Origin of the sequence: Streptomyces dengpaensis (assembly GCF_002946835.1) — a bacterium.
Classification (GTDB): domain Bacteria; phylum Actinomycetota; class Actinomycetes; order Streptomycetales; family Streptomycetaceae; genus Streptomyces; species Streptomyces dengpaensis.
Genome location: NZ_CP026652.1, coordinates 1,946,921 through 2,004,591, shown reverse-complemented (window position 1 = coordinate 2,004,591; position 57,671 = coordinate 1,946,921). Strand labels below are relative to the sequence as shown.

The window sequence follows — 57,671 nt, the reverse complement described above, 5'->3', positions numbered from 1 at the left end:
GCGGACCGGACCCCCGCGTGGGCGCCCGACGTCGTGGCCCGGCTGCGGGCCGAGCAACCCGGCTGGCTGCTCACCCCCTTCCTGCTGGAACTCGCCCTCCAGACGGCCGAGGCCGAACCAGGCCTGCGTACGGACCCGGCCGCGCTCTCCCGCCGCGCCGGCGAAGAGGCCGGGTTCCCGCACCTCTACATCAACCAGGTGTTCCACAACGGCCTGTCCACCAGGCACCGGGCCGCCCTGCGGCGCGAACGCTGGCGCGGTGCCGGGCTGTCCTTCGTCTCCGACGCCCGCGACGCGCAGACGATGAAGGTGCTGCCGCCGGTGGCCGAGGACCCCGTGCTGGCCCACCACCTGCCCGAGGTGCTGCGCGTCCACCACGTGTCCGATCTGCACTTCGGCGGCGAGCACCGGTCCAACGTCGACCAGAAGGACCGGACTCAGGTGGGCACCGCCCTCGCCCGGCTCACCGGCGACGGCACCCCGCTGACCAGCTACCTGGAGCACGTCCAGCACCTGGCCGGGCAGGGCCGGGCCCCGCACCTGGTGATCGCCTCCGGCGACCTCGTCGACCGCCCGGTGGACAACAACGGGCAGGATGCCCTCGACTGGCTCGACCGGCTGGCGGGGCTGCTGGCCGACCACCCCGATCTGCGCGCGGACGACCCGCGCATCCTGCTCGTCGGCGGCAACCACGACGTGTCCTGGGACCGCTGCCTCGACGAGCGGCCCGGGGCCCGGCACGCGTGGTTCGCGGAGACCTTCCACGCGTATCCGCACCCGGAGCTCGACAAAGAGGACCACGACGCCCGCCGCCTCTACGTGCGGTACGCGGACGCCTGCCTCAGGGTCGCTCTCCTGGGCTCCGCCGAGTCCGGCGGCGAGCCGGTCCGCAACGACGACCGCGACCGCGTACGCGAACTCCTCGCGGAACTGGCCCGGTCGGCGGACGGCACCCGCATCAGCGATCTCATGGGCAAGCTCGAACGCTACGACCCCGGTGTCGTGGCCCACCCCGTGCTCAAGCGGCTCAAGAAGGAGACGGGCTGCGTGAACCTGGCCGTCGTCCATCACCCCCTGTCCCCGGTGCCGGCCGTGGAAGTGGCGCCGTACGCCGGTGTCGTGAACGCCGGCCATGCCAAGCTGGCCCTGGCCGAGGCGCACACGGCACTGGTGCTGCACGGGCACACGCACCTCGGCTTCCTCGCCTCGGAACGGCTGATCGACCGGGACCAGGACCGGCCCTGGACGACCCGCATCGCGGGGGCCCCGGCGCTGGCCAGCATCCACTCCAACGAGGAGAACGGCTACAACGAGGTCTACGTCGCCCGGGAGGGCGACGGACACTCCCTGGCGGTGCGCACCGTCCGATGGCGCAACGGCCAGTGGAAATCGGACCTCGCCATCGCCTTCCGCCCGGGAGCGGCCGACGAGTGCGCGTTCGACGAACTGGGCGCCGACCGCTCCCCGCAGAGCTGACGGATCCTCGCAGAGCTGACGGATCCCCGTAGAACTGACAGATCTCCGCAGAGCTGACAGAGGAGTGCCTGCCGTGCGTCTCACCCTCACGGTCGTCGACCCCCGCGACGGGAACTCGGCAGACGTCGTCCTCGACGCCGACCCCGAGTCACTGGTGGGTGAGGTCGCCCGCGTGCTGGAACATCAGCTCGGCGGGGAGGGCACCGGCAGCGCGCCGTCCGTGTACGTCGACGGACGCGTCCTCGACCCGGCCACCTCCCTCGCCCGGTCCCCTCTGAAGGAAGGGAGCGTCGTCAGCCTGCACACCCCCGCCGGCTGCCCGCCCCGTGAGGTGACGGGCATCGTCGAACTGCGCGTCGCCGGCGGCCCGGACGCCGGGGCCGTGCACCGGCTCGGGCTCGGCCGCACGGACATCGGCCGGGGAGCGGCCGCGCACGTCCGCGTCGACGACCCCGAACTGGCCGAGCGGGCCCTGACCCTCACCGTCGGCCCGGACGGCAGGTGCACGGTGCGGGGGCACGACGCCGACGAGCGGATCACGCTGGACGGGGTGCAGCTGCGGGAGCGTGCCGACAGCGCCTTCGGCCGCGACGGGTCGGCACCGGTCGAGTGGCCCCTCGACTCGCAGCTCGCCGTCGGGGGTTCCCTGCTGGAGCTGGTCGCCTACAGGCCGCCCGATGCCGACCTGCGGCCCTCGGAGGACGGCACGGGCTTCGCGTTCGAGCGCCCCGCGCGGCTGTTCCCCTCCGAACACCGGCGTCGCCCCTCGGTCCCTGAGCCCGTGCGCGGTTCCTGGTCGTCGGAGCGGCCACGGGCCCTCTATGCGCCGGCGGTGATGGCGCTCCTGGCCGCCGTGGTCTGCTCGACGGTCTTCGGCCGGTGGTACTGGCTACTGGGGCTGCTGAGCCCGGTGTTCGTGGTGATCGAGCGCCGTGCCGGCAACCGGTTCAGGGCGCAGAACAGGGCCGTGGCGGAGGCAGCCCAGGATGGCCTCGGTGTCGAAATCCACCACCTCCGCCGCGCGGCTCCCTCCCCGGCGGCCGTCCTCTCCCTGGCCACCGGCCCCCGCGCCCGACTGTGGGAACGCCGCCCCGGCGATCACGACCATCTGCTGCTGCGCGTGGGCACCGGCCCGACGGATGTCGCTCCCGGGGGGTGGGCCCTGAAGGACACGATCGAGGACGCGCCCGTCACCCTGCCGCTGCGGGAGCTCGGCGTGATCGGCCTGGCCGGTCCTGGCGACTCGGCCCGGGCGCTGGGGCGCTGGGCGGTGGCCCAGATCGCCGCCCTGCACAGCCCGCTCGACGTCTCTGTCCAAGTCCTGACGGTGAAGGGCGCGCACGACTCCTGGGACTGGCTCCGGTGGCTTCCGCATGCCCGCCCCTTCGGCGGCGTCGACGCCAACGTCGCCATCGGCACGGACGCGGAGACCGTCGGGGCCCGTATCGGCGAACTCGTCAGGTTGCTCAACGACCGCAAGAGAGCCCGGGAAACCGGCGGCAACGCGGAGGCGTTCGCCCCCGACATCGTCATCGTCTGCGACGGTTCCCGGCAACTGAGCTCCCTGCCCGGCATGGTGTATCTGCTGCGGGAAGGGCCCGCCGCGGGGATCCGCATGCTGTGTCTGGACGAGGAGGAGCGGTTCCTGCCCGGCGAATGCCAGGCGATCGTCCTCGCCGAACCCCGCGGCGGCTCCCCTTTCCGCGATCCCTGGCGCGCCTCCGCGCAGGTCGTGGCCGACCACCCGGAACGTGACACGCGGTCGGCACTGCGCCTGCGCGTCCTGTGGGCCGAATCGCGCCGGGTGCGTGACGTACGGCCCGACTTCGTCTCCGCGGCGTGGTGCGGGCACCTGGCCCGCTCGCTGGCTCCCCTGCGGGACGCCAGTGGCGAGACCGTGTCCTTGGCCCTGCCCGCCCAGACCCGCCTCCTCGACGTCCTCCGCCTCGAACCGCCCACCGGGCAGGCCGTCGCCGATCGCTGGACGTCGGGCGGTCCGTCGGCCTTCGCCGTCATCGGCGAGACCTACGACGGCCCGTTCGGCATCGATCTGCGACGCGACGGGCCGCACGCACTCATTGCCGGTACGTCGGGTTCCGGTAAGTCGGAGCTGCTGCAGACGATCATCGCCTCGCTCGCCGTCGCCAACTCTCCCGAGCACCTCACGTTCGTGCTCATCGACTATCGGGGCGGTGCGGCGTTCCGGAGCTGTGTCCGGCTCCCGCACACGGTCGGCACGGTGACCGACCTCGACCCGTACCTCGTCCAGCGGGTCCTGAACTCGTTCGCCGCCGAACTGAAACGCCGCGAGCACTTGCTGGCAAGCGCGGGTGCGAAGGACATCTACGACTACCACGACCTGCTGCGGCGCACCCCCGGCGAGTGGGAGCCGCTGCCCCGGCTGGTCATCGTCATCGACGAGATCGCCTCGATGGCGCGCGAGCTGCCCGACTTCATCACCGGCGTGATCAACGTGGCGCAGCGGGGCAGGCCCCTCGGCGTTCACCTGGTGCTCGCCACGCAGCGGCCCAGCGGCGTCATCTCCGCGGAGATCCGCGCCAACACCAACCTGCGTATCGCGCTGCGTGTCACCGAGAGCGGCGAGTCCCACGACATCGTCGACTCGCCCGAAGCCGCCGTGATCCCGAGGTCCCTGCCCGGACGCGGGTACGCCCGGTTCGGCCACGCATCGCTCATCCCCTTCCAGTCGGGGCGCGTCGGCGGGCTGCGCCTCAGCGCCGCGGGCTCGGGCTACCGCGCCCCGTGGGCCGCCCCTCTGACCTGGCCGGATCTGGGCCGAGCGGCCTTGGCGGCACCGAGGACGGAGCCGGCCCGTGGAGCGGCCGTCACCACCGATCTCGACGCACTCGTCGACGCCGTCCGCGACGCACACACGGCGCTCGCCGTCCCGCCTCAGCACAGTCCCTGGCTCCCGCCGCTGCCCGAGATCCTGCTGCTCGACGAGATCGGTCCCGCCGAAGCCGAAGAGTCCGAAGCACGCCCCGGTGCCCTCCCCCCGGTGGCGTTCGGAGCCGAGGACCTGCCCGCGGAGCAGCGCCGCCGTCCGGTCCGTATCGACTTCGCGCACTTCGGCCACCTGCTGATCGGCGGCGCACCGCGTTCCGGCCGCTCACAGGTCCTGCGTACGATCGCCGGGGCGCTGGCCCGTGCCCATTCCTGCGCCGACGTGCACCTCTACGGCATCGACTGCGGCCACAACGGACTGAGCACGCTGGCCGAACTGCCGCACTGCGGGGCCCTGGTCAGCCGCCGCGAGACCGAACGCGCCGCCCGGCTGCTGTCCCGCCTGACGGACGAACTCAGGCGCCGCCAGGACAGGGGGCCGGCCATGGAGGAGTTCGACATCTCCGATCAGCGCGGTCGCGTCGAAGCGGCGCGGCGGCTGCCGTACCTGGTCGTCCTCCTGGACGGCTGGGAGGGCTGGCAGTCGACCCTCGGCGAGTACGACCATGGCCGGCTGACCGACGAGCTGCTCGTGCTGATGCGGGAGGGTGCGGCCGTAGGCATCCACTTTGTCATCACCGGTGACCGGCAGGTGCTCGCCGGCCGGATCGCCTCCCTGACCGAGGAGAAGTACGCGCTGCGGCTGACGGACCGCTCCGACTACTCCCTGCTCGGCGTCAGGCCGGGCGACGTCCCGGAGTCGATGCCCGCGGGCCGGGCCGTCCGTGCGGGTCACGGTAGTACGGAGACCCAGTTCGCGCTGCTGACCGAAGGCGCGACGGAGCAGGCACAGGCCGAGGCGCTCGCCGCGACCGGCGTGGCAGCGGCATCCCGCGACGCCGCCGTTCCCCGCGAGCGGCGCCCGTTCCGCGTCGAGCCCCTGCCGGGCCGCATCGGGTTCGACGAGGCGTGGAAGCTGCGTGACCCGGAGGGTTCGCGTTCCCGGCTGTGGACACTGGCCGGCGTCGGCGGGGACGAGATCAGGGGGTACGGTCCCGACCTTGCCGACGGCGTCCCGGCGTTCGTCATCGCGGGGCCGCCGAAATCGGGTCGCTCCACGGCGCTGCTGAGCGTGGCCCGTTCCTGTCTCAGCCAGGGCGTGCGCCTGGTCGTGGCGGCACCGCGTCCGTCACCGTTGCGGGAGCTGGCCGGGCAGGCAGGGGTTCTCGCGGTCTTCACCGGCACCGACATCCTCGAGGACGAGTTCGACCGGGCGGTGGATTCGGTCTCTCCCGAACGGCCGATCGCGGTGATCGTCGACGACGCGGAGCTGCTTGCTCACTGCGACGCCGAACCCTCTCTCAAACTCCTGATCCAGCACGGCGCCGAGTCCGGGCTCGCGCTCGTCCTCGGCGGCGACGAGAAGGACGTCTGCTCGGGGTACTCCGGCTGGCAGTTCGACGCGAAGAGGGCCCGGCGCGGGCTGCTCCTGTCGCCTCAGGAATCCTCGTCGGGAGACCTCATCGGCCTCCGGATCGGCCGGAGTTCGGTGGGCTATCCGGTGCAGCCCGGCAGAGGGGTCCTGCATCTCGGCGACGGCAGGCTCTTGTCCGTACTGATTCCGTCGGGATGACGGATGATCCGACTCACAAGACCTTGCGGTGGACGAGTGCCGAGAGCACCAGCGTGCCGGGCAGCAGGGGCACCCAGACCGTGAGGACGCGGTAGCCGACGACGGTCGCCGTGGCCAGGCCGATCGGGGCGCCGAACGCGACCATGGTGAACACCAGCGCCGCGTCCACCGGGCCGATGCCGCCCGGCGCGGGCACGGCCCCGACGGCGGTACTGGCGAGGAGGAGTGCGAGGACCACCTGCGGCCAGGACAGCGGCAGCCCGAGCGAGAACCCGACCGAAGCGATCACGCTCCCCTGGAGCAGGGGAGTGGCGGCCGCCCCGCCCCACAGGGCGAGGACACGGCTGGGCATGGTGTGCAGGATCCGCGCCTCGGTCAGGGCGGTGCGTACGAAGCCGAGAACGGGGCGGCGCAGCGGACGTACGACCGCCAGGATCAGGGCGGCCGCGACGGGACCGAGCGCCACGCCCGCCGCGGCCAGGAGCAACGTCCTGTCGTCCGGGACGAGTTCACCGAGCCGCAGCACGTCCGGGAAGGCCAGGACGAAGACGATGAGCACGGCCGTCTTCGCCACCGGCTTGACGAGCGAGTACAGGGCGAGCGAGGCGGTCGCCCGGGCCAGGGACACGCCACGGCCCTGCAGGAAGCGCAGGGTGACGGCGTGGGCGCCGATGCTCGCCGGCAGCACGTGGTTCGCGGCCCCGGCGGCGAACTGCGAGGCGAGCAGGGGCCCCGGCGGCAGCCTTTCGGGTATGGCCCCCTGCCGGGTGCACGCGGCGGCCACCCAGCCCATGCACGTGAAGAAGATCCCGGCCAGCAGCCACCAGGGGTCGGCGGCGGCCAGCCGGGCGGTGCCGTCGAGCGCCGAGCGCCAGTCGACCACCGCCCACGCACCGATCAGCACGAGCGGGAGCAGCGTCAGCACCAGGCGGGTGAGGCGAGCGGCGGAGGGGGAGCGGACGGGGGCGGGGAGCGCTCTGGGGAGAGCGTCGAGCGGCGGCGACACGGCGCACGTCGTCCTTTCGCGTCACGTCCGCGGTGCGGCGCGCAACGGATACCAAGCGACGTAGGGGGACGGTCGCAATGTTCCCGCCCGGCATGACGCCACGGTGTCCGGAAGGGGAAGGGGCACCAGCGGGTGGGCGACGTGACCACGGTCATCGGTCCCGTGATGACGATTCCGGCCGATCTGGGAACCGTTCGTGAGCACCTGGTGGGGGGCCACGGCAGCCGGCGTACAAGCGTGTCGTCACCCGGTGGCCGTTTCGGCCGGGTGAGCATGGGCGGGAAACCGGTCATGCTGTCTTCGCGCACCGCGATGCGCTCACGACATGCCGACGCCGTGCGATCAAGAATGGCCGCACTCGTGCGCACGCGGCAGTGCGCACGTGAGGGAACGCACCTTCTCGGGGAGGGAGATCGCATGAGTGTGCATCAGGGGTCCGAGGAGGCCGAGCGACCGCGCACCGGTCCGCTGAACGCGCTGACGGATGTCGCGGGCCTGCGCGTGGGCCACGCCCAGCGCACCGGTGACGGCTGGCTGACCGGCGTCACTGTCGTCCTCGCGCCCGAGGGCGGCGCGGTCGCCGCCGTCGAAGTGCGCGGCGGCGGCCCGGGCACCCGGGAGACCGACGCGCTGGATCCGCGGAACCTGGTCGACCGTATCGATGCGGTGGTGCTGACCGGCGGCAGCGCCTTCGGACTCGACGCGGCGAGCGGCGTGGTGGCCTGGCTGGAGGACCAGGGGCGCGGCTTCCGGGTGGGCGCCGATCCGTCCCAGGTGGTTCCCGTGGTGCCCGCCGCCACCCTCTTCGACCTCGGGCGCGGCGGCGACTGGCGGGCACGGCCCGGGGCGGACCTCGGACGGGCGGCCGTCGAGGCGGCGGCCGGCACGGCGGAGGGCTCCCCGGTGCCGCAGGGCTGTGTGGGGGCGGGCACCGGCGCGGTGGCCGGCGGAGTCAAGGGCGGCATCGGGACGGCGAGCGTCCGCCTGCCGTCGGGCGTGACGGTGGCTGCGCTGGCGGCGGTGAACGCGGCCGGCTCGCTGCTGGACCCCGACACCGGTGCGCTGTACGGCTCTTGGACGGCGCTGGGCGAGGAGTTCCGCGCACGGGGCCTGCCCGCGGGGACGCCCGCCGGGGACGTACACACCCGGGCGCGCGAACGGCTGGCCGCCGCGCGCGAGGAATCCGTACAGCGCAAGGCGGACACCGCGCGCCCGCTCAACACCACCCTGGCGGTGGTCGCCACCGACGCGGCGCTCACCCGCGCGCAGGCCCAGAAGCTCGCCGGCACCGCGCACGACGGCCTCGCCCGGGCGATCCGGCCGGTGCATCTGCTCACCGACGGCGACACGGTCTTCGCCCTGTCCACCGGACGCCGCGCGCTGCAGCCCGAGCACCCCGACACCACCGGATGGGGCGCACACACGGAGACCGCGGAGCTCAACGCGGTGCTCGCGGCGGGCGCGGACGTCCTCAGCCGGGCCGTGGTGCACGCGGCCCTGTCCGCCGAGAGCGTGGACGGCCCAGGCGGCGTCTTCCCGTCGTACCGGGACCTGTACGGCGGGCCTGGAGCCGCGTGACTGGAACACCGGGCCGTGGGTCCGTGAGCAGCCGCTTGAGCAGCTCCGGACTGCTGACCGCCCAGGCCTCCACATCGCCGGGGAGCACGACACGGGTCAGCGGCCCCCGCTCGCGGATCCGCGCGGCCTCACCGTGGATGTCGCGGCCGGTCGCGTCTATCACCAAAGGGCTGGGGTTTCCCATCAGGAGCCTCCGCGGCACTCGAACGTCAATACGGCACGTCACGCTACGCGGGCTACGGTTCCCGAGCGAGATCGCCCTGAACCCGCTGCGTACGGGCGCAACTTCCCTGCGCGTACACGCAAGTGCGGATTCAGTGACGGCTTTCAGCGGCGTCGCCGCAGCGTGAGGACGACGCCCGCCGTGAGGAGGAGCGCCCCGGCTCCCCCTGCGACCAGGGGAAGCGTGGTGTTGCTCGCGGATCCGGCTCCGGAGCCGGAGGCGCTGTCGGCGGCAGGCGCGAGATCAACCGGCGAGGTCTCCTCGCCCGGTGAAGTGGTCACGAGGGCAGGGGATGTGGCCGAGGGGGACGGGCTCGTGCGCGCGGGCGTCCGCTTCGCGGGTGGCGTCGTCTTCCGGGAACTCTGGGCGCTCTGGGAACCCGGCGTGCTCTGGGCCGGCGCCGGCCCCTCGCCCCCGCCCGGGAAGACCACGTCCGAGCACGAGTAGTACGTATCCGCCGTGCTCGAGTTCTGCCAGATCGTGAAGAGCATCTGGCGTCCGGTCCGGTCGGACGGCAGTTTGGCCTCCATGCGGTAGGCGCCGTTCACCAGGGCCGGATCGGTGGCGGTCGCGAACGGCTTCGTCGGCAGGTCGGACCACTTCAGCGGCCGGGTCGGGTCGTAACCCGGCTTGGTCAGAAACAGCTTGAAGGTGCCCGCGTGCGGGATCGTCGAGCTGTACGTGAGGGTGAAGCCCGCGCCGGGAGTCAGGCGGGTGGACGGCCAGTCCGCGCGGGCGAGGTCGAGTCCCTTGTAGGCGGCCAGGCCTCCGCTGCACAGCTTCCCGTCGGGGATCACCTCGCGGTCCCTGCCGTTGACGCCGGCCACCCTGAGGTTGTCCCAGGCCGTGAAGGGCGCGCCGTTCGCGGCGATCGCCGCCTGGCAGGCCGCGGTCCGGATCAGGCTCCCGCCCTCGGGCGAGCACGCGGAGACACGGCTGACCGGATTGGTCGGCGCGCCGTGCGCCTGGGCGGGTCCCGCGGCCCACGTCGCGAGGAGCAGCGGAGTCGCCACGGCGACAGCGGCCGCGGTGGCGGTGCGGTAGGCGGTCATCCGGCGGGTCTCCTCGGTGGGTTGGCGGCGTCGGCATCGACATCGTGAAGTACGGGACCACAGGGCCGTACGTTCAGATCCCCGATCCGGGCGAATGGGGGCCTTCCGCGCCAACTGCCCACACTCGGCCCCTTCTGCTCGGCCGGTACGGTGGCCGCGTGATCCTCAGCAACGAACCCGGCTCCTTCCCCTGGAGCGTGCTGGCCGAACGGCATCCGGCGCTCATCCGCAAGGTGCGGGACGCCTTCCCCTACGGCCCAGACCAGCGCCGCGCGCTCGACGCCCTGCTCAAGAACAGCACCGAGGGCGTCATCGAACCGCTCGGCGCGCGGGCGGCGGACCGTGCGCAGTGGGACGCGTGGGGGCGTGCGTATTTCGGCCGTTCCTGGTTCGACGTGCCCTTCCTGTGGGCCGAGAGCTATTTCTACCGGCAACTCCTGGAAGCCGTGGGGTACTTCGCCCCCGGGCCCTGGCAGGGCATCGACCCCTTCCGCCCCTTCAAGCTCGCCGAAATCGACACCGCGGAAGCCGACGAGGAACTCGCCGCGCTGGACGAGCTCGCGCGTCAGCCCGTCGAGGTCCAGGAGGAGGCGCTGCTGCACGGCTCGCTGTGGGGCAACCGCGCGGACCTCGGTTTCCGCCTGTCCGCCGGGGAGGGCGATGCGTCCGTCGACTCCCAACTCGTCGCGAATGACGTGGAGATGCTGCGATCACTGTTCACCGGAGGCGCCCTCTGCCTGGTCGCGGACAACGCGGGCCGGGAACTCATCCCTGACCTGCTCCTCATCGACCATCTCCTCCTGCACCACCGCGTCGGGCGGGCCGTCCTGCACGTCAAGCCGTACCCGTACTACATCTCCGACGCCACGACCGCCGACGTGATCGACGCCCTGCGCCGCCTCACCGCCGCCAAGGGTGCCGCCGCCGACTCCGGCCACCGCCTCTGGTCGGCCATGACCGACGGCCGCCTCACGGTCCGCGCCCACTCCTTCTCCTGCGCACCGCTGCCATACGCCGACATGCCCGACGACCTGCGGCAGGACTTCGCCGCGGCCGATGTGACGATCATGAAGGGCGACCTGAACTACCGCCGCCTCGTCGGCGACCGGCTCCGCCCCGCCACCACCCCCTTCGCCGTCCCCACCGCCTACTTTCCCGGACCGGTGGCCGCCCTGCGCACCCTCAAGTCCGACGTCATCGTCGGCCTCGAGGCCCGCACCGAGGCCGCACTCGTCGCCGCGGAGGACCAGCGCTGGCGCACAAGCGGCACACACGCGCTGATCCAGGTGAGGCCTTAGAACCGTCCGGTCCGGTCAGCGCTCGCCCGCGTTCGGGTGCCGGGATGGTTTATTCACAGGTTCGTCCCTGATTCACGCGATGGTGTGATCATGTCCCGCTCTGTGGATGGCCGTTGAGGGCCCCGGGTAGTGCCCGGCCATGACGAAGCCGTTTGAACTCCCGCACTTCTACATGCCGTATCCCGCGCGGCTGAACCCGCATCTCGACGAGGCACGCGCCCATTCGGTCGAGTGGGCCCGCGGAATGGGCATGCTGGAGGGCTCCGGCATCTGGGAACAGTCCGACCTCGACGCGCACGACTACGGGCTGCTGTGCGCCTGCACCCACCCCGACTGCGACGGGCCCGCGCTCTCCCTCATCACCGACTGGTACGTGTGGGTGTTCTTCTTCGACGACCACTTCCTGGAGACCTTCAAACGCAGCCAGGACCGCGACGGCGGCAAGGCCTACCTGGACCGACTGCCCCTCTTCATGCCGCTGGACCTCTCAACTCCCGTACCGGAGCCGGAGAATCCGGTCGAGGCCGGCCTCGCCGACCTGTGGGCGCGCACGGTGCCCTCGATGTCCCTCGACTGGCGCCGCCGCTTCGCCGTCGCCACCGAGCACCTGCTCAACGAGTCCCTGTGGGAACTGTCCAACATCAACGAGGGGCGCGTCGCCAACCCCATCGAGTACATCGAGATGCGCCGCAAGGTCGGCGGCGCGCCCTGGTCGGCTGGGCTCATCGAGTACGCGACCGCCGAAGTGCCCGCGTCCATCGCCGGGACGCGGCCGCTCAGGGTCCTGATGGAGACCTTCGCCGACGGCGTCCACCTGCGCAACGACCTGTTCTCCTACCAGCGTGAGGTCCAGGACGAGGGCGAGCTCAGCAATGGCGTGCTCGTCCTGGAGACCTTCTTCGGCTGCACCACCCAGGAGGCCGCCGACGCCGTCAACGACGTCCTCACCTCGCGGCTCCACCAGTTCGAGCACACGGCACTCACCGAAGTGCCCGCGCTGGCCCTGGAGAAGGGGCTCCCCCCGGACGAGGTCGCGGCCATCGCCGCGTACACGCAGGGCCTGCAGGACTGGCAGTCCGGCGGCCACGAGTGGCACATGCGCTCCAGCCGCTACATGAACGAAGGGGCGCTCAACTCATCGCCGCTGCAGGGCCTGACGGGGTTCGGCGCCTCCGCCGCCGATGTCGGCGCGCTGCTGGCGGCGGCCGGCGCCGAGCGGCTGCGCGCGTACACCCACGTCCCCTTCCAGAAGGTCGGCCCGTCGCGCATTCCTGAGTTCCACATGCCGTTCCAGCTGGAGCTCAGCCCGCACCTGGACAACGCACGCCGCAATCTCACCGACTGGATGCACGCCATGGGCATGCTCCAGGAGGGCGTCTGGGACGAGGACAAGCTCGCCGCGTACGACCTGCCGCTCTGTTCGGCGGGCATTGACCCGGACGCGACGCCCGAGGCTCTCGACCTCAGCGCTCAGTGGCTCGCCTGGGGCACGTACGGCGACGACTACTATCCGATGGTCTACGGCCACCGCCGCGACTTCGCCGCCGCCAAGGTGTGCACCGAGCGCCTGAAGGCCTGCATGCCGGTCGAGGGGGAGGAGCCGTTGGTCCCGGCGAGCGGCATGGAGCGCGGGCTCACCGACCTGTGGCGGCGTACGACGGCGGAGATGACCCCGGACCAGCGACGCACCCTGCGCGCGGCCGTGGACGTCATGCTGGAGAGCTGGCTGTGGGAACTGTCCAACCAGATCCAGAACCGCATCCCCGACCCGGTCGACTACCTGGAGATGCGCCGCGCCACCTTCGGCGCCGACCTCACCATGGCCCTGTGCCGGAGGGGCCACGGCCCGAAGGTCCCGCCCGAGGTGTACCGCACCGGTTCCGTGCGCTCCTTGGAGAACGCCGCCGTGGACTACGCCATGCTCCTCAACGACGTCTTCTCCTACCAGAAGGAGATCGAGTACGAGGGCGAGACCCACAATGGCATCCTCGTCGTGCAGAACTTCTTCGGCTGCGACTACCCGACCGCCCTCGGCATCGTCCACGACCTGACGACCCAGCGCATGCAGCAGTTCGAGCATGTGGCCGCGAACGAACTGCCCATCGTTTACGACGATTTCGACCTTTCGGACGCGGCACGCGAGACGATGCAGGGCTATGTCGCCGACCTCCAGAACTGGATGGCCGGCATCCTGAACTGGCACCAGCATGTAGACCGCTACAAGCCCGAGTACCTGGCCCGCCGCGGCAGCCCCTTCGTACCGGACCGGATCCCGGCGCTGCCCTTCCGGTGACGTCCGGGGCGCGCCCCCTTCAGCTGACTCCGTTGCCCCGATCCGCCGTCGCCTCGGCGTGCTCTCGTACGCCCTGGGCGGCGGCCATGGCGGAGAGACTTCTCGAACGCGCTTGACAGTCTCACTCGTTCGTGAATCGTCGCGCGCCGGCGCGCAGGGTAGAGCAAGAGCCGGAGGCGGTCCGAAGAGCATCTGCCGGAGGCGATCCATGGAACAGACCGCGTTGCGACCCAAGCCGATGCCCGGTCAGGAGCCGGGCGGTGGCCGTCCGTCCGGCAGCGCCCGGCGCCCGCACGCCGCGCGGCGGCGTGGCAAGCGGCTGATGACACTGCTCTTCAGCCTGTTCATCGGGACCGTCCTCGTCCTGTCAGGCGTCGGACTGGGCACCGTGGGCGCCACGGTGATCGGCATGAGCAAGCTGGCGGATCTGCAGAAACGGTCGGCCGGAGCCCCGCCGCCCAGCGGAGCCATGCCGGCGCCGGACGGCGCAAATTCGGTCCCGGGGGGCGCCGGTTCGGGGCCGGGAGGCGCCAGTCCGGCCCCGGCCCAGCCGCCCGCCCGTCAATCCGCGGGACCCGCGAGGGCGACGCTCGGCATTGAAGCCGTCGACGCCGTCAAGGACGCGGGCGCACTCGTCGTCGGCGTCCACGTCCCGGGCCCCGGCTACATGGCGGGCCTGGTTCGCGGCGATGTCCTGCTCGCCTTCGGCGAGACCCGCCTCCGATCGGCCGCCGACCTGGCGCGCGCGGTCGCGGCCGCGCGCCCCGGGAGGACCGTCACTCTCACCGTGCGACACGCGAACGGCGGTCGTCAGCAACTGTCGGCCGTTCCAGGGTTTGTGACCTGAGGTCGAGGGGCGTGATCCGAGGCCCGAGGTCGTGACCTGAGGCAATGAGTGTCGTGACCTGAGGCAATGAGTACGGAAAAGGGCTGGCCGTACGGAGGACGGGCGCGCCACGATGGCCGCATGCTGAGCACCCTTCTCGCCTTCCTCGGCGCCTGCACGCTGATCGCGGCCTCGCCCGGCCCGAGCACCGTGCTGATCATCAAGCAGTCGCTGCGCAGCAGGCGGTCCGGCTTCCTGACCGTGCTCGGCAACGAGACCGGCGTCTTCGTCTGGGGCGTCGTCGCCGCGTTCGGCCTCACCGCGCTGCTCGCCGCCTCCGAGGTGGCATACGACGTCATGCGGATCGTCGGCGCCGTCGTCCTCGTCGGCTTCGGCGTCCAGACGCTGTGGAAGGCGCGCCGTTCCAAGGGAACCACCGATGGCGGCGGCTGGGAGGGTGCCGAGAAGAGCGGCTGGGCCTCCTACCGGGGCGGGCTGCTGCTCAATCTCGCCAACCCGAAGGCGGCCATCTTCGCGATGTCCTTCCTGCCGCAGTTCGTGCCCGAGGGCGCCCCGCATCTGCCCACCATAGTCGGCCTCGCCGCGCTGTGGGCGGTCTACGAGGTCGGCTACTACGGGCTGTACGTCTGGTTCGTGGGCCGCATGAAGGCCGTGCTGTCCCGGACCGGCGTGCGCCGGCGCCTGGAGCAGGTCTCGGGTGGCGTACTGCTGCTCCTGGGCGCCCGCCTCGCGCTGGAGAGCTGACGGCCGGCCGTAACCGGCTCGCGCACGCCGCATCGGAGGGGCAGGATGCTGCCCGTAGCCCCCCAGGGGAACTCTGGAGCGACGGAGGCATGGATGACCGGCACGCCCGCGGCTTTCACCGCTGGTGACTACGAGGCCCGTATGCGGCGCGCGGCCGAGGCCGCCGCGGACGCCGGCCTCGATGGCGTCCTGGTGGCGCCCGGGCCCGATCTGGTGTGGATGACGGGATACCGGCCGGTGGAGACCGAGCGGCTCACTCTGCTGGTGCTGCGGGCCGGGCACGACCCGGTCCTGGTCGTGCCCGCCCTGGAGGCGCCCGACGCGGCCAAGGCGGCCGGTGCGCCCGCGCTGACCCTGCGCGACTGGACCGACGGCATGGACCCGATCGAGACGGCGGCGTCCCTCCTCGGCCACGAAGGCGGCCTGGGAAGCCGTTCCGGAGGCGGCCCCGGAGGCCGCGTCGAAGGCCGCTTCGGAGTCAGCGACAACGCCTGGGCCCTGCACCTGCTCGGCCTCCAGCAGCGGCTGCCGGACGCGCGATACGTCGCCCTCACCGAGGCTCTGCCGATGCTACGGGCCGTCAAGGACGCGGCGGAACTGGAACGGTTGGCGGCCGCGGGAGCGGCCGCAGACGCAACGTTCGAGGAGATCCGGAAGGTTCCCTTCGCCGGCCGCAAGGAGACCGACGTGGCCGCCGACATCGCCGATCTGCTGCGACAGTTCGGGCACTCCCAAGTCGACTTCACGATCGTCGCCTCGGGCCCCAACGCCGCCAACCCGCACCACGAGGCCGAGGACCGCGTCATCGAGCGCGGCGACATGGTCGTCCTGGACTTCGGCGGCCTCAAGGAGGGCTACGGTTCCGACACCTCCCGCACGGTCCACGTCGGCGAACCCGACGACGAGGAGCGCAAGGTGCACGACATCGTGCGCGCGGCCCAAGAGGCGGGCTTCCGCGCGGTTCGGCCCGGTGCCACCTGTCAGGACGTGGACCGCGCGGCCCGCGCGGTCATCACCGACGCCGGGTACGGCGAGTACTTCATCCACCGCACCGGGCACGGCATCGGCGTCACCACGCACGAACCGCCGTACATGATCGAGGGCGAAGAGCAGCCGCTCGTCCCCGGAATGTGCTTCTCCGTAGAGCCCGGCGTCTATCTGCCCGGCCGCTTCGGAGTGCGCATCGAGGACATCGTGACGGTCACCGAGGACGGCGGGCGCCGCCTCAACACCACCTCCCGCGAGATGGTGATCGTCGACTGACGTGCACCCCCCGACCGTGCGGCACGAGCTCCGCCCACGCCCCCCGAGCGACAAGGGCGCGACCATGACCCAGGCACCGACACCGACCACGGACACCGTCCGCCGACTGGTGCGCTCGCTGCTCGCCGAGGGCGCCGCGGCGGGCGCGGGCCCGGACGTACGGCCCGTCACCGAGGGCGCCGGGCACTCCACGTGGTGGGTCGGCACCCGCCATGTGCTGGGGCTCGCCCCGGACCGCGACGCCTCCGTACGCCAGCGTCGCGAACTGCGGCTGCGCGACCTGGTCCGTCCGCACATCGCCGTCCCGGTCCCGGTGAGTGTCGCGCACGGCGAATGGGCGAGCGGCCTGAGCTACACCCTCGACACCAGACTGCCCGGTGTCTCCGGCGAGGAGCAGGACGTCTCCGCCGTCGGCGAGGCAGACCTGGCCGGGCTGCTCACGGGACTGCGCAAGGTGCCCGTACGCCAGGCCGAGGCGCTCGGCGTCCCCCGCGCCGCGCCGCGCTCCCTGGAAGCGCTGCGGACGGCGGCCGGGCACGCCGCCGGGGAACTCGCCGCCTACGAGTTCGACCCCGCGCGCCTCGCCCAGCTCGCCGCACCCGTCGCCGTCCAACTCGCCGCGCAGCCCGGCCCCGCGGTACTCGTGCACCACGACCTCAAGGGCGAACACCTCGTGGTCAGAGCCGACGGCCGGGTGCGCGGCGTCCTCGACTGGACCGACACGGTGATCGGCGACCCCGCCGAGGACATCGGCGGGCTCGCCATCGCCGTCGGCGCCCCCGCGGCCGTACGCGCCGCCACGCTCGCCGGGTACGGCGCCCGCGCCTGCCTGCGCGGCCTGTGGCTCTCCCGCTGCGACACCGTGATCCGCCTCGCCGACCGCCTCCGGGGCCGCGACGACAGCCCGCTCCCACTGCTGGAGACCCAACTGCGCCGCGCCTGGGAGGCGATCCTCCTGGAACGGGTCACGGACTGGCGGGATGAGGCGGACGAGGCGCTGTAGGCGGGGCGGGGTTGTCGCCGTCGCGTTGCGGCGGGCGTAAAGCGCTTACGTAAACGTTTACGCAAACGCTTACGCGAACGCCAACGCCGAGCCCTTCACCCCTGCGTCAGCACCACGCACGACTCGCCCGGCACGCTCAACACCCCGTCCGCGTCCGGCGCTTCGACCGGCTCCCAGGCGGCCAGCACGCGCGCGTGGCGGATGCCGAGGGGGATCGCCGCGGTGTCCTTGGCGAGGTTCACGGCCACCCGGATGTCACCGCGCCGGAGGGCCAGCCAGCGGGCCTCCGCGTCGTAGGCGACCCTGACCGCCGCGAGATCGGGGTCCGAGAGGTCGGGCTGGCGGCGGCGCAGGGCGATCAGGTCGCGGTACCAGGCCAGCACGCGCGCGTGGAGTGCCTCTTCGGGTTCCGACCAGTCGAGGCAGGAGCGGTCCCGGGTCGCCGGGTCCTGCGGATCCGGGACGTCCTCCTCGGCCCAGCCGTGTGCCGCGAACTCCCGGCGCCTGCCCCGCCGTACGGCCTCCGCGAGTTCGGGATCGGTGTGGTCGGTGAAGAACTGCCAGGGCGTGCCCGCGGCCCACTCCTCGCCCATGAAGAGCATCGGCGTCAGGGGCCCGGTGAGCGTCAGCGCGGCGGCGCAGGCCACCAGCCCGGGGGAGAGGGAGGCCGAGAGCCGGTCGCCCTGGGCGCGGTTGCCGATCTGGTCGTGGGTCTGGGCGTAGCCCAGCAGCCGGTGTGCCGACACGCGCGTACGGTCGAGCGGGCGGCCATGGTGCCGCCCGCGGAAGCTGGAGTACGTGCCGTCGTGGAAGTACCCGGACGTCAGCGTCTTCGCGAGTGCCGCGAAGGGGGCGCGCGCGAAGTCCGCGTAGTAGCCGTGCGCCTCACCGGTCAGAGCGGTGTGCAGCGCGTGGTGGAAGTCGTCGTTCCACTGGGCGTGCAGCCCGAGACCGCCCTCCTCGCGGGGTGTGACGAGCCGTGGGTCGTTCAGATCCGATTCGGCGATCAGGAAGAGCGGCCGGCCGAGGTCGTCGGCGAGCGCGTCCACGGCCGCCGACAGTTCCTCCAGGAAGTGCACCGCGCGCGTGTCCCGCAGCGCGTGCACCGCGTCCAGACGCAGCCCGTCGAGCCGGTAGTCGCGCAGCCACGCCAGCGCGCTGCCGACGAGATACGCGCGCACCTCGTCCGAACCGGGTGCGTCCAGGTTCAGGGCGGAGCCCCAGGGCGTCTGGTGGGTGTCCGTGAAGTACGGCCCGAAGGCGGGCAGGTGGTTGCCGGACGGCCCGAGGTGGTTGTGCACGACGTCGAGGACGACGCCCAGGCCGAGTTCGTGCGCCCGGTCGACAAAGCGCTTCAGCGCCTCGGGGCCGCCGTACGGCTCGTGCACGGCCCACGGCGAGACCCCTTCGTACCCCCAGCCGTGCCGCCCCGGGAACGGACACAGCGGCATCAACTCGACGTGGGTGATGCCCAGTTCCGCAAGATGGTCAAGGCGCTCGGCGGCCGCGTCCAGCGTGCCCTCGGGCGTGTACGTGCCCACGTGCAGCTCGTACAGGACCGCGCCCGGCAGCGGACGCCCCGCCCACTCGGTGAGCCAGGCATACCGCTCCTGGTCGACCACCGCGCTCAGCCCGTCGGGGCCGTCCGGCTGCCGCCGCGAGCGGGGATCGGGCAGGACGGGGCCGTCGTCCACCGCGAACCCGTACCGCGTGCCGTCCTGCGCGTCCGCGTCGCCCGTCCACCACCCGACTCGCTCCGCATCGCGCTCCAACGCGCGCGTGGCGCCCGCGCAATGGAGTGTCACCCGGTCGGCCTGCGGTGCCCACACCTCGAACCGCACAGACAGTTCCCCCTTGTCAGCTCACCGTGACGTAGCCCGTCCATGGTGCTTCACGTGAGATCAATTCGCTTTAGAATCCATCCTTTTGCCGCGTGTCTGCCGCGCTTTCGTCACCTGATGCGATCCGGTCGGCCGCAAAGGCCTCTTCCGCGTTTTCTGGACACCCCGGCCCCGCTGCCCGACAATCGCCAGCGTGACGTCGTCTTTCGAGTTCCACACGTACCCCGCGCGGCTGTCCGACGCGGAGCGCGACCGGGCGCTGAAGGCACTCCGTGACGGCGTCGCCCTCGGCCGCCTCTCGCACGACACGTTCATCCGCCGCATGGAGCTGGCGCTCGCCGCCCGCAGGTCCGACGAACTCGCCGTGCTCACCGCCGACCTGCCCACGGAGGGCCGCTGGTCGAAGGCGGTGTTCGGCGCCGTGGAGGCCGTCTCCGGCTTCACCGTACGGCTGCGCAGGGCCTGGCAGGCCGAGCGGCTGCCGAAGCTGCAGCTGCCCCACCCGGGCAGTCCGTACCCGCTGCGCATCGGCCGCGACCCCGCCAGCGGACTGCGGCTCAACCATGAGACCGTGTCCCGGGTGCACGCCGAACTGAGCCGGCAGGGCGGGGTGTGGGTGCTGCGCGACCTCGGCTCGACCAACGGCACGACCGTCAACGGACGACGCGTCATCGGTGCCATCGTCGTCCAGGACGGCGACCAGATCGGTTTCGGACGGATGCTGTTCCGCCTGGCGTCGGACTGAGCGGTTGCGCCTGTCGGCCGCCGAGTTGTTCCGCCTCGCGTCCGACCGGCTGTTCCGTCCGGGCTCCGGCCTCGGACTCACCTACCGGTCTGCTCAACTCTCACCAGGTTCCACGGTGTTGACGTACCTCCCCAGTCGTGACTGACTGTGCGTACACCATGCACATCAGGTGAGCCGACGGCACCACTTATGCGGAGGTGTGCCCTGCCGCCACTCCTCCGCTTCCCGACTGTGGACGAGCTGGGCGCCCGTGCGGCCGTGCTCGTCGCCCGCCGTCCGCGGGACGCCCGGCTGCGCCGCGTCGGCACGTCGCGGGCGGGTTCGCCGCTGTGGCTCCTGTCCGTCGGACGCGGCAGCCGCCAGGTCCTTGTCGTCGCCGGACCGCACGCCAACGAACCGGTCGGTGGCGCCACCGCCCTGCGGCTGGCCGAACGGGCGCTCGCCGACTCCCGGTTGACCGAAAGGGCGGACGCCACCTGGAATCTGCTGCTGTGCCTCGACCCCGACGGCGCGCGCCGCAACGAGGGCTGGCTGTCGGGCCCGTACGTCCTCGGCCACTACTTCCGGCACTTCTTCCGGCCGGGCTTCCTGGAACAGCCCGAATGGCTGCCCGAGGGCGCGGACGCGGCCGCCCTGCCCGAGACCCGCGCCCTCATCGGCCTCCAGGACGAACTGCGGCCCTTCCTGCAGTGCTCCCTGCACGGCGTCGACGTCGGCGGCGCCTTCGTCGAGCTGACCCGCGACCTGCCCGGGCTCGCCCAGCGTGTCGCGCACACCGCCGCGCGCCTCGGCATCCCGCGCGAGCTCGGCCCGTACGACGCCCTGTACTGGCCGATGCTCGGTCCCGCCGTCTACCGCATCCCCCCGCCGCGCATCGGGGACCTCGCCGCCGCCATCACGGAGGCCGCGGTCGAGTCCACCTGGTTCCACCCGCACCCGTACGGCACGGTGACCGCGGTCGTCGAGGCGCCCATGTGGGGCGTGGCGGCCGTGGAGGACGCCGGGCGGCCCGTCGACGCCGACGCGGCGCTGCGCTCCGTCAGCCACACGCTGCGCCACGACACACGGCTCCTGGAGGGCATCCTCGCGCGCGTGCGGCCCGGCCTCGCCGCCTCGCCGGACGTGGCCTGCCTCCTCGCGCCCGTCGACGACTGTCTCCTGGTCGGCCCTGGGCTCGCCGACTCCTGGGATCCGGATGTGTACGGCGCCGACGCGCGCGCCCTGCCGCCGCTCGACACCGCCCGCCTGACGGCCCTGCGCCTCGCCGGACGCCGGGTCGCACTGCGCACGGCCGGGCTGCTGCACCAGCTCGTCACCGCCTCCAGGCACGACCCGGGCGGTGTGCTGCCAGAGCTCGACCGGCTCATCGACGAGTGGTGCGCCGACTACCGCGACGGCTGCGGTGCGCGCTGGATCCCGGTCGCCCGCCAGGTCGAATACCAGGCACGCGTGGTGATCGCCGCGTTCGAACTCGCCGGGCGCCACGCGCGCGTGCGCTCCCGATCGGGTGAGTCGGGCTGGGGTCCGGGGGCCGCGGTGCCGATGCATCTGGAATGACGAAAACCATGCAAGCCGTACGTGCCGGTGTGCTCGCCTCGGCCGCCCTTCTCGCGATGGGCGCGGCCCCGGCCCAGGCGGCACCCCAGGAGTCCGGCCCCGGCGACTGGCTCCTCCTCACCGTCACCGGCGGCGAAGCGCTCTCCAGTGGCACCCCCGGCACCCTGCTGCTCTGCGACCCGCCCCAGGGGCATCCGCAGGCGGCACAGGCCTGCGACGAACTCCGCGCCGCCGGGGGTGACATCTCCCGGATCCCGCCCAGGCCCGACGCCCTGTGCCCGCTGATCTACGCCCCCGTGACCGCCTCGGCGCGGGGCGTATGGGAGGGCCGCCGGGTCGACTACACGCATACGTTCCCGAACTCCTGTGTGGTCAGGGCCGAGACGGGAGCGGTGTTCGCGCTGTCGGAATGAGAGCGGGTCAGGCGGCGGTGGCGCGTGCGTGGCGGGCCGCCGCCACCACCGTGCGGGCCTGATGCTCGACCTGGTGCTCCAGTGGTACCCAGCGGGCGCCGAACCGTTCGGCGAAGGCGTCGCTCCAGGCGGCGACGAGGTGTTCGAGGCGCGGTGCCTCGCGGTCGTCGGCCTCCTGGAGGACGCGCAGCAGCATCGCGGCGGCCCGCAGCGGCAGCCGGCGGCCGAACGCGTCGAGACTGCCCACGTACGCCATCGTCGTGTCCGGGGGCGGCGTCCGCCCCCAGTCGTCGGCGAGGCCCGGCACCAGCTCCAGCGCCCACTTCGCGGCCCGCAGGAGGGGCCCGTCGGGGCCTGGCAGCCGCGGCAGGGCCTCCACGAGCACCGACTCCACCTGGAGCGTGTCGTGCAGCAGCCGGCGCGCCAGACGCCCCATCGCCGCCGCCGGAGCGGGATGCGGCGCCGGATCGTCCACCAGATCACCGGCCCACATCGGCACCTCGACGACGGCGGTCAGACCGCCGTACCGGTGGGCGTGGTACCAGGTGCTGTGCCGCGCGTCGTCGGGCATGCTCGGGTACGCCGCGTCCGAACCGGGCGCCGGCATCACATGCACCCCGGGCCCGGAGGCGGGCCAGCCCGCGGCGTCCGACGCCGCCGTCTCCACCGGAATGTGCAGCTCCGCCGCGGACTTGGCGAACGGCTCGGCGAGCCCCGGAACGTCTTTGGTCAACTGCACCCAGCTGCCACCCAGATCGGTCCCGTGCAACGTCACCTGGAGGTAGGGCCGCAGCTCGTCGATGACCCGGATCAGCGCGCGGGTTTCCGGCGGCAGCCGGTCGGGCGGCAGGACGGAGGGCGACCACTCCGGCTGCTCGGGCCCGGCCGGACGGAAGAAACCGAGGTGGTAGTCGAGCAGGGTGCGCGGTGCGGGCGTCACATGCAGGCTCGCCCCGTCCGGGTCCGCGCAGAGCAGAAAATGCCAGGAGGTCTCCCTCCGCAACTCCCGGTCGCGCAGTGTGCGTTCGGCCAGGACCAGCACGGTCGAACCGCCCGTCGGTTCGTTCGCGTGGGCGCCCGCCACGACGAGGACGGCACGCCGCGCGTGGCCGACGGACAGCAGGTGGAGGGGTCTGCCCGCGCGTGAGACGCCCACTTGTCTGAGGCGGCACAGGCCGGGCCGGTGAGCCGCCAACGCCCTGGCGGACGAGACGATTTCGGTCACACTGGGGTAGCGCAACTCCGGCAGGAGACTCACCCCCGACTTGTCCGCCCTGCGTCGCTTTCCGCAGTAGTCCACGGACTGGGTGAACTGTCAAGGAGTTGACGGGGCGGCTCCAGGGGGCGCCAGGTGGCACGTGCGGCTGCCAGGGGGTGTGCGTCGGCTGGCTGGAAGGCGTCATCCACGGGCGGCGTGTTCATGGCCGAGACAGGTTCCTTTTCGTGGCCGAGCGCCACCGGGTGCTCGCCGCGGCGCAGGCCCGCTCCCGTGGGTCTGATCAGCCGCTCTCCCCGGACCCTGCCGGCGCGCCCGCGCTGACCCGTTCCAGCAGCACCACGGGCAACCGCTCGAAAAGCTCCGCCACGCGCGCGTGCCCCGTGAACTCCCGCCCCGGGCAGAGCGCATCGGCCCACCGCCCCTCAGGGAGCGCGAGCAGCGTGTCCCGCCACCCTCCGGCGTCGGCCAGCCGCAGCGACATCCGCGTGACGGCCGTGATCACCTCTCCGGAGCGTACGAACGCCACACAGTGCGCGGCGCCGGGGCCCTGAGCCGTCAGCGGCGCGTACGTCGCCGAGTCGCCGAAGACGGCCGGGCGCCGCCTGCGCAGCCGTAGTGCGGCCGCGGTGAGCGCCGCCTTTTCCGAGGGCTGCTCCAGCGGTGCGAACGCCTCCCGGTTGTCCGGGTCCACCAGCGCGAGGTACTCGCCCTCGGTGCCCTGGTAGACGTCCGGCACCCCGGGCATCGTCAGATGGACCAGAGCGGCCCCCAGGACGTTCGCCCGCACATGCGGGGCCAGGGAGGCCCGGAAGCCGGCCACGCGCCGCCCAGACGCCCCGCACGGGCCTTCGGCGACGAACGCCGCGACCGCGTCCTCGTACGCGGGATCCCGCTCGGTCCAGGCGGTGTGCAGTCCGGCCTCTCTGACGTGCTTCAACAGGGCGCCCCGTACGCGCTCTCCGGAGGCGGGGCCGAGCCCGAACACCGTCTGCCACGCGGTCCACGCCACCTGCGGGTCGGGCACGCCCGTGCCGTCGCGGGTCACCTCCGCCAGGACGTCGGCCCAGCGCCCGGGACACTGGGTGAGCACCGAGAGGGCCGCGCGCACGTCGGCACTGCGTTTCGTGTCGTGCGTCGACAGGACGGTGCCGGTGACGGGCCAGTCGCGCTGCACGCGCGCGCAGTAGGCGTGGAACTCCTCCGGGGACACGGCCGGACTGCCCGGTTCGCCGCCCACCTCGTTGGCCGACAGGAGGGGCACGTAGCGGTAGAACGCCGTGTCCTCCACGGACTTGGCCCGCAGGGCGGACGCCGTCTGCGCGAACCGGGCCCGGAACTCCGCGTGTCCGGGCCCGTCACCGGCCCGCCCGAGCACCAAGTCCCGTACGACGTCGACGGCATGCGCCTCCTCGGGCACCGTGAACACCGCCCGGGCCTCGTCGGCGGCCTCCTCGGTCACCACCAGGGAGGCGTCGGTGGAGGGGTACGGCCGGTACACCTGGAGGCGGACGAGGAGTTCGCGCAGCGCGGTGCCCAGAGCCCAGGGGGCGTGGTCGCGCAACGCGGGGTCCGGGGACGCGGCATCACACAGACCGCTCACCACGCGCGTGAGGCGATCGACCTCCGTGGCCAGCTCGTGCGTGACCACCTTGTACGCCGCCCGGCGCACCGTCGACTCCCAGTGGCCGCCCCGGTCGGCCTGAGGAGCCGCGAACCGCCGGTACTGGCCCAGGAGTTCGCCCGCGCCCGCCGGGTCCGTGAGGAGCCCGTCCACATGCCGCAGCGCGTCGTAGCCGGTGGTGCCCGCGACGGGCCACGCGGCCGGGAGCGGCTCACCGTCCGCGAGGATCTTCTCGACCACCGTCCAGCGGCCGCCGGTCGCCTCGTGCAGGCGGCGCAGATACGCGTCAGGGTCGGCGAGGCCGTCCGGGTGGTCGATGCGCAGCCCCTCGACCACGCCGTCGTCGAGCAGTTCCAGGATCTTCGCGTGTGTCGCCGCGAACACCTCCGGGTCCTCGACGCGCACCCCGATGAGCTCGGAGATGCTGAAGAAGCGACGGTAGTTGAGCTCCGTGCGGGCGAGCCGCCACCACACGGGGCGGTACCACTGCGCGTCGAGGAGGTGCGGCAGCGGCAGCTTCTCGGTGCCTTCGCGCAGCGGGAACACATGGTCGTGGTAGCGCAGTACGTCGCCGTCGGCCTTCAGGCGGTCGATCTCCGAGCCGAGCCGGTCCCCGAGCACCGGCAGCAGCACCTGTCCGCCCTGGGCGTCCCAGTCGATGTCGAACCAGCGCGCGTACGGCGATTCGGGGCCCTCGCGCAGTACCTCCCACAGGGGACGGTTGTGGCGCGGGGCCATGGCCATGTGGTTCGGCACGATGTCCGCGACGAGGCCCAGGCCGTGCTCCCGCGCGGTGCGCGCCAGGGAGCGCAGCCCCTCCTCGCCGCCCAGTTCGGCCCGCACGCGCGCGTGGTCCACCACGTCGTAGCCGTGCGTCGAGCCGGGTACGGCCTCCAGGACGGGCGAGAGGTGCAGATGCGAGACGCCGAGCGAGGCCAGATATGGCACGGCCGCCTCGGCGGCCCCGAAGGGGAACTCCGGCTGCAGCTGCAGCCGGTACGTGGCGGTGGGCGCGGCGGGAGCCACCGGGCCGGGAACCGAGTCCGCCATCACCGGGTCGGGACGCTCAGGTGTCATGCGAACCTACGTACCCGCCCCGCCGCCTTTCGTGTCATCGACGCCTGCATACGTGCACGCGCGCGTGCACCGAAAAGACGAGTCCCACGCGCGCGTGCGCCCGAAAACGAGCCTCACGCGCGCGTGCCCGAAAACGAGCCTCACGCGCGCATGCCCCCAGCGAACGCGCCCGCCTAGGCAGGCCGCTGCAACACTGTCAGGCTCCGGTCGGTCAGGGTCAGCCGGTCGCCGGCCTGGACCTTGGCGCCGGTGCCCGGTGTCACGCCCTCCGGGCGGGCCGTGTCGACGACGACCTGCCACTGGCGCCCGTGGTTGACCGGTACCACGAACTCCAGGGGTTTCGGTGAGGCGTTGAACATCAGCAGGAAGGAGTCGTCGGGGATGCGCTCCCCGCGCGGGCCCGGCTCGGAGATCGCGTTGCCGTTGAGGAAGACCGACAGCGCCCGTGCCTGGGCGGAGCCCCAGTCGCGCTGGGTCATCTCCGTGCCCTCCGGGGTGAACCACGCGATGTCGGACAGCTCGTCGTGCGTGCCCTGAACGGGCCGCCCGTGGAAGAAGCGGCGCCGCCGGAAGACGGGATGGTCGCGCCGCAGCCACACCATCGCGCGCGTGAAGTCGAGCAGCTCGCAGTCGCCCTCGGGCCACCGCACCCAGGCCAGCTCGCTGTCCTGGCAGTACGCGTTGTTGTTGCCCCCCTGGCTGCGCGCGAACTCGTCGCCGTGGCTGAGCATCGGCACGCCCTGGGAGAGCATCAGCGTCGCGATGAAGTTGCGCATCTGGCGTGCCCGCAGGGCCAGGACGTTCTCGTCGTCGGTGTCGCCCTCCGCGCCGCAGTTCCAGGACCGGTTGTGGCTCTCGCCGTCGCGGTTGTCCTCGCCGTTGGCCTGGTTGTGCTTGTTGTTATACGAGACGAGGTCGTGCAGCGTGAAGCCGTCGTGACAGGTCGCGAAGTTGATGGAGGCGAGCGGACGGCGGCCGTCGTCCTGGTAGAGGTCCGACGAGCCCGTGAGCCGGGACGCGAACTCCGCCAGCGTGCGCGGCTCGCCGCGCCACAGGTCCCGTACGGTGTCGCGGTACTTGCCGTTCCACTCGGTCCACAGCGGCGGGAAGTTGCCCACCTGGTAGCCGCCCTCGCCGACGTCCCAGGGCTCGGCGATCAGCTTCACCTGGGAGACCACCGGGTCCTGCTGGACGAGGTCGAAGAACGACGACAGCCGGTCCACCTCGTGGAACTGCCTCGCCAGCGTGGCCGCGAGGTCGAAGCGGAACCCGTCGACGTGCATCTCGGTGACCCAGTAGCGCAGCGAGTCCATGATCAGCTGGAGCACGTGCGGGGAGCGCATCAGGAGGGAGTTGCCGGTTCCCGTGGTGTCCATGTAGTAGCGGGGGTCGTCCGCCAGGCGGTAGTACGACGCGTTGTCGAGGCCCCTGAAGGACAGCGTCGGACCCAGGTGGTTGCCCTCGGCCGTGTGGTTGTAGACCACGTCGAGGATGACCTCGATCCCGGCCTCGTGCAGCGCCCGGACCGCCGACTTGAACTCCAGGACCTGCTGACCGCGGTCGCCCCAGGAGGCGTACGCGTTGTGCGGCGCGAAGAATCCGATCGTGTTGTAGCCCCAGTAGTTACTGAGGCCCATCTCCACCAGACGGTGGTCGTTCACGAACTGGTGTACGGGCATCAGCTCCAGCGCGGTGACGCCCAGTTCCGTCAGGTGCTCGATGATCGCCGGGTGCGCCAGGGCCGCGTAGGTGCCGCGCAGCTCGTCGGGCAGCGCCGGATGCTGCATCGTGAGGCCCTTCACATGGGCCTCGTAGATCACCGTGTGGTGGTACTCGGTGCGCGGGCGCCGGTCGTCGCCCCAGTCGAAGTACGGATTGACCACGACCGACGACATCGTGTGCGGGGCCGAGTCCAGGTCGTTGCGCTTGTCGGGGGCCCCGAAGGGATAGCCGTACACCTCCTCGCCCCACTTCACCGAGCCGCTGACGGCGCGCGCGTACGGATCCAGCAGCAGCTTTGCCGAGTTGGCGCGCTGGCCGCGCTCGGGCGCGTACGGCCCGTGCACCCGGAAGCCGTACCGCTGTCCGGGCATGATCCCCGGCAGATAGGCGTGCCGCACGAAGGCGTCGGTCTCGCGCAGCTCCACCGCCGTCTCCGAGCCGTCGTCGTGCAGCAGACACAGCTCGATACGGTCTGCGGCCTCCGAGAAGACCGCGAAATTGGTCCCGGCGCCGTCGTACGTGGCACCGAGTGGATATGCCTCTCCAGGCCAGACCTGCATGGATATGACTCTTCCAGTAGTGCCGTGCCCCTGGGGGCGACTCCGAGCCGAGTGTCCCCGAAAGTGATGGAACCTCCTATGACTTACGTCCCTCTTACCCGGTGACCAGGCATACGGCGTATGCCGAACCAGTGGGGCTCAAACGACTCCTGATGACATAGGGGGAGTAGGGGGAAATGTGCGCAAGATAGTGCACCGCCATCTGGGCAAGGTGGTGGCAGGTGCGGCCATCGCGGTGGCCGGGACGGCCGTGATGGCCGGAATCACCCTGCCGGGCACGGCGGGGGCCGATGACTCGGGCGGGGCCCGGGGCGGCACGGGGACGTCGCAGGAGGAGGGACAGCAGGCCGGAGAGCAGGGGCGGGCGGCGGTCCAGCCGGGCGTCGTCGAGCAGGCGCCGGCCCAGGGGGAGAAGGGCGAGGGCCGCGACCCGCTGACAGACGACGAGATGAAGCGGGTCGAGCGGATCGCGGTCAGCCGGCAGCTGTTCAACTCCAGCGAGAACGCCGAGGGCGAGCGCGGCCCGCAGCGCCTCAGCGTCGACCTCGCCGAGCCGGAGACCGGAGAACTGGACGACCCGGAAGCGCCCCGTCGCGCCGACGTGACGTTCTACGACTACAAGGACGACACGCTCGTCACCAAGACCGTCAACCTCGACACCGGGAAGGTCGAGCGGACCGGCACCCAGCGCGGGGTCCAGCCGCCCTTGAGCCGTGCCGAGCAGAACGAGGCCGCCCGGATCCTGATCGCCGACCCGCTGGGCGCGGGCCTGAAGGCGGACTACAAGGACGCCACGGACAAGGAGCTCACCTCCCCGGACCAGCTGCAGCTCGCCGCCGCGGTGTACCGGGCCGCTCCGGGCGCGCAGCCCGCGCTCCTCGACAAGTGCGGCGAGCATCGCTGCGTGCGGCTGTTCCCGAAGGTCAAGAACGGGCCGTGGGTCGACGCACGCTCGCTCATCGTCGACCTGAGCGCCGGCAAGGTCGGCAAGCTCGACTGAGCCCGGACCGCCGTCAGTTCACTTTTCCAACTTGCTCCTCCTGTAAGGGAGTCACCTCTTCATGCACGTGAACAGAATCAGCCGTGCCCGCAGGCGGGCGGCCGTGGGTCTCTCGGTGGCCGCGCTGGCCGCGGGCGCGGCGACCGGCGCGGGACCGGCCGCCGCCCAGCCGAAGTCGGCCCCCAAGGCGGCGCCCGCGGCGGCCGCCCAGTGCAGCGCCGCGTACCGCATCGAGCAGCAGCTCTCCACCGGCACCACCTGGCGGATGTGCTGGCACTACGAGAGCAAGGCCGGGCTCGTCCTGGAGAACATCTCCTACCAGCCCAAGGGTGAGGCCGCCCCGATCAAGGTCCTCGGCAGCGCCAAGCTCGGCCAGATCCACGTGCCGTACGACGACGGAAGCGTCGAGTACGACGACCTGACGGGCTTCGGGTTCGCCCAGGGCCTGATGAACCTGGCGCCGGGCGAATGCCCTGGCGGCACCATCAAGAGCGTGAAGGTGCCGGACGCCTGGGACCCCCAGCACCCGAACGTCAAGGGCCTGTGCACCACGACCCGTTCCCGCGGCCACGCGTACCGCATGCAGGGCGACTCGCCCGGCAAGGTCTACCAGGCACAGGGCAAGGACCTGCTGGTCTACACCGTCAACCAGGTCGGCTGGTACGAGTACATGACCGAGTGGCGCTTCCAGGACGACGGCACGATCACCATGAACGTCGGCGCGACCGGCAGCCTCTCGCCCAGCGACTACGACGCCGGCGACGGTCGCGGCTGGCCCATCGGCAAGGGCGCCAGGGCCTACGCCACCAGCCACAGCCACAACGTCTTCTGGCGCCTGAACTTCGGCCTCGACGGCTCCTCCAAGACGAAGATCGAGCAGTACGACTCGACGGTCAGCCCGCCCGCCCGCGGCCAGGAGGCACCGACCAACAAGACCACCCGCACCGCCGTCACCAAGGAACTCGCGGGGGACGCCAAGAACATGCGCTGGTGGCGGGTGGTCAGCACGGCCGGCAAGAACAAGGACGGGCACGCGCGGTCGTACGAGATCGTCCAGGGCCCCACCAGCAAGTACCCGGGACGCGGCTTCACCCGGCACGACGTCTACTTCACCGACTACAACAAGTGTGAACAGTTCGCTGGCAACAACCCGCACAACTGCGGTGCCGGGCATGGCGCGTCCGTCGACAAGTGGGCCAACGGGCAGAGCCTCACCCACCCGGTCGTCTGGGTCAACGTGGGTTTCCACCACATAGCCCGCGACGAGGACCAGCAGCCCATGCCGGTCCACTGGCAGGGCTTCTCCATCGCCCCGCGCGACGTCACCGCTATGAATCCGCTCACTCCGGCCGAGCTCGCCGACCAGAACGGGCATGTGGAAAACGGTAGTTGAGAAACGACCTGTCCATCGGGCTGCACCGCCCACCGCTCCCGGAGTACCCTTCCTTGATCGTTGAGTGGGGCCTGGCGTCACATTCCCGTCGTTCGCCCGAAGGGCGGGCCCTGGGGCGTCTGGTGCGTGCAGCTGCAAGGCGGAGGAGGGAGGCGACGCGGAGCGTCGTTGACCGACGACAACGCCGCAGATGCGCGTGCCAGACGTCCCAGGGCAGACGGGAATGTGACGCCAGGCCCCTCGGGAGAGCTCGGGGGAGCGGAAGGCGGTGCGCGGGTGGGCTCGGGAGGGCTGGAGTTGCCTCCTGGTGACGAGGGTCACGAGGGGAACTCCACAGATGTCCCACCCGGCGCGGTGTCCCTGGCACGGCCGATGGAGATGGGATCGATCGGGCCGGAGCTCGACTGGGGTGCCGACGCCTGGCGCGAGGTGCGTACGCGCGCCCAGCGAGCCGGGCGTGCCTACATCTGGCTGAACCTGGTCGAACAGCGGCTGCGTGCGGTCGTGGCCGCTGTTCTCCGCCCCATCTACGAACCCGTCCACGGCGATGACTGGGTGATCGCCGCGGCCGGGCCCGCCGGACAGGAGTGGGTGCAGCGCGCCGTCGCCGTGCGCGAAGTCAGCCGCCGCAAGGGGTACTTGCTCGACCCGGCCGACGACAATGTGCTCAGCTTCCTCACCTTGCCGCAGCTGCGCGAGCTGATGGTGCAGCACTGGCCGTGCTTCGAGCCCTACTTCGACGAGCGCCGGGACCTCGAACTCGCCCTGGACGAACTGGAAGTCACCCGGAACGTGGTCTCCCGCAACCGGGCCCTGTCCGAGGCCGTCCTGAGCCAGGCCGAACGGGCCGCGGCGAAACTCCTGGAGGTACTCGGCGCCGGCGGCGACGTGCCCTCCGCGCGCCGGCTGCCCGTCGACGCCGTGGAGGACCTGGTCGGCGACCGGTACGCGGACGTGGTCGGCGTGCACTCGGACCGGGTGCGGTTACTGCGCCAGTTCCCCGCCGAGGACCTCTTCGGCGGCGCCCGCCGCCTCGACGCCATCGGCATCGGCCTGAACCTGCTGGTGCAGAACTTCTCCGGACGGCGGCTCGTACGCCTCGCCGAGTCCGGCTGCCGGGTGCGGCTGCTGTTCCTGAACCCCGCGTCCAGCGCGGTGAAGCGCCGCGAGCGCGAACTCGGCATCAAGCGGGGCGAGTTGAGCCGCGCCGTCGAGATGAACATCCTGCACATGCGCCGGGTGCGGTCCCGGCTGCGCGACCCGGGCGCCTTCGAGATCCAGGTCTTCGACGAGACGCCCCGCTTCACCGCCTACCTCGTGGACAGCGACGGCTCGGACGGCATCGCGGTCGTGCAGTCGTATCTGCGCCGTACGCGCGGCATGGAGACACCGGTGCTCGTACTGCGCGGCGGCAGCCGCGTGGTCAAACCGGATGAACCTGGCGAGGAAGGGCTTTTCCCTACCTACCGCGAGGAGTTCGAGGTGGCTTGGGCGGATTCGCGGCCTGTGTCCTGACCTTCAGGGCCCCTGGAGCTCGGAGTGCGGGAGCCCGGTAAGACCCGGTACGGCGCGGAACGGCCCGGTAGGTCTCGCTCAGCGGAACGCGGTCCTCGGATTGTCAGTGGCTCATGGGATCGTGGAGACCACTGGGGGAAAGCACCACGAAGAAGGGGGGCCACGCATGGGCTGGCACCGGGAGCTGCTGATCGGCTTCGACCTGGAAACGACAGGGACGGATCCGCGCGAGGCGCGCATCGTCACGGGGGCCGTGATAGAGGTCAAGGGCGGAGAGCCGATGGGGCGCCGCGAATGGCTGGCCGATCCGGGCGTGGAGATCCCGGCGGACGCGGTGGCGGTGCACGGGATCTCGAACGAGCGGGCGGCAGCGGAAGGCAGGCCCGCCGACCAGGTCGCCGACGCGATCGCGGGCGCCCTCGTCGCCCACTGGAAGACGGGCGTCCCGGTCGTCGCGTACAACGCGGCCTTCGACCTGACTCTGCTCTCCGCCGAACTGCGGCGGTACGGACTGCCGTCGCTGCGCGAGCGGCTCGGCGGCATCGACCCCGCCCCGGTCATCGACCCGTACACCATCGACCGCTCGGTGGACCGCTACCGCCGGGGCAAGCGCAATCTCGAAGCGGTCTGCACGGAGTACGGGGTGGCGCTGGACTCCGCACACGACGCCTCGGCCGACGCGCTCGCCGCGGCCCGGCTCGCCTGCGCGATAGCCGGCCGCCACCCGAAGGTCGCGGCCCTCGGCCCCGCCGAGCTGCACCGCCGCCAGATCGGGTGGTACGCGGAATGGGCGGCCGACTTCCAGAGCTTCCTGCGCCGCAAGGGCGACACGGACGCGGTGGTCGACGGGGCATGGCCCATGCGCCAGTTGGCGGACGAGATGGTCTGACCTGGCCTGCCGCCTCAGGCCTGTCCGGCATGATCCGCCGGGCAGGTTCCTAGGGGGAGGGCGACGGTGGGGGCGTGGGGGTGGCGTGCGGCTGTGCGTCGCGGAGAGCGCGGGCGCGCTGCAACGCCTTGAGGCGGAGATCCGCGGCAGCATTGAGGTCCCGCCGCTGCTCCGCGGTCAGTTCGCGCAGGTACAGGGGCCCCACGCGGTCGATCACCCCTGGCAGATCGACGGCGAGGGCGCACTCCGCGTCGGCCTCGGCGATTCGTACCTCCGACCGTGGCGCGGCGCCCTTCGTCGGCGGGACCTCGTGGCTCCGGCGGGCAGCGGCGGCCCGTGCGTCCTCCATGGAGGCGAACGGCACCCCCCGCTTCCTCATGCAGGACGTCCAGTCCCCCAGGGCCCGGCGCATGGTGGCGTCGACGGCGATCTGTCCGCGGATCGCGTTGTAGGCCTCCTGCGGCACGTACGAGACCCTGGCCGCCGCCATGACGTCACCGAAGAGACGGATGCGGCTGCGGGCGATGCAGCCCGTGGTGGCGAAGGTGAACTGCGGGCCGCTCGACAGCCGCAGCGTGGCGCGCCGCCCGGGGTCGCCGGTGAGCGCACGGGCGTAGGCGTCCCGCTGCGCCGCGGGAAGGCCGGGCGGGTACTGGTCGTCAGGCGACGGGCCGGTGTCGGAGAAGCCGTAACCGAGGGTTCGACGCGCCTCGGGATCGGGGTGCCACGGGTCGTCGTCCCGGGCGCTGGCACCGGAGGAGGCGGCCGGTTGGCCGAAGCCCTGTGCGGCCATGCACCGGCGGGTCAGCTCGTCCTCCGCCCGGCGGAGGGCGCGCTGGTCTTCGCGGTAGGGGGAGGTCCGCAGGGCGAGTTCCACGGCGGCCCGGCTGAGCGCGGGCACGGAGGGCCGGTCCGGCCGTTCCGCCGGCTGCGCGCGAACGCAGCCGGCGGAACCGACGGCCAACACGGCGACGGCTACCGCGGCAACGGCAGGTGTGGCCATCGGGCGCATGTCCTCAGCCCTTACCCGCACCACCAGTTGTTGGAGCTGATGACGTCGTTCCAGTTGCCCCCGCTCGGCTTGCCCCACTTGGTCAGGTCCGCGGCCTGGGTGTCCCGGTTGATCACCCACGAGGATCCGCCGTAGTTCGCGGCCTCGTACACCACCGCCTCACAGCTGAGCCCTTCGTTGCGGATGGCCGACGCACAGTCGTTCCATCGCTGGGTCGAGTTGCACCCGCCGGTGAAGTTGCCCCAGTAGGTGTTGTTGCCGGACACCTTCCCCATCGCGCCGCCGTAGTTGGCGTTGACCCAGAAGCAGAGGTAGCCGCTCTCGTTCGGACAGTCGGTCACGGCTGCCTGAGCCGAGGGGGCGAGAGCCAGACCGGAGACGACAAGGGCTCCGGTCGCGAGCACGGACATGGCGATTCGACGCACCGTGGATCCTCTCTGTGGAGGTGAGCTTGCTGCCGATGTGATGACCTCCCGAGTGTCGGCGGCCGGGCTAGCGGCGTGGTTGATCGCGAGCGCCGTCCGGTTGCCGTTCCGTGCCTTCCCGGCCGGCGTTCTGTGCGACGCGCCGGTAGTCGCCGGGCGGCATCCCGTAGGCGGCGCGGAACAGGCGGCTGAAGTGCGCCTTGTCGGTCAGGCCCCAGCGGGCGGCGACGGCCTGGACGGGGCGGTGGTCGTGGCGGGGGTCGGCCAGGTCGCGGTGACAGTTCTCCAGTCGGCGCCGGCGTATCCAGCCGGCGACCGTGAGGCCCCGGGTCTGGAAGAGGCGGTACAGCTGGCGGGTAGAGACGTTGTGGGCGGCGGCCACCGCGGCCGGAGTCAGCTCGGGGTCGGCCAGATGGTGCTCGATGAAGGCGCGGACGCGCAGGAACAGGGTGTGATGCTGGGTCTCCAGGGGCAGCAGCCGTTCCGCCTCCAGATGATGGGCGCACACGGCTGCCAGGAGATCGACCAGGACGGTGGTCAGACGCACGGCGTCCGCCGGGGTGTAGGAGCCGTCGTGGCCGATCAGCTGCTTCAGGAAGCAGGCAAGCAGCCCGCCCACACCCGTGCCGCCGGACAGCCGCGCAGCAGTGAGGGAGCGGACACCGTCCTGCGGAAGCGGCAGCAGCGCCCGCGGAACCTGCACCATGATGCCGCTTATGGCGCTACCGGCGGCCCCCTCCGCCCAGCCGTGCCAGGGTCGGGAGGTGTCGTAGAGCACCATCTCGCCGGCCGCGCCCGCGGTGTCGTGACCTCCCTGGAGGATCCTGTGGCTACCGCGCAGGTTCAGCATCAGCTGATAGCTCTCGGGGTCGGACCGCCGGATCAGCTTCGCGGGGCGGTACGTCTCCAGCGGCGGATACCGCAGTCCGGACACCTGGACCGCTCCCAGGTCCATCAGCCGCAACTGTGCCCGGAAGTCCGGCGCGTGGTCGCTGCGCAGCCGGTTGGGCACCATCGTGTCGTTCATCATGCCGTGCCAGTAGTCGAACCGCTCCACGGCTGGTACGACACTTGTACGGAACTCCGTGATCATCGTCGATCAACCCTCCCCTGAAGGCTGCACCGTTGAGCCGGGGCCGTGTGCAGCGAAGCGAAGCTGCCACGCTTCAGCTCGGGCCGGGAAGGGGGAGGAACACGCAAGCTCAGAACGGATACCAGCGTACCGTCTCGTCCCCGTCCCGCAGTGACGCCACCCTGCGCCGGAACTCGGTCAGGGCCTTGGGGTTGGCCGGGGCGTGCTGAGCCACCCAGGCGCAGCTCGCCGTCTCGCGGGCGCCGCGCAGGACCGCGCAGCCCTCCCACTCGCGCACGTCCCAGCCGTACGCCTCGGTGAAGGAGGCGTAGGCCTCGGCGGGCAGGCCGTAGCGGTCGCGGGAGAGGGCCATGACCACCAGGTCGTGCTCGCGCAGGTCGGCGGAGAAGGTCTCGAGGTCGACGAGGAACGGGCCGTCGGGGCCGACGTGCACATTGCGGGGCAGCGCGTCGCCGTGGATCGGGCCCGGCGGCAGATGGGGCGTCAGCGCGGCCGCGGCTGCCGCGAAGCCGTCGCGGCGCTCACGCAGATACGCCGCGTCCGCGGGATCGATCGCCTCGCCCGCGAGCCGCAGCCAGCGCTCCACGCCGTCCAGCAGTTCGCGGCGCGGCAGTTGGAAGGAGGGGGAAGGGAGTGCGTGGACGATTCGCAGCAGTTCGGCCAGATCCCGCGGGTCCGCGGGCCGTACGGAATCGGGCAGCCGGTGCCACACGGTCACCGGGTGCCCGTCCACCAGCAGCGCCTTGGGCTCGGCCGCCCGCACCGCCGGGACGCCCGCCTCGGCCAGCCACCCGGCGATGTCCAGTTCCCGCCGAGCCCGGTCAAGGAGTTCGGCGTCACGCCCCACCTTGACGACCAGGTCTCCGGCGGCGAACACCGCGTTCTCGCCGAGGGCGAGCAGGCGCGCGTCCCGTGCCGGGCCGGGCAGTACCCCCGCCGCGGCCAGTACGTCCCGTGCCCGTGCCTCGTCCATCCGTCCGCCTCCGTGTCCTGTTCTGGTGCGGGCCGCGTGTCGTCCTGCCCTCGTGCGGGCTGCGCGTCGTCCGCAGCCGCGCCGACTTCTCGCCTGCGGCCTGTCGTCGGCCAGTGTCGCATTCGCACAGGTCGGGCCCTGTGCGCGGTCCCTAGACGTGCAGCGAGGCCTTCACGACCATGAACACGCCAACCGAGCCAGGCAAAGGGGTCACACACGCGGGCGCCGGCGGCAGCCAGGAGGGGCTGGCCACCGGCACGCCGATGGTCGCCGTACCGCAGGCCGTCGACCAGTTCGGCAACGCCGACATGCTGCAGGCGCTCGGCGTCGCCCGTCACGTACCGATGGAGGAGGCCGCCGCCGACACGTTGCGCGAGGCGGTCCTCGCGGTCGCCGGCGATCCCGAGGTGGCGCGCCGCCTGCACGAGATCCGGGAACAGATGGTGCGGGAGGGCGGCACCCGGCGGGCGGCCGACCTCATCGAGGCCGAACTGCCCGCGGAGGCGTAGGACGTAGGCGCACAAGGCGCACGAAACATAGGGCGCACAGGCGAAGGGCCTGTTGGTTCCTCGGGGGAACCAACAGGCCCTTCGCGCAATCAAGAGGCCCTCATCTTGCGGGAATTACAGGAGGCTGGAATTACGGGAGTTACACCCCCGCCCGCTCCCCCTCCACGGCCACCGGCGGCGCCACGGCCTCCGGTGCCTCGTCGTGCGTGAGGTCCGGCAGGCGGTTCAGCCACTTCGGCAGGTACCAGTTGCGCTCGCCGAGCAGGGCCATCGCGGCGGGGAGGAGCACACCCCGGATGATGGTCGCGTCGATGAGCACCGCGGCGGCCAGGCCCACACCCATCTGCTTCATGGACTGCATGGACAGCGTCCCGAAGATCGCGAAGACGGCGACCATGATGACCGCGGCGCTGGTGACGACACCGGCCGTGGTGACCACCCCGTGCCGGATCGCCTCCTTGGTGCCGCGGCCGCGCAGCCGCGCCTCACGGATCCGCGAGACCACGAAGACGTGGTAGTCCATCGAGAGCCCGAAGAGGATCACGAAGAGGAACAACGGCAGCCAGGCGACGATGGCGCCCACGCCCTCCGCGCCCACCAGCGACGCGCCCCAGCCGTGCTGGAACACGGCGACCAGGATGCCGTAAGCCGCCGCCACCGAAAGGAGGTTGAGCGCGATCGAGGTGATCGCGATCGTCAGCGAGCGGAACGACAGCAGCATCAGCAGGAAGGCGAAGACCACGACGAACGCGAAGACCGGGACGACCGAGCCGACCAGCTGGTCGTTGAAGTCCTTGTTGCCCGCGACCTGTCCGGTGACCGGCGCCTCGACGCCGTCGACCCTGCCGAGTGTGTCGGGCCGTACCTTGTCGCGCAGCAGGTCCAGGCTCTGACCGGCCTTGTCCTGGTCGGAGCCGCCGACGAGCGGGACGTATACGAAGGCGACGTTCTGTGCGGAATGCGTCTTGGTGTCGATCGGGCCGCGCGAGGCACCCGAACTGATCGCCTGGTCACGGAAGTCGGCGAGCGCGGCCTGCACGTCGGCGGCGTTGATGTCCTGCGCCTTGACGACCACCGTGGCCGGCTCGGAGCCGCCCGGGAAGGCGTCGTTGACGCGCTCGTACGTGCCCACGATCGGCAGGGAGTCGCCGAACTCCTGGTCCAGGGTGAGGTTCTGCGTCTTCATGCCGAGCGCGGGTGCCGCGACCGCCAGCAGCGCGCCGGCCGCGACGACGAGCGAGACGCCGGGCTTGGCGAGCACGGGCTTCAGGACGGCGCTCCAGAACCGGCTGCCGTCGTCGCTCCTACGGCCGTTGCCGTTCTTGCGGCGCTTGTCCCGGTGCAGGAACGGGATCCGTCCCTTCTCCACCCGCTCACCGAGCAGCGAGAGCAGCGCCGGCAGCACCGTCACCGAGCCGACCATGGCGACCGCGACGACCATCAGAGAGGCCAGGCCCATCGCCTCGAACGTGGAGATTCCGGTGAACAGCATGCCCGCCATCGCCACGCACACCGTGACACCGGAGACGATCACGGCACGGCCGCTGGTGGCCGCGGCGATCTGCAGCGCGGTCTCCGGGTCCCGGCCCGCCGCGCGTTCCTCGCGCTCACGCCGCAGATAGAACAGGCAGTAGTCGACACCGACGGCCAGACCGACCAGCAGCATCACGGAGCTGGCGGTGTCGTCCATCGGCTGGATATGGCTGACGATCCCCATCAGGCCCATCGTCGCCATGATCGCCGTGACCGCGAGCGCCACCGGCAGCAGGGCCGCCACCAGCGCGCCGAAGGCGATCAGCAGAATACCCAGGGCCACCGGCACCGCGGAGTACTCGGCCTGCTGGAAGTCGTCGCCGAACGCGTCGTCGAACGTCTTCATCATGCTGGCGCCGCCGATCTCCTCGATCCGCAGCGAGGAGTGGTCCTTCTGGACGCCTTCGACGGCCTTCAGTACGGGCTCGACACGCTCACCCGCGGTCTCCGAGTCGCCGCGCATGTCGAACTGCACGAGCGCGCTGCGGCCGTCCTTCGAGATCGTGTCGGTGTCGTACGGCGAGGTCACGTCCGTGACCTTGCCGGTGTCCTCGACCGCCTTGATCACCGCGGCGACGGCCCCGCGGAACTCCGCGTCCGTCGCCTTCGCGCTGCCGTCCTTGGCCTGGACGAGGACGGTCTCACTGGCCGGTTCCTCGATGCCGGCATCCTCGATGATCTTCGCGGCGGTGTGGGTCTCGCCCCCCAGCTGGTCGCTCTCCTTGACCTCGACCGTGCCCGCGGCCGAGCCGAGCCCCATCGCCAGGACGACGAACAGCACCCAGATTCCGACGGCCGCCCATCGGTGCCGGGCGCTCCAGCCGCCGGCCCGGGCGGCAATGCCCCGCACCCGTGTATCTCCGTTCCCCATGACGGGCCTGCCCCCTTGTGTGCGGTGGCAGCCCCCTGCCGCCACCTTTCGTTATGAAGGTATGGGCCGGATAAGAACGTCTCGTCGTGCTGCCTGGTGAACCCCCGAGGGCCTGTGTCCTCCCCGCGGACTCCGGGGCCTCCGCACTGGGGAGGATGGAAGCCCCTTACACGTAAAGGGACTTCTCGGGGACGCGGGTCAGGGTGAACGGCGTGTTCGATGACGGCTGTCCGACCGTCGTGTCCGACCGTCGTGTCCGACCGTCGTGTCCGACCGTCGTGTCCGACCGTCGTGTCCGACCGTCGTGTCCGACCGTCGTGTCCGACCGTCGTGTCCGACCGTCGTGTCCGACGGGCGTGTCCGATCTGTCGGGCGGAGCCCTCTTTGTTATTTCGAAGGGTTGTTGATTAAGTCACAGCTTCATGTAGGTGTTGATCTGCGTGCGCCGATCGGCCAGGGTTTCGTGCCAACCCGCCGGTAACTCCCGGCGCGGGCGCGGCCGTCGTGCCCACCCCCACGGGGCACGACGGCCGCCTTAAGGTGTCCCGATGACGACGACGTACGCAGCGCTGCTGCGCGGGATCAACGTGGGCGGCAGCAAGAAGGTACCGATGGCCGAGCTGCGCACCCTCATGGAGGGGCTCGGGTACGGCGGCGTACAGACGTATCTGCAGAGCGGCAACGCCGTGTTCGGCAGCGACCACGGCGACGAGGAAACCCTCGCGGCGGAACTCGCCCAGGCCCTGGACAAGTGCTTCGGCTTCACCGTCGGTGTGCTGGTGCGCGACCACGCCTACCTGAAGGCCGTACGCGAGGCATGCCCGTTCCCCGCCGCCGAACTGGAGGCCAGGCAGCTGCACGTCACGTACTTCTCCGGCCCCGTCGACGCCGAGCGCTTCGCCTCCGTCGACCAAGTGGCCTTCCTGCCGGAGGAGTTCCGCCTCGGCGACCGCGCCCTGTACCTGTACGCCCCCGACGGCCTCGGCCGCTCCAAGCTGGCGGACACCCTGTCGAAGCCGCGCCTGCTGAAGGGCATCCTGGCCACCACCCGCAACTGGAACACCGTCGTCAAACTGGAGGAGTTGACCGGCGCCTGAGCGCAACGCCGGCGTCGAGTCGACGGCTCCGAACGCGCCGCCGGCTCCTCCTGGCAGTCCCTCAACCGCGGCACGCCCGGCTCGTCCTGGACGTGGTCGACACCCACGGCGACCTGTACCGCCGGTACGACGGCTTCGCGGACCCGGTACCCGTGCCCGACGACGCACCCGCGTTCGAGCGCGCCCTCGCCCACAGCGGCCGGGATCCGCGCCTGTCCCGGGCCGAAGTGGACCAGTGACACGGCGCGGAATTGGACCGTGTCCCTGTGCCATTGGCTGCCTAGCCTCGACGGCATGACGAACACGTCGCCCACCCGCGTCGACTTCTACTTCGACCCCGCCTGCCCCTTCGCCTGGATCACCTCCCGCTGGATGCTGGAGGTCGAGCGCGAACGCCCACTCGACCTCCGCTTCCACGCGATGAGCCTGTACCTGCACAACATCGGCAACGAACTCCCCGACTGGTACCGGGAATTGGTCGACAAGTCCATCGGCCCCGTCCGGGTCGCGGTGGCCGCCGCCGAGCAGCACGGCGAGAAGGTGCTGCGCGACCTCTATACGGCCTTCGGCACCCGCATCCACGAGCGCGAGGCCAAGGACTTCGACGCCGTGATCGCCGACTCCCTCGCAGAACTCGGACTCCCCGCCGAACTGGCCCAAGCGGCCCACGACTCCTCGTACGACGAGGCGGTGCGCCGGAGCCATGACGCGGGCAAGGAGCGAGACTCCGAAGCCTATGTGGGTACCCCGACCATCCATGTCGACGGAACCGTGTGGTTCGGCCCCGTGCTCCGCGCCATCCCCCGCGGCAAGAAGGCTGCCGAACTCTTCGACAGCTTCCGCGTCCTCGCCGCCCACCCGGACTTCTTCGAACTCAAGCGGAGCAGGACGGGAGGGCTTTCCTTCGGCTGAACGCCGGTGCGGCCTCCGAGTTTTTTCGCCCCTTTGCTCCTACCCGTCCCGTACCTGGGCCCGCGGCGGAGCCGCTGATGGATGCAGCGCCCCAGACCCCGCTCCTCAAACGCCGGAGGGGCTGAAATTCTGCCTTCTGCTACGCGCCCACAGCCGCCAGTGCCGGTACCCGCGCCTCGTCGTACCGTTCCAGCAGCAGCCGCGCCACCTCCGGCGCCGGGCCGAGGACGTCGGCCAGTACGTCCGCTTCGGCGGCGCCCCGCGCGATGCGGTCCGGCAGGAAGCCGGGGGCCAGGACGTACGGGGCGACGGCGACCCGCTCGCAGCCGAGGGCGCGCAGTTCGCGTACCGCGTCCTCGGTGCGCGGGAGGGATGCGGAGGCGAACGCAGGCCGCACGGCGCACCAGCCGGTGTGCCGCCACTCCCGCGCGATTGCTGCGATCACTGCGATCGCCTCCGGGTCGGTGGACCCCGCCGAGGCCAGGACGACCCCGGTCGAGGACTTGTCGGCGGGAGTCAGGCCCGCCTCGTACAAACGTCGTTCGAGGGACCGCAGCAGGAGCGGCGACGGGCCCAGCACCTGCGCCTGGCGGATGCGCAGCCGCGACGGTGCCTCCCGCAGGACCGCCGGGATGTCCGCCTTCGCGTGGAAGGCGCGGGTCAGCAGCAGGGGCAGGGCGACCACGTCGCGTACGCCCTCTGCCGCCAGGGACTCCAGCACCCCCTGCACCGAGGGGATGTTGAAGTCCAGGAAGCCGGTCTCCACGCGCAGGCCGGGGCGCTCGGCCCGGACCCGTCGCACCAGGGCATGCACCGTCGCGGCATGGCGCGGATCGCGGCTGCCGTGGGCGATCACGACGAGGACGGGGCGTACGGGGCGTACGGCGCGGGCGGGGCGGACCGGCTTGCTCATGACTGTCTCAACTCTTCACCAGGAGACCGCGGCTGCGCAGCACCCACCGCTCCACCGGGCTGAAGATGAGCAGGTCGATGGCGATGCCGACGAACAGGATCAGGAAGATGGCGAGGAAGACCATCGACATGGAGCTGGTGTTGCGGCCGTTCTCCAGCAACTGGCCGAGCCCCACGCCCAGGTCGGGGGAGGAGGCGATGATCTCCGCCGCCATCAGGGAACGCCAGGAGAAGGCCCAGCCCTGCTTCAGACCGGCCAGGTAACCGGGCAGCGCGGCCGGCATCACGATGTGCCAGGTCCCGCGCAGGCCCGTCGCGCCCATCGTGCGGCCTGCCCGCACGAACAGCGGCGGCACCTGGTCGACACCCGACACCAGGCCGTTGGCGATCGACGGGACGGCGCCGAGCAGGATCACGGCGTACATCATCGAGTTGTTCAGACCCAGCCAGATCACGGCCGGCGGGACCCATGCGACGGACGGCAGGGACTGGAGGCCGGAGAGGATCGGGCCGATCGCGGCGCGTACGAACTTCACGCGGGCCACCAGCAGACCCAGCGGGGTGCCGATCAGCAGCGCGAACAGGAAGCCGAGCAGGCCGCGCGAGACGCTCGTCCAGATGTAGTCGAGCAGCGTGCCCTGCAGCCAGGCGTTCTTGACCTCGCCCCACACGTCGGCCGGCGAAGGCAGCACGGTCGGGTCGTCGACGATGCCGAACGAGATCAGCGCCTGCCAGACCACGAGCACCACGGCGAACGCGGTGAGCGGCGGCAGCACCTTCTGCTTGAAGGTCAGCGCGAAGGACCGGCGGCCGGTGTCGGAGGACTCGAGGGCGTCGAGGCCCGCCTCCAGACCGCGCAGCTCGTCGTGGTCCTTGACGGCGGCGTCGGCCTTCGTCTCAGTGCTGGCCATGGCGGCGGATCTCCCCACGCAGTTCTTCGGTGATCTCGATGGACAGTTCCGCCACGGGGGCGTCCTCGATGCGGCGCGGCTGCGGGATGTCCACGACCCACTCGCGCGCGATGCGTCCCGGGCGGGAGGACAGCAGGATCACGCGCTGTGCGAGCCGCACCGCCTCGCGCACGTTGTGCGTGACGAAGAGGACGGAGAGCCCGGTCTCGCTCCAGATCCGGGTCAGCTCGTCGTGCAGCATGTCCCGGGTGATCGCGTCCAGCGCCGCGAACGGCTCGTCCATCAGCAGGATCTGGCTGTCCTGAGCGAGCGCGCGGGCCAGCGCCACGCGCTGGCGCATACCGCCGGACAGCTCGTGCACCCGCTTGCCGTACGCGCCCTTCAGCCGTACGAGTGCGAGCAGCTCCTCGGCCCGGTCGCGGCGCTCCGGCTTCGGAACTCCCCTGAGCTTCAGGGCGAGTTCGATGTTCTTGCCCGCGGTCAGCCACGGGAAGAGCGCGTGCTCCTGGAACATCAGAGCGGGGCGCCCGTTGGTCGCGATGCTGCCGGCGGAGGGCTCGTCGAGCCCTGCCACCAGGTTCAGCAGCGTCGACTTGCCGCAGCCCGAAGCCCCCAGGAGGGTGACGAACTCGCCCGGCGCCACATCGATGCTGATGTCGTCGAGGACGAGCTGCTGCCCCGCCGGTCCGGCGAAGGACTTCGAGACATGCTCGATCCGGGCGGCGTAGTCGACCGCTTCGGCGCTGTCGGCGGCCTTGGCGAGAGTCGTGGCCATGGTCGTCACCTCCTGGGAACGTGGCGGGATCCGCGCTTACTTGACGCCGAGACCGGCGTCGTCGACCGTGCTGTCGCCCTCGGCTGCGAGGACCTTGTTCAGGAGCGTGAGGTCGTAGATGCCCGTCAGGTCGGGCTTCTCCAGGAGACCGGCCTTCACGGCATGGTCGGCCTCGGTGTTGAGCGTCGAGGCCAGCGGGTCATCGGTGAACTGGATGGACTTCCAGGCCGGGTCGATGACCTCGGCCGGGAGTGCCTTGCCCGAGTCCGTCTCCAGCTGCCGGTTGGCGGCGGCCTTCGCCTCGTCCGGGTTGGCGTTGATCCACTTGTTGGTCTCGACCGAGCCCTTCAGTACGGCCTCGACGACCTTCGGGTGCTCCTTGAGGAACGACTGCGACACGATGATGTTCGTGATCACGAACTTCTCGTCGGGCCACAGCGACGCCTCGTCCAGCAGCACCTTGCCGCCCTCGGCGACCAGCTTGGACGCGGTCGGCTCCGGCACCCAGGCGCCGTCGACGGAGCCGGACTTGTAGGCGTCCGGGGTGATCTTGTTGTCCGTACGGACCACCGAGACGTCGCCCTTGCCGCTCTGAGCGTCGACCTTCCAGCCCTGGTCCGCGATCCAGTTGAGGAACGCGACGTCCTGCGTGTTGCCGAGCTGCGGGGTCGCGATCCTCTTGCCCTTGACGTCCTTCAGGGACTTGATCTTCTTCGGGTCGACCACGAGCTTCACACCGCCGGACGCCGAACCGCCGATGATGCGCAGGCTCTTGCCCTCGGACTTGGTGAAGCCGTTGATCGCCGGCGACGGGCCGATCCAGCCGATGTCGATGGAGCCCGAGTTCAGCGCCTCGATCTCGGAGGGGCCGGCGTTGAAGGTGGCGTATTCGGCCTTCGTGGCACCCAGTTCCTTCTGGAAGAGGCCCTCCTGGCGGCCTACCAGCGCGGTCGCGTGGGTGAGGTTGCCGAAGTAGCCGATCTTCACGGAGTCGAGACCGTCGATCTTCTCCGCCCCGGCGGCGACCTTCGTCTTCGTGTCGTCCTTCGCGTCGGAGCCGTAGCCGCAGGCGGCGAGGGCGAGAAGGGGGAGCGCGGCTATGACGGCGAGGCCGCGGCGTGCGGCGATGGAGCGGATGACAGGCACGGGAGGTGTTCCTCTCGTTGGCCCGGCGGTCACGATCTCTCAGGTCGTGGCCGGGAGGTCGGCAGGTTTTCGCTTGCGCAGGCGGTGGCGGGTGAGGGCGCGGTGGGGCGTGTGGGCGCGCAAGCCGGGCGCGTGCCCCCTCCCCGCCAGGGGCGTCACGCACATCGCGCCACCCCGCCCTGCCCGCTGCCGAGGTCGCCGCTGCCGACGCGGCCGCCCTCCTTCGCGAACGTGGAGTAGATGTCGGTGGGGGTCATGTCAGAAGTCCCACCCGTCGTCCTCGGCCGCGTCCTTGACCGGCTGCGGCGCCGCGAAGGACTCACCGACCATGCCCGCGGTGAGCGTGGTCCCGTCGGCCGGGTCGATGAGGATGAAGGCGCCGGTGCGCCGGGAGTCGGCGTACGAGTCGAGCGGCAGCGGCTCGGCGGTACGGATCACGACGCGGCCGATGTCGTTGGCGACCAGCCGGCCCGGGTGCGGGTGCAGGGAGAGGTCGTCCAGCGTCAGCCGGGACGGGATGTCTTTGACGATCGCCTTGACCGTGCGGGTGCCGTGCTTGAGCAGCACACGGTGACCCACGACCAGAGGCGCGTCGGCCACATGGCACACGGTCGCCTCGACGTCCTGGGTGGTCGGGGGCGCGTCCTTGCTCGGCACGATCAGGTCACCGCGCGAGATGTCGATGTCGTCCTCCAGCAGGAGGGTCACCGACTGCGGGGTCCACACGACGTCGACGGACTTGCCCAGCAGATCGATCCCGGCGACCTTCGAGGTACGCCCGGACGGCAGCACGGTCACGCTCTCGCCGACGCGGAACGTACCCGCCGCGATCTGACCGGCGTACCCCCGGTAGTCGGGGTGCTCGGCGGTCTGCGGGCGGATCACGTACTGCACGGGCAGCCGCGCGTGGCAGTGCGCCAGGTCGTGGCTGACCGGCACGGTCTCCAGGTGCTCCAGGACCGTCGGGCCGCCGTACCAGTCCATGTGGGCGGAGGCTTCCACCACGTTGTCACCGGCGAGCGCCGAGATCGGGATCGCGGTGATCTCGGGGACGCCCAGCTCGGAGGCGTACGCCGTGAACTCTTCGGCGATCGCGGCGAAGACGGACTCCTTGTAGTCGACCAGGTCCATCTTGTTGACGGCGAGGACGACGTGCGGGACGCGCAGCAGCGCGGCGACGGCGGCATGGCGGCGGGTCTGCTCGATGACGCCGTTGCGCGCGTCCACGAGGACGACGGCCAGGTCGGCGGTCGAGGCGCCGGTGACCATGTTCCGGGTGTACTGCACATGACCTGGGGTGTCGGCCAGGATGAACCGGCGGCGCGCGGTCGCGAAGTAGCGGTACGCCACGTCGATCGTGATGCCCTGCTCGCGCTCGGCGCGCAGGCCGTCGGTGAGCAGCGCGAGGTCGGGGGCGTCCTGGCCACGGCTGGCCGAGACGCGCTCCACGGCCTCCAGCTGGTCGGTCAGAACCGACTTGGAGTCGTGCAGCAGACGGCCGACCAGCGTGGACTTGCCGTCGTCGACGGAGCCCGCGGTGGCGAACCGCAGCAGCGTGGTCGCCGACAGCTGCTCGACCGACAGCGGCTCGGTGGGTTCGGTGGTGCTGGTCATGGCTAGAAGTACCCCTCGCGCTTACGGTCTTCCATCGCGGCCTCGGAGAGCTTGTCGTCGGCGCGGGTGGCGCCGCGCTCGGTGAGCCGGGAGGCGGCGATCTCGGCGATCACGGCGTCCAGCGTGGTCGCGTCGGAGTCGACGGCGCCCGTGCAGGACATGTCGCCGACGGTCCGGTAGCGGACGAGCCGCTTCTCGACGACCTCGCCGTCCTTGGGGCCGCCCCACTCACCGGCGGTCAGCCACATGCCGGACCGCTGGAAGACCTCACGGTCATGCGCGAAGTAGATCTCGGGCAGCTCGATGCCCTCGCGGGCGATGTACTGCCACACGTCCAGCTCGGTCCAGTTGGACAGCGGGAACACGCGGACGTGCTCGCCGGGTGCGTGCCGGCCGTTGTAGAGCTGCCACAGCTCGGGGCGCTGGCGGCGCGGGTCCCACTGCGAGAACTCGTCGCGCAGCGAGAAGACGCGCTCCTTCGCCCGGGCCTTCTCCTCGTCCCGGCGCCCGCCGCCGAAGACGGCGTCGAACCGCTCGGACTGGATCTTCTCGGTCAGCGGCACGGTCTGCAGCGGGTTACGGGTGCCGTCCGGACGCTCCTTGAGGACACCGCGATCGATGTAGTTCTGTACGGAGGCCACATGGAGGCGCAGCCCATGTGCGGCGACCACACGGTCCCGGTACTCAAGAACCTCGGGGAAGTTGTGTCCGGTATCCACATGCAGCAGCGAGAAGGGGATCGACGCGGGGGCGAACGCCTTCAGCGCCAGATGCAGCATGACGATGGAGTCCTTGCCGCCGGAGAAGAGGATCACCGGCCGCTCGAACTCGCCCGCCACCTCGCGGAAGATATGGACGGCCTCGGACTCGAGGGCGTCCAGGTGCGACAGCGCGTACGGCCCGCCGTCCGTCTCCTCGGAAACACTGGCGACGGTCGTCATGCGAGACCCCTTTCGGTGAGCAGCGCATGCAGCGCCGCCGCGGACTCCTGCACGGTCTGGGTGTGCGACTCGATGCGCAGATCGGGCGACTCGGGCTCCTCGTAGGGGTCGTCGACGCCGGTGAGCCCCGAGATCTCGCCCGCGGCCTGCTTGGCGTACAGCCCCTTCACATCGCGTACGGAGCAGACCTCGACCGGGGTTGCCACGTGCACCTCCAGGTACGGGGTGCCGCCGGTCTGGTGGCGCTTGCGGACCGCCTCACGGCTGTCCGTGTACGGCGCGATCACCGGGACGAGCGTCTTGACGCCGTTGCGCGCGAGCAGCTCGGCGAGGAAGCCGATGCGCTGTACGTTCGTGAAGCGGTCCTCGCGGGAGAAGCCGAGGCCCGACGAGAGGAACTCGCGGATCTCGTCGCCGTCGAGGACCTCGACGCGGTGGCCCTCCTCGCGCAGCCGGCCGGCCAGCTCGTGCGCGATGGTGGTCTTGCCGGCACTCGGCAGACCCGTGAGCCAGACGGTGGCTCCGGTCGTCACTTGCTGCTCCTGGGACATCTCGGTGGTCGTGGTCATCCGTGCAGCCCGCACTCGGTCTTGGCACGTCCCGCCCAGCGGCCGGCGCGGGCGTCCTCGCCCTCCAGGACCCGGCGGGTGCAGGGCGCGCAGCCGACGGAGGGGTAACCGTCCGTCAGCAGCGGGTTGGTGAGGACTCCGTGTTCGGCGACGTACGTGTCCACGTCGTCCTGCGTCCAGCGGGCGATCGGCGAGATCTTGACCTTCTGGCGCTTCTCGTCCCAGCCGACGACCGGGGTGTTCGCCCGGGTCGGGGACTCGTCGCGGCGCAGTCCGGTCGCCCACGCGTCGTAGTGGGTCAGGCCCTCTTCGAGGGGCTTGACCTTGCGCAGCGCGCAGCACAGGTCGGGGTCGCGGTCATGCAGCCGGGGCCCGTACTCCGCGTCCTGCTCGGCCACCGTCTGGCGCGGGGTGAGCGTGATGACGTTGACGTCCATCACGGCCTCGACCGCGTCCCGGGTGCCGATGGTTTCGGGGAAGTGGTAGCCGGTGTCGAGGAAGACGACGTCGACTCCCGGGAACGCGCGGGACGCGAGGTGGGCGACCACCGCGTCCTCCATGGAGGAGGTCACGCAGAACTTCTTGCCGAAGGTGTCGGCCGCCCACTGGAGGATCTCCAGGGCGGAGGCGTCTTCGAGGTCGCGCCCCGCCTGCTCGGCGAGGCGCTTCAAGTCCTCGCTCGTACGCTCTTCCTGAGTCGCCGTCATATCCCGTCCCCTCCACCTTCGTTGCGCTGAACCCCACGGGCGAGCAGCCCGAGGAACTTCAGCTGAAAGGCTCGGTTGCACGCCGCGCACTCCCACGCGCCGTGGCCCTGCTCGCTCGGACGGAGGTCCTCGTCGCCGCAGTAGGGGCAGTAGAACGGGGCGGCACGCTCACTCATGACAGGGCCTCCTCGGAGGCGCGGGCGGCCCAGGTGGCGAAGCGTTCGCCGTCCTCGCGCTCCTCCTGGAAGCGCTTGAGGACCCGCTCGACGTAGTCGGGCAGCTCCTCCGAAGTGACCTTCAGGCCACGGACCTTGCGGCCGAACCCGGCCTCCAGGCCGAGCGCGCCGCCCAGGTGCACCTGGAAGCCCTCGACCTGCTCGCCCTGGTCGTTGAGGACCAGCTGGCCCTTGAGACCGATGTCCGCGACCTGGATACGGGCGCAGGCGTTCGGGCAGCCGTTGATGTTGATGGTGATGGGCTCGTCGAACTCGGGGATGCGGCGCTCGAGTTCGTCGATCAGGGAAGCACCACGCGCCTTGGTCTCGACGATCGCGAGCTTGCAGTACTCGATGCCGGTGCAGGCCATGGTGCCGCGCCGGAACGGAGAGGGCCTGACCGTCAGGTCGAGCGCCTCCAGGCCCTCGACGAGCGAGTCGATCCGCGACTCGTCCACATCGAGGACGATCATCTTCTGCTCGACGGTGGTGCGCAGGCGGCCCGAGCCGTGTGCCTCGGCCAGCTCGGCGATCTTCGTGAGGGTCGCGCCGTCGACGCGGCCGACGCGCGGGGCGAAGCCGACGTAGTAGCGGCCGTCCTGCTGCCGGTGCACACCGACGTGGTCGCGCCAGCGGGCGACCGGCTGGTCGGGCGCGGGGCCGTCGACGAGCTTCCGCTGCAGGTACTCGTCCTCCAGGACCTGGCGGAACTTCTCGACACCCCAGTCGGCGACCAGGAACTTCAGCCGGGCCCGGGTGCGCAGGCGCCGGTAGCCGTAGTCGCGGAAGATCGAGATGACGCCCGTGTAGACGTCCGGGACCTCGTCGAGCGGGACCCAGGCACCGAGCCGCTGGCCGATCTTGGGGTTGGTGGAGAGGCCGCCGCCGACCCAGAGGTCGAAGCCCGGGCCGTGCTCCGGGTGGTTCACGCCGACGAACGCGATGTCGTTGATCTCGTGCGCCACGTCGAGGAGCGGCGAGCCGGAGATCGCGGACTTGAACTTGCGCGGCAGGTTCGAGAAGTCCTTGTTGCCGATGATCCGGCGGTGGATCTCCTCGATCGCGGGCGTTCCGTCGATGATCTCGTCCTCGGCGATCCCGGCGACGGGCGAGCCGAGGATGACGCGGGGCGTGTCACCACAGGCCTCGGTCGTGGACAGGCCCACGGCCTCCAGGCGGTCCCAGATCTCCGGGACGTCCTCGATGCGGATCCAGTGGTACTGGACGTTCTGCCGGTCTGTCAGGTCGGCGGTGCCGCGCGCGAACTCCTGCGAGATCTCGCCGATGACGCGCAGCTGCTGTGTGGTCAGCCGGCCGCCGTCGATGCGGACGCGCAGCATGAAGTACTTGTCGTCCAGCTCCTCCGGCTCCAGGATCGCGGTCTTGCCGCCGTCGATCCCGGGCTTGCGCTGGGTGTAAAGGCCCCACCACCGCATACGTCCGCGAAGGTCGTTGGGGTCGATCGAGTCGAAGCCCCGCTTGGAGTAGATCGTCTCAATGCGTGTCCGCACATTGAGACCGTCGTCGTCCTTCTTGAACTGTTCGTTGCCGTTGAGCGGGGTGAAGTGACCTACGGCCCACTGACCCTCGCCGCGGTGACGACTCACCTTGCGGCGGGGCGTGGCGGCGGAGTTCTGCGGGGTGGCGGCCATGGTTGCTACGTCCTTCGAGACTGCGGGACTGGTCTGTTCAGCGGCTCTGACCTGCACGTACGGGCGCATACGGAGGTATGGGCGCGTCACTGCGCAAGGGGCGCGAAAGGGAAAAAGTCGGCGCTGGGCCCGTGGCCGGAGGCCACTTATGGGTGCGTCAGCTCGCCGGACAGATGGCGCTGGACATGCGGCCGAGGTCGACGTGCCGCCGACTCACCAAGGCAATTCCAGTTCCAGACATGACGGAAGCGTGTCACGCGGATCTCGGGCCAGTCCACCGTTATCCAATATGTGGACACCCTTGTCCCGCATCACGAGACCAGGTGTCGTCGGTCACACGGCCGGGCCTCCGGCGGCGCCGAAACGGGCCTGCGCCCCGGCGCAAGCAGGTCAGACCCTCTGCGCAAGCAGGTCAGACCCTCTGCGCAAGCAGGTCAGACCCTCTGCGCAAGCAGGTCCGACCGCCCGCGCAAGCGGGTCAAACCGCCTTCACAAGCAGGTCCGACCGCCCGCGCAAGCGGGTCAAACCGCCTTCACAAGCAGGTCCGACCACCCGCGCAAGCAGGTCAGACCGCCCGCGCCCCCGGCCAGGGCCCCGGAGTGGCGGCGTCCGGCTCCTCCTCGACCTTGGTGTCGAAGAGCTTGAAGCCGCGCCGCTGGTAGTTGTCCATCGCGTGCTCGCCGTCCTTGCTGCAGGTATGCAGCCAGACGCGCTTGGTCTCGGCCCGCCCCGGCCAGCGCTCGGCCAGGTCCCAGGCGCGCGCGGCACCGTACGTGAGGAGGTGCCCGCCGATCCGGCGTCCCCGGAAGGCGGGGATCAGTCCGAAGTGGACGATCTCCACGACACCGTCGTCCTGCGGGTCGAGCTCGACATAACCCGCAGGCGTCCCCCTGTCGTACGCGACCCAGGTCTCCACCCCCGGCCTGTCCAGGGCCTCCTGCCACTGCGCGTACGTCCAGCCGAGCCGGTCCGTCCAGCGGATGTCCCCGCCGACCGACGCGTACAGGAAGCGGCTGAACTCGGGCGAGGGGACCTCGGACCGTACGATCCGGACGTCGCCGCCGGGCGCGATCGCGGGGAGCAGGTCGGCCGGGGCCGTCTGCTCCAGGGACCAGGTGGTCACAGTGACGTTGCTCATGCCGGCCAGGGAACCACGGAGGCGGGTGCCGCTCCAAAAGCGGTTTCCTCCAGCCGGGCGCTCACTCCAGCGAGTCGTCGACAGAGGACAGCGGAACGGCGTAGAGCAGCCGCTGCTCAGCCGGGCTCGTCAGCGTCCACAGCTCGCCCGTCTCCTGCCAGTAGGAGAGCGACCGGGCGTGCAGGCCCCAGCAGGCGTGCGACTGGTCCGCGGTGCAGGTGGCCGCCTTGGCGCCGCCGTCGGTCTGCCGCCACAGGACGCCGCGCGGGGTGGGGCCGTCCGACGCGTGGCCGACGTACCACTGGGCCTCGCGCGCGCCGATGGGCGTGTGGGAGAGCACGCCGGACGCTCCCGCGGCCTTGGTCTCGTAGGCCTCGACCGCGGCGACGTACCCCTGGGAGCCGGCGAGCAGGCCCGTGCGGTGGGCGGCGGTGCTGTAGGAGTACCGCCAGACACGGGCCCGGTCCCTGTCGCGGCCGGGCGGTTCGGTGGCGACCAGGCTGTCCGGCACGGTCGTACGGTCCAGGGAGAGCGAGCCGAAACAGGGCACCGCCGTGAAGCTGTCCGCCGTACATGTGCCGCCGGGTACGGCGTACGAGCCGATGGCCGGGAGCACGTACTGGTAGCCGTCCGCCGAGTAGCCGTCGCCCGTCCTGCCGACGGCGGCGCTGTTCACGTCGGCCCGCAGGATGCGGTGCATGTCGAAGACGAGCAGGCCCGCGCCGTGCGCGGCGGTGACGATCAGCTTGTCCTGGTACCAGACCATGCCGCCCAGGCCTGAGCGGACCGCCGTGAAGTCCTTGCCGCCGTCGCGCGGGGCGACGAGCAGAACCCAGCGGTACGTGAGGGCCGCCGGGTCGGTCGCGTCGACGACGGCGATCCGGGCCAGGCCTTTGTCGCGCGCCGGCACGGCGGCCTGGCGGTCGTCGGCGGCGTGGCGGTCGGCCACGGCTTGGTGGTCGGCGACGGCTTGGCGGTCGGCGGCGACCCGGCTGCCGTGGTGCGTCCAGCCGGCCAGGATCACCCGGTGTTCGCCCCACTGGCCGTCGTCGTCGGCGTCGCCGGAGGTGGTGACCGACCGCGGCTGCCACTGCCGGGTCCGCGCGTCGCCGCCGTCCCAGCAGTACGCGCGCGTGGCCGTCGGCTCGACCGGCAGCGCGGCCCGCTCGGCGGTGGAGCACTCGGCCCGGTCGCGCATCGAGCGATCGGCGCTCTGGAGGACGCCGTCGACGCCGACGTTCCCGCCCATCCTCCTGGTGAGCGTGTCGAGGGTGTCCCGCGCGACCAGGTTCTCGTGGAGCCGCAGCTTGGCGGTCGCGGCCGCCGACGTGACCGGGGTCAGTCCGCCCGGACTGCCGTCGGCCGTGGCCTGGGAGGTGCTGATCAGCGTGGCGGCCGCGGTGAGAGCGAGAGCGGTGCCCGCCAGCGTGGCGCGCAGCGCCTGTCCCCTCCTGCGACGACGGTGCCTGCCGCGGTGCTTCATACGTCCTCCCGACGAAGGCCAACTGCCCCTCACACCCCGGGCGTTGACGGAGAGGCGGGTGGGGTGGCCTGTGAGGGCATGCTATCGGGATGTGCATCGGGCTTCAGGACTCTGCTGAGGAAAGCGTGATTCGAGCAGGGTCTGTGTCGTTGGTCCACCCTGGTTGTTGTGGTCGCGGGTGGGAGGGCCGAGAAGGATGTCGCTGGAGCCGCGGGCTGATCAGGGACAAGGCCAAGTGGTCCTGCATCACGAAAAGACAGTGCCGACCCGTTCTGATCTTCTGCATTTCACCTATAACCCGCGTATGTATCGTGGCCGTCATGCAGCTTCGGTACAGCTTCCGCCTGTACCCGGATTCCGGCCAACGCACCGCACTGGCCAAGGCGTTCGGGTGCGCCCGCGTCGTCTTCAACGACGCGGTGCGTGCTCGCGAGGACGCCCGCAGAGCGGGCGAGCCATTCCCGAGGGCCGGCGATTTGTCCAAGAAGCTGATCACCGCCGCGAAGCAGACCGCTTCACGGGCCTGGCTGGGCCCGACGTGCCTCAGCGTGCACGTGTCAGAGGTCAGGCCCGACCCGAGTCGGGTTTAGGGCGCTTCTGACGGCTCTTGAAACCGTCCGATGGCTGTCACTGGCGTGCCCGGAGGGGCAGTCAGCGCATCACGAGGTGGCTCGCGTTGCGCCGACGATCAGTCCCACGCCCGACCAAGAGCCATCAGAAGCGCCCTAGGTGACGTCGAGGGCCCGGCGCGCACGGCTGATCAGGTTCTGGGCGTCCGTCCCGAAGACGGCCGACTCCCGCAGGGTGCGCCAGACCTTGAAGTGGGTTGCGACGTTGTCCGTGTCGTCGAGCCAGATCTCGGCGTGCCAGTTCTCTACGACGACCTGTTGGTCGTCGTAGATCCAGAAGCCTCCGCCGGGCGGGATCTTCAGAGACGCGCCGATGGGCACGATCCCGAGCTCGACGGTGTCCAGGCCGATCACGCCGGAGAGCCGGTCGAGCTGTGCGGCGAGCACCGAGGGCGGGCAGATCAGCGCGCTCAGTACGGGCTCCCAGAGGAGGATGTGGTACTTCCGGCCCGCGCTGTAGAGGCACTCCTGACGCTTCATGCGGGAGCGCACGGCCTCCTCGATGTCCCGTACCGAGCCGTGCAGTTCGGTGAATCGACTGAGAATCGCCCGCGCATAGTCGGGCGTCTGGAGCACGCCGACGATCCACGACGACTCCCACGCATGGAGGACCGCCGCCTGAGCCTGCGCCGCGTTGTGCGCGTCCTGGACGGCCTTGTGACCCGAGGCGAGCTGGCGCCGCCAACTGCGGACGTGGGACTCCAGTCCCCGGAGGCGGGCGAGGAGTTCCCCGTCCGCCTCCGGCTGGCCGGTGGCCTCGGCCCAGGCCCGGAGCTCGTCAGCCGTGGCCGTCTGCTTGCCGTTCTCCAGCTTGCTGATCTTCGACTGGGGCCAGCCCAGCCGCTGGGCCAGGATCGTGCCGGTGAGTCGATCGCCGGGGGCGGACTCGCGCAGCTCTCGCAGACGCTCACCGAGCGCCGCGCGCGCCTGCTGGAAGTCGGTGCTCACCGGTTCGACTCACTGCTCCCTGGTGCTCATGTCGGCCGCGAACTCCTCGTACGGGACAGCGTGGTGGATGGCCGCATCCCGGACCATGGCGTACCTGATCACCTCAGCCGGTTCGGTGATCAGCTCGACGTCGACCAGTTCGTCATCGTCGGTGAAGTTGAGGAGCGCCACCAGCCGGGAGTCGAAGATCCAGAAGTCTTCGGCGGGGAGACGCAGGCGATCAGCCTCGGCACGCGAGAGGTTGCGGATGTCCTCGCCCAGGGCGGTGTTCTTCTCGGCGTACGCGAGCAGGTAGCGCTGTCCCTGAGTGGCGGGGTCGTCGACCAGGCGCACGCGTCCGACTCGTGCGCCACCTGCGGTCTTCTCGCGGATCGTCACGGACCACGGAGTCCTCAGGTCCCACGTCGGAGCCTCGCCCTGGACGAACTGCGCCCACGTGTCGGTCGCCTCGTCGGACGCGTACCGGCGCCGGGTCTCCAGCCGCCAGGCGGTGTGCTCGAACCGCTCGAAGAGCTGTCCGAACGCGTCCAGGTCGATGATGCTCGCGTCGCGAGTCACGTCCTTGGGCCCCCAGTCCACGATCAGTTCGCGAGGTACAACGATCGCCACCTCTCCTTCGGACAAGTGCCGGAGCTGCGCGATGTCCTCGGGGTCGCTGAGCGACGGCCCGTGAACGATGATCTCGCCGCTGTCTACGTCCTCGTGCACGGACGGGCAGCCGCCCTCGCCAGCCTGCCACGGCCGCCGGGGCGATGCGTCATGAGCCGGGCCCTGCACGTGTGCCGCGCCTGCGATGGTCTGAGCACCGACCCCGCCGACGGCGTGATCGTCATGCACGAGCTCGGCAACTCCGGGCCGGGCTGGACGGTGTGGGCGCACCGCGAGCATGCCGACGACGTGGAGCTGATCGACCCTGTCCTACTCCAGATCATGACGCGCATCTGGGTCGCGCAGGCGGCAGCGCAGTAGCATCGCCTCAACTAGACGGCCCGTCGTGATGAAGATCTTCACGCCCCGGGCCCGGCACGCGTCGGCAACGGCGGTCCATTCGCGCGGCTGGCGCGAGGCTCGGGACTTCTCCCACATCACGAGGACGTCGGCGCCGAACTCGCTCGAGTGGAGATCAGCTATGAGCGGGCCGAAGCCGTCGCGGGTCTTGTGTGCGTAATCGGACGCGGAGCCAACCTCCTTGTAGGATTCGCCGGTCAGCGTGATCGGGACGCGGTACTCCGCGAGAGCCTTGACGTTCGCCTCGTGCTGCTCCTCGTTGCTGCGCTCGACTCCGCTCTTCATCTGGCAGGCCGCGCTGACCTACTTCTTCGGCCGGCGTGCCGCCAAGCGGCTCGGTGACGCCCACGAGTACGGGCAGACAAGCCGCGATTCCCGGAAGGACCAGTACAACAACCGGGTGGCGCGCAACTTCGTCGGCAGCAGTTACAACCGGTACTGGATGAACTACTACAACAGCCGCGGCTACCTGTTCCAGTACCTGTACTCCGCCGGCAGCTGGCTCTACAGCCACGGGTACCTGAAGAAGTGATCCCACAGCGGTCATGGGACTCTTGCGTCCGCTGACCCGCTGACCTGGCCGACGGGTGCCGGGGCAGGCCCTTTCGAGGGCGTGCCCCGGCACCCGCGTACCACCACCGGTTCCTCCTTCGCACCCTCGCGTCGTCCGGTCCCCGAGCTCCTCCTGATTCACCCCTCCGAACCCGCCACCCCCAGCCTCCGACCCCTCCACAACCTCCGGGAGCCCCCATGCCGCTGCCGACGCGCCCCGCCCGGCCGACCGCACTGCCCGTCACACTGCTCCTGGCCACCGCCCTGATGACCGCCGGCCTGACCAGCTGCTCCGCGCTGTCCCCGTTCAACACCTGTGACGACACCGCGGTGCGGCTGAAGGACCTGCGCTCCCAGTCGATCCTGAACTCCACCCCCGAGGGGGCGACCGCCCTGAGGGGGCTCGACTCGGTTGACTCGCGCTGCATCGACGACACCGGCGACGCCTGGCTGTACGCCGCGCGCGTCTACGCCTTCCCCGGCTCCCGGCAGGAGGTCGTGGACTTCTACCGCACCACCGCCAAGGCGGACGGCTGGCGCCTGCAGCACGACCCTTCAGACCCGGACACCCCCGAAACAACGGCGGGACTGTGCTTTACCAAAGGCGGGGACGGCGACGCCCTCCTGCTGTCCGTGCAGTTCACCACGGCCCGCGATCTGAAGTTTGAGTACGACTACGACGCCGGGCCGGAGTTCGACTTGGGATCCGGATTCGAGATAGAGGTCGGCTCCGAGACGGACGGGGCGAAGGTCGGCTGTTTCGACTGACGCCCTGGGGTTTTCGGAGCCGGCGACGGGGCGGGCCGCGGCCCGCCCCGCGCTGTTCCCCTTGTCAGGCGGCCGTCCCGCATCACCGCCGAAGCGGTCATCGCATGAACCTGCTGGTCAGGCATCAGGAACCAGCTATGGTGCGTGAGCGATTCGTGAGCGGACGGCGCGAGACGAGCCGTTACACGCTGGACCACTCTTCATGCCGCGTGGCGCTGATCAGGTAGAACAGCACCACGCGGTACGGGCAAGCACCTCCCGTCACAGATTCGATCCCACTTGTCCTGCGAGACGCGCAGGATCTCGCGCCCTCGCAGTGTCTCGACGGCTTTGATCGTCATGGCCCCCCGGTCGGCAAACTCACTTTCGAGTGTGCACTCCCAAGAAAATTTCGAGAAGCCGAGA

At 71.1% G+C, this 57,671-nt stretch carries 48 protein-coding genes and 3 pseudogenes (1 of these 51 cut by a window edge); 24 read left to right on the top strand and 27 right to left on the bottom strand.

Going from position 1 to position 57,671, the window contains the following annotated elements; all coding sequences use genetic code 11:
- Positions 1-1,476 carry the 3' portion of a metallophosphoesterase family protein gene (locus C4B68_RS09195; RefSeq protein ID WP_099498894.1) on the top strand. It extends 522 nt beyond the left edge of the window, so only the last 1,476 of its 1,998 coding nucleotides appear in the window; its start codon lies beyond the left edge, outside the window; it ends in the stop codon at positions 1,474-1,476.
- Positions 1,477-1,549: 73 nt separating this feature from the next.
- A complete protein-coding gene (locus C4B68_RS09190) occupies positions 1,550-6,013 on the top strand; it encodes an FtsK/SpoIIIE domain-containing protein (protein ID WP_099498893.1) in 4,464 nt (1,487 codons plus the stop codon).
- Between the two features lie 13 nt (positions 6,014-6,026).
- Here C4B68_RS09190 and C4B68_RS09185 read toward each other — a convergent pair whose 3' ends face one another.
- Positions 6,027-7,019: a lysylphosphatidylglycerol synthase transmembrane domain-containing protein gene (locus tag C4B68_RS09185; RefSeq protein ID WP_099498892.1), complete on the bottom strand. Its 993-nt coding sequence runs from the start codon at positions 7,017-7,019 to the stop codon at positions 6,027-6,029.
- Positions 7,020-7,436: 417 nt separating this feature from the next.
- On the opposite strand from C4B68_RS09185, the gene C4B68_RS09180 reads away from it, so the two are divergent.
- Positions 7,437-8,597 (top strand): P1 family peptidase, encoded by a 1,161-nt coding sequence (locus tag C4B68_RS09180; protein ID WP_099498891.1) that lies wholly within the window; start codon positions 7,437-7,439, stop codon positions 8,595-8,597.
- A 327-nt stretch (positions 8,598-8,924) separates the two neighbouring features.
- On the opposite strand, the gene C4B68_RS09170 is transcribed toward C4B68_RS09180, so the two are convergent.
- Entirely contained in the window at positions 8,925-9,872 is a 948-nt protein-coding gene (locus C4B68_RS09170; protein WP_099498890.1) for a lytic polysaccharide monooxygenase auxiliary activity family 9 protein, read from the bottom strand.
- 158 nt (positions 9,873-10,030) lie between these two features.
- Between C4B68_RS09170 and C4B68_RS09165 the strand changes: the two genes are divergently transcribed.
- From C4B68_RS09165 to C4B68_RS09140, 6 genes are all read left to right on the top strand, one after another.
- Positions 10,031-11,170, top strand: a complete 1,140-nt coding sequence (locus tag C4B68_RS09165; protein WP_240634264.1) for a damage-control phosphatase ARMT1 family protein — start codon at positions 10,031-10,033, stop codon at positions 11,168-11,170.
- 139 nt (positions 11,171-11,309) lie between these two features.
- Entirely contained in the window at positions 11,310-13,463 is a 2,154-nt protein-coding gene (gene cyc2, locus C4B68_RS09160) for a germacradienol/geosmin synthase Cyc2 (protein ID WP_099498889.1), read from the top strand.
- Between the two features lie 208 nt (positions 13,464-13,671).
- Positions 13,672-14,310: a PDZ domain-containing protein gene (locus C4B68_RS09155; RefSeq protein WP_099498888.1), complete on the top strand. Its 639-nt coding sequence runs from the start codon at positions 13,672-13,674 to the stop codon at positions 14,308-14,310.
- A gap of 120 nt (positions 14,311-14,430) precedes the next feature.
- Positions 14,431-15,054 (top strand): LysE family translocator, encoded by a 624-nt coding sequence (locus C4B68_RS09150; RefSeq protein ID WP_099498887.1) that lies wholly within the window; start codon positions 14,431-14,433, stop codon positions 15,052-15,054.
- A gap of 93 nt (positions 15,055-15,147) precedes the next feature.
- Positions 15,148-16,317, top strand: a complete 1,170-nt coding sequence (locus tag C4B68_RS09145; RefSeq protein ID WP_099498886.1) for an aminopeptidase P family protein — start codon at positions 15,148-15,150, stop codon at positions 16,315-16,317.
- Between the two features lie 64 nt (positions 16,318-16,381).
- The gene (locus C4B68_RS09140; protein WP_099499044.1) at positions 16,382-17,320 is read left to right on the top strand and encodes an aminoglycoside phosphotransferase family protein; all 939 of its coding nucleotides are present in this window, start codon (positions 16,382-16,384) and stop codon (positions 17,318-17,320) included.
- A 95-nt stretch (positions 17,321-17,415) separates the two neighbouring features.
- Here the strand turns inward: C4B68_RS09140 and treZ are convergent, their stop codons facing one another.
- On the bottom strand, positions 17,416-19,161 hold the full coding sequence (gene treZ, locus C4B68_RS09135) for a malto-oligosyltrehalose trehalohydrolase (RefSeq protein WP_099498885.1): 1,746 nt from the start codon (positions 19,159-19,161) through the stop codon (positions 17,416-17,418).
- A 193-nt stretch (positions 19,162-19,354) separates the two neighbouring features.
- Between treZ and C4B68_RS09130 the strand changes: the two genes are divergently transcribed.
- The 3 genes from C4B68_RS09130 (at position 19,355) to C4B68_RS09120 (ending at position 21,876) form a co-directional block, all read left to right on the top strand.
- Positions 19,355-19,906: a DUF1707 and FHA domain-containing protein gene (locus C4B68_RS09130; RefSeq protein WP_099498884.1), complete on the top strand. Its 552-nt coding sequence runs from the start codon at positions 19,355-19,357 to the stop codon at positions 19,904-19,906.
- A 189-nt stretch (positions 19,907-20,095) separates the two neighbouring features.
- Positions 20,096-21,463, top strand: coding sequence for a M14 family zinc carboxypeptidase (locus C4B68_RS09125; protein WP_099498883.1), 1,368 nt, complete (start codon positions 20,096-20,098; stop codon positions 21,461-21,463).
- Positions 21,460-21,876 carry a subtilase-type protease inhibitor gene (locus tag C4B68_RS09120; RefSeq protein ID WP_099498882.1) on the top strand — a complete coding sequence of 139 codons (417 nt, stop codon included), beginning with the start codon at positions 21,460-21,462 and terminating at the stop codon, positions 21,874-21,876. Before C4B68_RS09125 ends, C4B68_RS09120 begins: the two co-directional genes overlap by 4 nt.
- A 7-nt stretch (positions 21,877-21,883) precedes the next feature.
- Here the strand turns inward: C4B68_RS09120 and C4B68_RS09115 are convergent, their stop codons facing one another.
- From C4B68_RS09115 to glgX, 3 genes are all read right to left on the bottom strand, one after another.
- The gene (locus C4B68_RS09115; RefSeq protein ID WP_099498881.1) at positions 21,884-23,134 is read right to left on the bottom strand and encodes a M14 family zinc carboxypeptidase; all 1,251 of its coding nucleotides are present in this window, start codon (positions 23,132-23,134) and stop codon (positions 21,884-21,886) included.
- Between the two features lie 241 nt (positions 23,135-23,375).
- Positions 23,376-25,793: a malto-oligosyltrehalose synthase gene (gene treY, locus C4B68_RS09110; RefSeq protein ID WP_099498880.1), complete on the bottom strand. Its 2,418-nt coding sequence runs from the start codon at positions 25,791-25,793 to the stop codon at positions 23,376-23,378.
- A 173-nt stretch (positions 25,794-25,966) separates the two neighbouring features.
- On the bottom strand, positions 25,967-28,075 hold the full coding sequence (gene glgX / locus C4B68_RS09105; protein ID WP_099498879.1) for a glycogen debranching protein GlgX: 2,109 nt from the start codon (positions 28,073-28,075) through the stop codon (positions 25,967-25,969).
- A gap of 178 nt (positions 28,076-28,253) precedes the next feature.
- On the opposite strand from glgX, the gene C4B68_RS09100 reads away from it, so the two are divergent.
- The 4 genes from C4B68_RS09100 to C4B68_RS09085 all read left to right on the top strand — a co-directional run bounded on the left by C4B68_RS09100 (position 28,254) and on the right by C4B68_RS09085 (position 32,872).
- Positions 28,254-29,075, top strand: coding sequence for a Tat pathway signal sequence domain protein (locus C4B68_RS09100; protein ID WP_099498878.1), 822 nt, complete (start codon positions 28,254-28,256; stop codon positions 29,073-29,075).
- Between the two features lie 61 nt (positions 29,076-29,136).
- Complete coding sequence (locus tag C4B68_RS09095) at positions 29,137-30,468, top strand: copper amine oxidase (protein WP_099498877.1); 1,332 nt, start codon at positions 29,137-29,139, stop codon at positions 30,466-30,468.
- A 276-nt stretch (positions 30,469-30,744) separates the two neighbouring features.
- Positions 30,745-31,983, top strand: coding sequence for an SAV2148 family HEPN domain-containing protein (locus C4B68_RS09090; RefSeq protein ID WP_099498876.1), 1,239 nt, complete (start codon positions 30,745-30,747; stop codon positions 31,981-31,983).
- Positions 31,984-32,149: 166 nt separating this feature from the next.
- The gene (locus tag C4B68_RS09085) at positions 32,150-32,872 is read left to right on the top strand and encodes a 3'-5' exonuclease (protein WP_099498875.1); all 723 of its coding nucleotides are present in this window, start codon (positions 32,150-32,152) and stop codon (positions 32,870-32,872) included.
- 49 nt (positions 32,873-32,921) lie between these two features.
- On the opposite strand, the gene C4B68_RS09080 is transcribed toward C4B68_RS09085, so the two are convergent.
- The 4 genes from C4B68_RS09080 to C4B68_RS09065 form a co-directional block, all read right to left on the bottom strand.
- Positions 32,922-33,875: a hypothetical protein gene (locus tag C4B68_RS09080; protein WP_099498874.1), complete on the bottom strand. Its 954-nt coding sequence runs from the start codon at positions 33,873-33,875 to the stop codon at positions 32,922-32,924.
- 20 nt (positions 33,876-33,895) lie between these two features.
- Positions 33,896-34,309: a peptidase inhibitor family I36 protein gene (locus tag C4B68_RS09075; RefSeq protein ID WP_143674230.1), complete on the bottom strand. Its 414-nt coding sequence runs from the start codon at positions 34,307-34,309 to the stop codon at positions 33,896-33,898.
- 67 nt (positions 34,310-34,376) lie between these two features.
- On the bottom strand, positions 34,377-35,402 hold the full coding sequence (locus C4B68_RS09070) for an AraC-like ligand-binding domain-containing protein (RefSeq protein ID WP_099498872.1): 1,026 nt from the start codon (positions 35,400-35,402) through the stop codon (positions 34,377-34,379).
- A 109-nt stretch (positions 35,403-35,511) separates the two neighbouring features.
- A complete protein-coding gene (locus C4B68_RS09065) occupies positions 35,512-36,375 on the bottom strand; it encodes a phosphotransferase enzyme family protein (RefSeq protein ID WP_099498871.1) in 864 nt (287 codons plus the stop codon).
- Between the two features lie 209 nt (positions 36,376-36,584).
- Here C4B68_RS09065 and C4B68_RS09060 point away from each other — a divergent pair.
- A pseudogene (locus tag C4B68_RS09060) lies at positions 36,585-36,884 on the top strand (nucleotide disphospho-sugar-binding domain-containing protein); the annotation flags it as partial.
- 139 nt (positions 36,885-37,023) lie between these two features.
- Here the strand turns inward: C4B68_RS09060 and C4B68_RS09055 are convergent.
- The gene (locus C4B68_RS09055) at positions 37,024-39,288 is read right to left on the bottom strand and encodes an MMPL family transporter (protein ID WP_099498870.1); all 2,265 of its coding nucleotides are present in this window, start codon (positions 39,286-39,288) and stop codon (positions 37,024-37,026) included.
- 548 nt (positions 39,289-39,836) lie between these two features.
- On the opposite strand from C4B68_RS09055, the gene C4B68_RS09050 reads away from it, so the two are divergent.
- From C4B68_RS09050 to C4B68_RS09040, 3 genes and pseudogenes are all read left to right on the top strand, one after another.
- A complete protein-coding gene (locus C4B68_RS09050) occupies positions 39,837-40,385 on the top strand; it encodes a DUF1697 domain-containing protein (RefSeq protein WP_099498869.1) in 549 nt (182 codons plus the stop codon).
- 74 nt (positions 40,386-40,459) lie between these two features.
- A pseudogene (locus C4B68_RS09045) lies at positions 40,460-40,624 on the top strand (TIGR03086 family metal-binding protein); the annotation flags it as partial.
- A gap of 55 nt (positions 40,625-40,679) precedes the next feature.
- Complete coding sequence (locus C4B68_RS09040; RefSeq protein WP_099498868.1) at positions 40,680-41,297, top strand: mycothiol-dependent nitroreductase Rv2466c family protein; 618 nt, start codon at positions 40,680-40,682, stop codon at positions 41,295-41,297.
- Between the two features lie 139 nt (positions 41,298-41,436).
- On the opposite strand, the gene C4B68_RS09035 is transcribed toward C4B68_RS09040, so the two are convergent.
- From C4B68_RS09035 to C4B68_RS08975, 13 genes are all read right to left on the bottom strand, one after another.
- Positions 41,437-42,210: a sirohydrochlorin chelatase gene (locus tag C4B68_RS09035; RefSeq protein WP_099498867.1), complete on the bottom strand. Its 774-nt coding sequence runs from the start codon at positions 42,208-42,210 to the stop codon at positions 41,437-41,439.
- A gap of 7 nt (positions 42,211-42,217) precedes the next feature.
- Entirely contained in the window at positions 42,218-43,120 is a 903-nt protein-coding gene (locus tag C4B68_RS09030) for an ABC transporter permease (protein WP_099498866.1), read from the bottom strand.
- Entirely contained in the window at positions 43,107-43,895 is a 789-nt protein-coding gene (locus tag C4B68_RS09025) for an ABC transporter ATP-binding protein (RefSeq protein ID WP_099498865.1), read from the bottom strand. The genes C4B68_RS09030 and C4B68_RS09025 overlap by 14 nt, the downstream gene beginning before the upstream one ends.
- A gap of 36 nt (positions 43,896-43,931) precedes the next feature.
- Entirely contained in the window at positions 43,932-45,041 is a 1,110-nt protein-coding gene (locus C4B68_RS09020) for an aliphatic sulfonate ABC transporter substrate-binding protein (protein WP_099498864.1), read from the bottom strand.
- A gap of 258 nt (positions 45,042-45,299) precedes the next feature.
- A complete protein-coding gene (locus C4B68_RS09010; RefSeq protein ID WP_099498862.1) occupies positions 45,300-46,655 on the bottom strand; it encodes a sulfate adenylyltransferase subunit 1 in 1,356 nt (451 codons plus the stop codon).
- Positions 46,656-46,657: 2 nt separating this feature from the next.
- On the bottom strand, positions 46,658-47,596 hold the full coding sequence (cysD, locus tag C4B68_RS09005; RefSeq protein ID WP_099498861.1) for a sulfate adenylyltransferase subunit CysD: 939 nt from the start codon (positions 47,594-47,596) through the stop codon (positions 46,658-46,660).
- Positions 47,593-48,165 carry an adenylyl-sulfate kinase gene (gene cysC / locus C4B68_RS09000; RefSeq protein ID WP_099498860.1) on the bottom strand — a complete coding sequence of 191 codons (573 nt, stop codon included), beginning with the start codon at positions 48,163-48,165 and terminating at the stop codon, positions 47,593-47,595. Before cysC ends, cysD begins: the two co-directional genes overlap by 4 nt.
- Positions 48,162-48,872, bottom strand: a complete 711-nt coding sequence (locus C4B68_RS08995; protein WP_099498859.1) for a phosphoadenylyl-sulfate reductase — start codon at positions 48,870-48,872, stop codon at positions 48,162-48,164. Before C4B68_RS08995 ends, cysC begins: the two co-directional genes overlap by 4 nt.
- Complete coding sequence (locus C4B68_RS08990; RefSeq protein WP_099498858.1) at positions 48,869-49,048, bottom strand: hypothetical protein; 180 nt, start codon at positions 49,046-49,048, stop codon at positions 48,869-48,871. The genes C4B68_RS08995 and C4B68_RS08990 overlap by 4 nt, the downstream gene beginning before the upstream one ends.
- Entirely contained in the window at positions 49,045-50,739 is a 1,695-nt protein-coding gene (locus tag C4B68_RS08985; RefSeq protein ID WP_099498857.1) for a nitrite/sulfite reductase, read from the bottom strand. The genes C4B68_RS08990 and C4B68_RS08985 overlap by 4 nt, the downstream gene beginning before the upstream one ends.
- 157 nt (positions 50,740-50,896) lie before the next feature.
- On the bottom strand, positions 50,897-50,980 hold the full coding sequence (locus C4B68_RS44380) for a putative leader peptide (RefSeq protein WP_309486338.1): 84 nt from the start codon (positions 50,978-50,980) through the stop codon (positions 50,897-50,899).
- A 325-nt stretch (positions 50,981-51,305) separates the two neighbouring features.
- Positions 51,306-51,878: a GNAT family N-acetyltransferase gene (locus C4B68_RS08980; RefSeq protein ID WP_099498856.1), complete on the bottom strand. Its 573-nt coding sequence runs from the start codon at positions 51,876-51,878 to the stop codon at positions 51,306-51,308.
- 61 nt (positions 51,879-51,939) lie between these two features.
- The gene (locus C4B68_RS08975) at positions 51,940-53,361 is read right to left on the bottom strand and encodes a hypothetical protein (RefSeq protein WP_099498855.1); all 1,422 of its coding nucleotides are present in this window, start codon (positions 53,359-53,361) and stop codon (positions 51,940-51,942) included.
- Positions 53,362-53,681: 320 nt separating this feature from the next.
- Here C4B68_RS08975 and C4B68_RS08970 point away from each other — a divergent pair.
- Positions 53,682-53,894 (top strand): annotated as a pseudogene (locus C4B68_RS08970) (helix-turn-helix domain-containing protein); the annotation flags it as partial.
- 192 nt (positions 53,895-54,086) lie between these two features.
- Here the strand turns inward: C4B68_RS08970 and C4B68_RS08965 are convergent.
- Positions 54,087-54,938 carry a helix-turn-helix domain-containing protein gene (locus C4B68_RS08965; RefSeq protein WP_099498854.1) on the bottom strand — a complete coding sequence of 284 codons (852 nt, stop codon included), beginning with the start codon at positions 54,936-54,938 and terminating at the stop codon, positions 54,087-54,089.
- Between the two features lie 9 nt (positions 54,939-54,947).
- Positions 54,948-55,715, bottom strand: coding sequence for a DUF6879 family protein (locus tag C4B68_RS08960; protein WP_099499043.1), 768 nt, complete (start codon positions 55,713-55,715; stop codon positions 54,948-54,950).
- On the opposite strand from C4B68_RS08960, the gene C4B68_RS08955 reads away from it, so the two are divergent.
- Positions 55,608-55,907, top strand: a complete 300-nt coding sequence (locus C4B68_RS08955) for a hypothetical protein (protein WP_240634263.1) — start codon at positions 55,608-55,610, stop codon at positions 55,905-55,907. The genes C4B68_RS08960 and C4B68_RS08955 overlap by 108 nt on opposite strands.
- On the opposite strand, the gene C4B68_RS08950 is transcribed toward C4B68_RS08955, so the two are convergent.
- Positions 55,857-56,231, bottom strand: coding sequence for a recombinase family protein (locus tag C4B68_RS08950; protein ID WP_099498853.1), 375 nt, complete (start codon positions 56,229-56,231; stop codon positions 55,857-55,859). The genes C4B68_RS08955 and C4B68_RS08950 overlap by 51 nt on opposite strands.
- Here C4B68_RS08950 and C4B68_RS41295 point away from each other — a divergent pair.
- Positions 56,206-56,478 (top strand): hypothetical protein, encoded by a 273-nt coding sequence (locus C4B68_RS41295; protein WP_143674228.1) that lies wholly within the window; start codon positions 56,206-56,208, stop codon positions 56,476-56,478. The genes C4B68_RS08950 and C4B68_RS41295 overlap by 26 nt on opposite strands.
- 218 nt (positions 56,479-56,696) lie before the next feature.
- Entirely contained in the window at positions 56,697-57,266 is a 570-nt protein-coding gene (locus C4B68_RS08945) for a hypothetical protein (protein ID WP_099498852.1), read from the top strand.
- The last annotated feature ends 405 nt before the right edge of the window (positions 57,267-57,671 follow it).

Bases quoted from the DNA above. Each gene is read 5' to 3' on its own strand.
- C4B68_RS09180 (WP_099498891.1), top strand. From the start codon at position 7,437: ATGAGTGTGCATCAGGGGTCCGAGGAGGCCGAGCGACCGCGCACCGGT.
- C4B68_RS09170 (WP_099498890.1), bottom strand. From the start codon at position 9,872: ATGACCGCCTACCGCACCGCCACCGCGGCCGCTGTCGCCGTGGCGACT.
- cyc2 (WP_099498889.1), top strand. From the start codon at position 11,310: ATGACGAAGCCGTTTGAACTCCCGCACTTCTACATGCCGTATCCCGCG.
- C4B68_RS09155 (WP_099498888.1), top strand. From the start codon at position 13,672: ATGGAACAGACCGCGTTGCGACCCAAGCCGATGCCCGGTCAGGAGCCG.
- C4B68_RS09150 (WP_099498887.1), top strand. From the start codon at position 14,431: ATGCTGAGCACCCTTCTCGCCTTCCTCGGCGCCTGCACGCTGATCGCG.
- C4B68_RS09145 (WP_099498886.1), top strand. From the start codon at position 15,148: ATGACCGGCACGCCCGCGGCTTTCACCGCTGGTGACTACGAGGCCCGT.
- C4B68_RS09140 (WP_099499044.1), top strand. From the start codon at position 16,382: ATGACCCAGGCACCGACACCGACCACGGACACCGTCCGCCGACTGGTG.
- C4B68_RS09125 (WP_099498883.1), top strand. From the start codon at position 20,096: ATGCGGAGGTGTGCCCTGCCGCCACTCCTCCGCTTCCCGACTGTGGAC.
- C4B68_RS09120 (WP_099498882.1), top strand. From the start codon at position 21,460: ATGACGAAAACCATGCAAGCCGTACGTGCCGGTGTGCTCGCCTCGGCC.
- treY (WP_099498880.1), bottom strand. From the start codon at position 25,793: ATGACACCTGAGCGTCCCGACCCGGTGATGGCGGACTCGGTTCCCGGC.
- glgX (WP_099498879.1), bottom strand. From the start codon at position 28,075: ATGCAGGTCTGGCCTGGAGAGGCATATCCACTCGGTGCCACGTACGAC.
- C4B68_RS09095 (WP_099498877.1), top strand. From the start codon at position 29,137: ATGCACGTGAACAGAATCAGCCGTGCCCGCAGGCGGGCGGCCGTGGGT.
- C4B68_RS09085 (WP_099498875.1), top strand. From the start codon at position 32,150: ATGGGCTGGCACCGGGAGCTGCTGATCGGCTTCGACCTGGAAACGACA.
- C4B68_RS09080 (WP_099498874.1), bottom strand. From the start codon at position 33,875: ATGGCCACACCTGCCGTTGCCGCGGTAGCCGTCGCCGTGTTGGCCGTC.
- C4B68_RS09070 (WP_099498872.1), bottom strand. From the start codon at position 35,402: ATGATCACGGAGTTCCGTACAAGTGTCGTACCAGCCGTGGAGCGGTTC.
- C4B68_RS09065 (WP_099498871.1), bottom strand. From the start codon at position 36,375: ATGGACGAGGCACGGGCACGGGACGTACTGGCCGCGGCGGGGGTACTG.
- C4B68_RS09055 (WP_099498870.1), bottom strand. From the start codon at position 39,288: ATGGGGAACGGAGATACACGGGTGCGGGGCATTGCCGCCCGGGCCGGC.
- C4B68_RS09050 (WP_099498869.1), top strand. From the start codon at position 39,837: ATGACGACGACGTACGCAGCGCTGCTGCGCGGGATCAACGTGGGCGGC.
- C4B68_RS09040 (WP_099498868.1), top strand. From the start codon at position 40,680: ATGACGAACACGTCGCCCACCCGCGTCGACTTCTACTTCGACCCCGCC.
- C4B68_RS09035 (WP_099498867.1), bottom strand. From the start codon at position 42,210: ATGAGCAAGCCGGTCCGCCCCGCCCGCGCCGTACGCCCCGTACGCCCC.
- C4B68_RS09030 (WP_099498866.1), bottom strand. From the start codon at position 43,120: ATGGCCAGCACTGAGACGAAGGCCGACGCCGCCGTCAAGGACCACGAC.
- C4B68_RS09025 (WP_099498865.1), bottom strand. From the start codon at position 43,895: ATGGCCACGACTCTCGCCAAGGCCGCCGACAGCGCCGAAGCGGTCGAC.
- C4B68_RS09010 (WP_099498862.1), bottom strand. From the start codon at position 46,655: ATGACCAGCACCACCGAACCCACCGAGCCGCTGTCGGTCGAGCAGCTG.
- cysD (WP_099498861.1), bottom strand. From the start codon at position 47,596: ATGACGACCGTCGCCAGTGTTTCCGAGGAGACGGACGGCGGGCCGTAC.
- cysC (WP_099498860.1), bottom strand. From the start codon at position 48,165: ATGACCACGACCACCGAGATGTCCCAGGAGCAGCAAGTGACGACCGGA.
- C4B68_RS08995 (WP_099498859.1), bottom strand. From the start codon at position 48,872: ATGACGGCGACTCAGGAAGAGCGTACGAGCGAGGACTTGAAGCGCCTC.
- C4B68_RS08990 (WP_099498858.1), bottom strand. From the start codon at position 49,048: ATGAGTGAGCGTGCCGCCCCGTTCTACTGCCCCTACTGCGGCGACGAG.
- C4B68_RS08985 (WP_099498857.1), bottom strand. From the start codon at position 50,739: ATGGCCGCCACCCCGCAGAACTCCGCCGCCACGCCCCGCCGCAAGGTG.
- C4B68_RS44380 (WP_309486338.1), bottom strand. From the start codon at position 50,980: ATGTCTGGAACTGGAATTGCCTTGGTGAGTCGGCGGCACGTCGACCTC.
- C4B68_RS08980 (WP_099498856.1), bottom strand. From the start codon at position 51,878: ATGAGCAACGTCACTGTGACCACCTGGTCCCTGGAGCAGACGGCCCCG.
- C4B68_RS08975 (WP_099498855.1), bottom strand. From the start codon at position 53,361: ATGAAGCACCGCGGCAGGCACCGTCGTCGCAGGAGGGGACAGGCGCTG.
- C4B68_RS08950 (WP_099498853.1), bottom strand. From the start codon at position 56,231: ATGAAGAGCGGAGTCGAGCGCAGCAACGAGGAGCAGCACGAGGCGAAC.
- C4B68_RS08945 (WP_099498852.1), top strand. From the start codon at position 56,697: ATGCCGCTGCCGACGCGCCCCGCCCGGCCGACCGCACTGCCCGTCACA.